Origin of the sequence: Campylobacter concisus (assembly GCF_002165815.1) — a bacterium.
Classification (GTDB): Bacteria; Campylobacterota; Campylobacteria; order Campylobacterales; family Campylobacteraceae; genus Campylobacter_A; species Campylobacter_A concisus_BH.
Genome location: NZ_NDYN01000005.1, coordinates 114,477 through 171,677, shown reverse-complemented (window position 1 = coordinate 171,677; position 57,201 = coordinate 114,477). Strand labels below are relative to the sequence as shown.

Here is a 57,201-nt window from a genome sequence, read left to right as displayed (position 1 = left end):
AAGATAAATATAAAATCAGCCAAATTTATAAACGACCACGCACCGATAGACCCAGCTTGCCAGTGCTACACCTGCAAGCGCTACTCCAGAGGCTATCTAAACCACCTTTTTAAGGCTAGAGAGCTAACGTTTTTTAGACTAGCAAGCCTTCACAACCTGCACTACTATCTAAATTTAATGAAAGAGATGAGAGAGGCGATAGAGGTTGGCGAATTTGCCAAATTTAAGCGAAATTTCTATGCAAAAAGGAGCGCAGATGAGCTATAAAAGCGCACTTTGTGGATATTTTTATGGAGATGCATTTGACTACATCACGCTCATCTCGCCGTCACAAAAGCAAGTTTTTAAATTTTTATTTAAAGATGGCAAAATTTACAAAGAAGATCTTGAGCATGAATGCGATAAAAGCGCGTTTGAAGCAGCTATTAAGGGGATTTGCAACGAATACGCAAATAAAATTTTAGAGCACCAAGACGAGCTAAATGAGTATGAGAAAATTTATGCTAGCCAGAAAAATTTTGACAAATTTATAAAAAGACACCACTTTTTAAAGTATGAGATCAGAAAATTTCAAAATAGCATTTCGCACTTTTACGAAGCTCTTGCGATCTGCCAAAGTGAGCAGCAAGGGCTAAAAAAAGAGCTTAAAAACAGCATCCACGAAGCAAGTGTCTTTAAGACCATAGCTAACGAATATGCCTGCAGGGTCGAAGACATCTATACATTTATACAAAGCGCTAAAAATGACAAGATAAATAAAAATATCTACCTCTTGACGCTCATTTCGGCTCTATTTTTGCCGCTAAATTTCATCACTGGCTTTTTTGGTATGAATACAAATGGCATGTTTTTAAGCTCATTTAAAGATGGCACATTGATAGTTTTTGCCTTTGTAGCGATGCTTTGCGTGCTGTTTTTTATATTTTATTACAGATTAAATAAGGATATTAGTTAAATTTATAGTAGGCTTGGCAAGTTGATCCAACCTGCCAAGCAAATTTGAAGTTATTTTTTCTTAATGATGATCTTCTCGCCGTTGCTATCAATGGTGATCTCATCGCCACTTTCAAGCTCATCTTTTAAGATCATATCAGCGATCTTATCTTCAACTAGCTCATAAAGCGCTCTTCTAAGAGGTCTTGCGCCATAAACTATGTCAAAGCCAGCTTTTGCGATAAATTTCTTAGCCTCTTCACTTAAAACTGCCTTGATACCGCGGTTGTGAAGAGTTTTTTCAAGCTCTTTAAACATGATCTCAACGATAGATATCAAACCTTGCTCGTTTAGAGGATTAAAGATGATAGTATCATCAAGCCTATTTAAAAACTCGGGTTTAAAGTAGTTTTTAAGCTCGTTTTTAACAGCCACGTCACGGTCTTCACCCTTTAGCTCCATTATGAAATTTGAAGCGATGTTTGAAGTTAAAATGATGATCGTGTTTTTAAAATCAACCGTTACGCCTTTGTTATCAGTCGCGCGTCCATCATCTAAAATTCCCAAAAGTATGTTAAATACATCTTTGTGAGCCTTTTCAACCTCGTCAAAAAGTATGACTGAGTAAGGTCTTCTGCGAACCGCCTCTGTTAGCTGACCGCCCTCATCGTAGCCTACATATCCTGGAGGCGCACCAAGAAGCCTGCTCACGCTGTGTTTTTCCATATATTCGCTCATATCAAAGCGGATAAGCGCCTTCTCATCGTCAAACAAGAACTTAGCCAAAGCCTTAGCTGACTGAGTTTTACCAACGCCTGTTGGTCCAAGAAATAAAAATGAACCAATCGGTCTTTGACCCTCATTTAGACCAGCTTTGTTTCTCTTAACAGCACGTGCAAGTGCGTGTAGTGCGTCATCTTGACCGACAACGCTCTCTCTTAGATGCTCTTCGATGCGCAGATATTTCTCTTTTTCGCTTGTTAGCATCTTTTTAACTGAAATTCCAGTCCATTTGCTCAAAATTTCAGCCACAAGCTCTTCATCGACTTGATTTTTAAGAAGCACGCCCTCTTTTTTCATGTGCTCCCATTTTTCTTCAAGCTCGTGTTTGTGCTTTTTAGCGTCAGCTATCTTGCCGTATTCTATCTCGGCAGCTTTTTGAAGATCGCCATTTCTTTTTGCTATCTCGGCTTGTGATTTTAAGCTATCGATCTCTTTTGTTGCTTTTGAAATTCCGCCAAAAACAGCCTTTTCGTTTTCAAATTTAGTATCAAGCGCTAGCTTTTTCTCATTTAGATCAGCTATCTCTTTTTCGATCTCGCCAAGTCTCTCTTTATTTTTATCCGCATCCTCCATCTTTAGTGCTTCTTTTTCTACTTGAAGCGTTACGATCTCACGTTTTATCTTTGAAAGCTCGTATGGCTCGCTCTCTATTTGCATCTTAAGCTCAGCTGCTGCCTCGTCTATAAGGTCTATCGCCTTATCTGGCAAGAAGCGGTTTGCGATGTAGCGGTCGCTTAGCCTTGCTGCGGCAACTAGCGCGCTATCTGTTATCGTGATGCCGTGATGAACTTCAAGGCGCTCTTTTATACCACGTAAAATTTGAAGTGCCTCATTTACACTTGGCTCTTTAACGTCTATAGGCTGAAAACGTCTTTGAAGTGCTGCATCTTTTTCAAAGTATTTTCTATACTCTTTTAATGTTGTCGCACCAACAGCGTGAAGCTCTCCACGTGCAAGAGCTGGTTTTAGGATATTTGCAGCGTCCATTCCGCCCTCGCTCGCACCAGCTCCAACTATGGTGTGAATTTCATCTATAAAAAGTATGATATTGCCAGCTTTTTTAACCTCGTCGATGACAGCTTTTAGCCTATCTTCAAACTCGCCTCTATACTTTGCACCAGCTACAACTGCGCTCATATCAAGCGCGATGACACGCTTGTTTGCAAGGCTTGTTGGCACATCGCGAGCAACTATCTTTTGAGCTAGCCCCTCAACGATAGCAGTTTTACCAACACCTGGCTCGCCAAGCAAGATAGGGTTATTTTTGCTCTTTCTTATTAAAATTTGCATCATCCTAGTGATCTCTTCATCACGGCCGATGACTGGATCAAGCTCTTTATTTAGCGCTTTTTGCGTTAGATCGATACCAAATTTCTCTAAACTATCAAGGGTATCATCGCCAGTTTGGCTATCTATCTTTTTACCACCTCTTATGCTCTCAAGGTTCTTTTTGATCTCTAAAATATCGCAAAATTTGCTTAAAATTTGTTTGATCTCACTAAGCTCAAGAGCCGAGATGATCCATGTATCAACAGCTATGTAGCTATCGCCCATGCTTACCATTAAAGCTTTTGCATTTTCAAGTGAATTTATAAGCTCTCTTGAAACTGAAACGTTATCTTTTGTGACGTTTGAGCTGCTTGGGAGTGACGAGATCTTGCTTTTTATCTCAAGCTCGACTGCGTCTTTGCTTATGTTCATCTTATTAAATACTTGATTTAAAATAGAATTACTATCAGCGAGCAAAGCCCAAAAGACATGAAGCGGCACAACTTGTGGATTTTTAGAAAAGATCGCTAAGCTAACGCCTTTTTCAAGTGTCTCTTGCATCTGCGCTGTTAAATTTTCTGTTATGTCAGCCATTAAAGCTCCTTAAGTTATTTTATAATGGCGGCATTATATAACTTTAGTCTTATATTGTCAAGTATTTTTATAACATTTGTCACTCTTTTTATTTAATTGCTAAAATTTGCTGTTATAAATTTGTGTTAAAAATAGACAAAAGCTAAAAATATAAGGCTAAATTTATGCTTTTTTTAGCCAAATGTTAATAAAATTGAGCCAAAAAATATAGGAGATATTTTGAATAAATTTACTAGATCTTTTGCGCTAAAAATAACAGGCGCCCTACTCATCTCAAGCGTAGCAGTAAATGCACTTTTTGCTAAAACCGAAGATGAGGCGAGTGCGAAACTTGAAGCACTTTCAAAACTTACAAAAACCATCTCAACTGTTGAAAAATACTACGTTGATGACATTAAATTTAAAGAGATAATTGACAAAGCCATCGCTGGTTTGATGCAAAATTTAGACGCTCACTCGAGCTTTTTAAATGAAAAAGCATATAAAGATATGCAGGTGCAAACAAGCGGCGAATTTGGCGGGCTTGGCATAACAGTTGGCATGAAAGATAGCGCACTAACCGTTATTTCGCCTATCGAGGACACTCCAGCTGATAAAGCAGGCATAAAAGCAGGCGATATCATTTTAAGGATCGATGGCAACTCAACTATTGGCACAACGATAGATGAAGCTGTAAATAAGATGCGCGGTAAGCCAAAAACTCCGATAACAATTACGATCTTAAGAAAAGGCGAGCAAAAGCCATTTGACGTAAAAATCATAAGAGATCTTATAAAGGTTGAGTCTGTCTATGCAAAAATGATAGAAAATGAAAACATCCTTTATATACGTGTCACAAATTTTGACAAAAACGTCGTTACAAAGGTAAAAGATGCTATCAAGGAGCATCCAAAAGCAAATGGCATCATACTTGATCTTAGAAACAACCCTGGCGGTCTTTTAAATCAAGCTGTTGATCTAGTGGATCTTTTCGTAGATAACGGTATCATCGTCTCTCAAAAGGGTCGTGATGCATCTGAAAATGTAGAGTATAAAGCAAGCGCTAGCAAAACCTTATCAAAACTCCCACTAGTTGTCCTTGTAAATGGCGGAAGTGCAAGTGCTAGCGAGATCGTAAGCGGCTCACTGCAAGATCACAAGCGTGCGGTGATAATTGGCGAAAACACATTTGGTAAAGGCAGCGTTCAGGTGATCTTACCAATAGACGATACAGAAGCGCTAAGACTAACCATCGCAAGATACTACTTGCCAAGTGGTAGAACTATCCAAGCAGTTGGCGTAACGCCTGATGTAGTCGTGCATCCTGGCAAAGTGCCACAAAGTGATGATAGCGCATTTAGCATCAAAGAGAGCGAACTAAAAGCACACCTAAAGAGCGAACTAAACAAGATAAATCCAACAAGTGAGGGCAATAAAACTGAAGCAAAAGATGATAAAAATATAATCACACAGAAAAAAGTCGATGAAGACATTCAGTTAAAAACAGCGATTGATACGATCAAAATTTTAAAGATAAAACAACAATAATCTAAAGGAGAACAACATGCAAAAAAGAGAGCTTATCTACGAGGGAAAAGGCAAGAAAATGTACGCCACAGACGATCCAAATCTACTTGTGGCTGAATTTAAAGACGATTTAACAGCATTTGACGCTCAAAAAAGAGGCAACGAAGCTGGCAAAGGCGCGCTAAACAACAAAATCTCTACTCAGCTTTTTAAACTACTAGAGAGCAAAGGTATCGTGACTGACCTAGTTGAGACAATAAGCGACACTGAGCAAGTGGTCAAAAAATGCGAGATCATACCTCTTGAAGTTGTTGTGAGAAATATCGCAACTGGCTCACTTAGCAAAAGGCTTGGCATAAAAGAAGGTACAGTTCTACCTTTTACACTTGTTGAGTTCTACTACAAAAATGACGATTTACACGATCCGCTAGTTACTGATGAGCACTGCATCATCATGGGTCTAGTAAAGAGTGAAAAAGATCTTCAAACTCTAAGACACACAGCAAGAGAGATCAACTCTATCTTATTTAAATTCTTTGCAGAGAGAAATTTAAAACTAGTTGATTTCAAAGTCGAATTTGGTATCGACAAAGATGGCAACATCATCTTAGCTGACGAGATAAGCCCTGATAGCTGCAGATTTTGGGATGCGACAACAAACGAAAAACTTGACAAAGATAGATTTAGACAAGACCTTGGTAGCGTAAAAGTAGCTTACGAAGAAGTTTTAAGAAGAATTCTTTCTTAAGGACAAAGATGAAAGCTGTTGTAAATATAGCATTAAGAAGTGGGGTCCTTGACCCTGCTGGTAAGGCGGTGGAGCACGCGCTAAATTCACTTGGATTTAGCGGTGTTTCAAATGTCAGAATAGGCAAACAAATCGTTTTAGATATCGACGAGAGCGATAAAAACAAAGCAAAAGAGCAGCTAAAAGTTATGTGTGAAGAGCTTCTAGCAAACACCGTCATCGAAGACTACGAGATCGTGCTATGAAAGTAGCCATCATACTTTTTCCTGGCACAAACTGCGAAGAAGACACAGCTCACGCTTTTAAACTACTTGGATGCCAAACACAAATCATCTGGCACAAAGAAGATAAGATCGATGCTGATCTAGTCGTTTTACCTGGTGGTTTTAGCTATGGCGACTATCTAAGGACGGCTGCGATAGCTAAATTTAGCCCAGCGATGCAGGCTGTAAAAGAGCATGCGAAAAAAGGCGGCTACATATTGGGAATTTGCAATGGCTTTCAGATGCTTCTTGAGCTTGGACTTTTAAAAGGTGCGATGAGAAGAAATGAAAATTTAAATTTCGTCTCAAAATACCACCACCTAAAAGTGATCTCAAATAACAATAAATTCCTAGCAAATTTAGCCAAAGAAGAAGTGGTAAATATACCTATCGCTCACGGCGAGGGCAACTACTATACTGATGAAGATACGCTAAAAAGCCTATATGATAACGAGCAAGTCCTGCTAAAATACTGCGACAGCCACGGCAATGAGATAAATCCAAATGGCTCAGTTGATAGCATAGCTGGGATTTGCGATGAGAGTAAAAGGATCTTTGGTCTTATGCCTCACCCAGAGCGCGCTTGCGAGAAAATTTTAGGCACAGATGATGGCATGAAGATGTTAAAAGGGCTAGTTTGGTAAAACGAACACTTTTTATCGCCCTACTCGCGCTAAATTTATTTGCCGCAAACACTGATGAAGTCAGCGTTTTTGACATGATGGATGAGGCAAGAGAGGATAAATTTGTAAATAGCCCAAGTTCAAAGCCACAAACAAAGACTCCAAGCGAAGAAGAAATATCAAGAAAGCTCGTCTCTCCACGCTCTATCGCCCCACAGCCAGAGCGTATCACTCCAGAGCAGATGCGAAATATCGTACCGACAAACGAACCAGACATCAGTGTCCCTGATAATCAAGTCTATGACAAGATCAAAATAAAAGACCTCCTTTTAAAAGCTACAAATATCCCTAAAAATGTCGTAGTAGGAGAAATTTTTAGCGTTGAGATCTTAGCTGATACGCAAAGCGACCTTGAGTTTGAGTTTGAGACACAGCTTGATGAGACAAATATCAAATGGCTAAATAAGAAGAATTTTCAATGGGTAAAAGGTGAAGAAAACAAATACATCGGCACTTTCTACCTTGAAGCAACGAGCATTGATGCAAAGACTTTACGAGTTAGCTTGGATCTAAAAAGAAATGGCGAGAACTATCAAAACTCAAACATAAATATTTTTTTACCAAAGCTAAAAGAGCTTAGAAGTGACGAGAACTACAACCACATCGTCGCTGACAACCTTGAGGTAAAGAAATTTAAAACGACTAAATTTGATGATATAAACAACATCATGGTCGTTGAAATTTACGGCAACAATGTCGATCTAAGCGCATTTAATATCGAAAATAAAACGATCCTAAAGCAAGGTGTAGATACGATAAACGGCGACTTTAACTCACAAAGTGCATATTATTTTGCAGTGTTCAAGCCAAACAAAAAGACACTTGACTTTAACTACTACAACCTAAAAAAAGCCAAATTTGAGAGCTTTTCACTGCCTGTGAGCGTCGAAGAGGACGAGGTTAGCACGCAAATCGGTCTAAATCCAAAACAAAGCGAATTTAGCACTTACAAAGATATCACGATCTACTCTTTGGTCGCTATCTTTATCTTGCTAGCGATATGGCGAAGAAAGCTAAGCTACTTCTTTGTGGCAGCTGTTTTTATCGCACTAGGGATTTACACTTACAATCCTTTTGGCAAAGCAGTGCTTAAGCCAGATGTAAGCGTCACTATCTTGCCAACTAAAAATTCAACCGTTTTTTATACATCTCGTAAAAACGAAAATGTTGAAATTTTAGACACAAAAGATGACTACTCAAAAATTTTATTCGCAGACGGCAAAATCGGCTGGGTAAGAAAGGGTGATCTTGTCAAAAATTAGAGCTTTTTTCTTTTCTATTGAATTTGTGATAAGTGTCGTTATTGTCGTATTTTTTATGTGGCTCTTTAACTCTAAAAATAGAGCCATAAGAAAATTTTGGGGCAGATCGCAGAGATTTTTTGGCGGATATAAGCTAGAAGTCATCGGTAAATTTAGCGACGAAGCAAATATCTTGCTGATAAATCACCAAAGCATGCTTGACATCATCGTGCTTGAAGAGATCCATCCTAAAAATATCTGCTGGATCGCAAAGGCGCAGATAGGCAAGATCCCGATCATCGGTAAAATTTTGAGCCTCCCAAAGATGATAGCTGTCGAGCGAGAAAACAAGCACTCGCTAATAAAGCTTTTAAGCGAAGCAAAAGATAGAGTAGAAAATGGCCGTGTTTTAGCGATATTTCCAGAAGGCACAAGGTCTCAAACTAAAGAGCTCTTGCCATTTAAAGGTGGCGCAAAGCTGCTAGTTGAAAAGCTAAATTTAAAGGTTCAGCCTATCGTAATCGTCGGAAGCGATGCGATGAAAGTGAAAGAATTTAGCTTTAAAAAAGCTGACATCAAGCTCTTTTGCCTTGATCTAGTCGATACCTCAAAACAAAACTGGCTAGAGGCGACTAGGGAGAGTATGCAAAAAGTTCTAGACGAAAATAGAAAATAAATTTAACTTTGTAAATTTCTTTTATAAAATTCACATTTTATGTAACCACCATAAAGAGTTAAAATTAATAGGCAATAAAGTAAATGTTGGTGTGATATTACCTTATAAATTTAGGCAAATCATATTAGTAAAAAGAATTTTATCCACCAGCGTTTTGCTAATATCTTTTAGAAGTTTTTATATATCAAAGTACGTATCCAAATTTGCTTTTTACCGCCACGAGCAAACAATCTGTAGTAGATGGACTGCTCTCTACATCATTAAGCACAAAAATGACTACATCTTATAACACTTTGCTCATATTAGTTCAGCCATTTTATTATTAGCGTTAAAATTTATTTAAGCCTAATGCTTAAATTAGATCTCTTGCTGGCTATTTTTATTAGCCATAAACGTGGTTTGTGATTGCAGTAAAATAAAATAATAGAAAAATTTAAATTATATAGATATGACAAATATTTGGCGGAGAGCTCCGCCAAATTTAGTTTTTCTTAAAAAATCTCAATATCTTTGCTTGTAGTTTAAACTGCTCTGAAAGCTCCATTATCGGATAAGCTCCAGCGTATTTTTTGCCGCCAGGTAGGTCTTTGCTAACGCCGCCGCGTGCAGCTATCTGAGCAAAGTCGCCCACTTTTACATGTCCAGCCGAGCCACTTTGTCCGCCCATGACGACGTTTCTGCCTAGCACTGTTGAGCCAGCAAGTCCAGTTTGTGAGACGATGAGGCAGCCATTTCCAAGCTCGCAGTTGTGGCCTATTTGAACGAGATTGTCTATCTTTGTGTAGTTTGCGATCATCGTGCTCTCAAAAACGCCACGATCTATCGTCGTGCAAGCGCCGATCTCGACAAAATCACCCAAAACAACGTTGCCATTGTGATAAATTTTCACATGCTCGCCAGTTTTTGTATGCGCATAGCCAAAGCCGTCGCTGCCTATAACGCAGTTTGCTAGCAGGTGGCACTCATTGCCGATGACGCAGTCATTATAGATGACGACGTTTGGATGGATGATGCAGTTTTTACCGATAGTTACGTTATCGCCCAAAAACGCCCCAGCCATCACTATCGTATTTTCGCCCACGCTCACGTTTGAGCCTATATAGACATTTGGCATTATAGTGGCGCTCTGGGCGATATTTGATGGTTTTGGCTCGCAAAAAAGCGGCTTAGCGTAAATTTTACTAAGGATGGCAAATGCAAGGTGCGGGTTGTCGCACACAAGCGCTACCATGCCAGCTGGTACTAAGTCTAAAAGCGATTTTGTCACCAAGATAGCTCCAGCGTTTGAAGTGCTTATAAATTTAGCATTTTTCTCGCCATCGCAGTATGTTAGCTCAGCTTTATTTGCATTTTTTAAAGAATTTAGAGCAAAAATTTCAAGATCTTCTCCGCTAAAAGTAGCATCTACTTTTAAGGCTATTTCACTTAGTTTCATCATATATCCATTATCACAGATCCGCCGCGCACGACATCAACTGGGTTAAATTTCTTTATCGATTTTAAAAAGCTCTCTACCCTACTCGCATCATCAGCCACCATGACGACGATGTAGTTTTCGTTTGTATTTGTGACGATGCCATTGTATGTCTTTAGTATCGCCTCAAGGCCGGCGAAATTTTCGCCAAGTGGGATTTTCACAAGCGCCATCTCTTTTTCGACAAATTCGCCACTTTCTATGACTTTATATGTCGGGATGAGCTTGTGAAGCTGCTTTACGATCTGCTCTAAAACTCTCTCATCGCCGCTTGTGACGATGCTTAGCCTTGAGAAGTTGCTCTCAGGTATCGGAGCGACTGTTAGCGTGTCGATGTTGTAGCCCCTGCCCGCAAAAAGTCCAGAAATCCTAGCCAAAACGCCATGTTCATTTAAAACTATAACCGAAATCGTTCTTCTGATACTCATTTTTCTTCCTTGCTCTTTAATATCATATTATAAATCGCAGCCCCTGCTGGAACCATAGGAAGCACGTCCTCAAAGCGGTCGATCCTCACGTCAATAAGTGCTGATTTTTTACTCTTGATCGCCTCTTTTAAAGCCTTTTTAAACTCATCTTTGCTCTTGCAAACAAAGCCAACGCCGCCAAATCCCTCAGCGATCTTGACAAAATCAGGCTGCAAGCTAAGATCAGTCGATGAGTAGCGCTTTTCATAGAAAAATGTCTGCCACTGGCGCACCATGCCTAAGAAGTTGTTGTTTAAAATGATGTTTATGACAGGGACATTTGTCTCATAAGCCGTCATTAGCTCTTGGATATTCATAAGTATCGAGCCATCGCCTGTAAAATTTACAACCAAATGTTCAGGCTTAGCGCACTTTGCGCCGATCGCTGCAGGCAGGCCGTATCCCATCGTACCAAGGCCGCCACTTGTGACAAGCTGTCTTGGGCGGTTAAATGGATAAAACTGCGCCACCCACATCTGGTGCTGACCGACGTCAGTTGCGATGATAGCCTCAGGGCCAACTATCTTTGCGGTCTCTTCAACTACCCATTGAGGCTTTAAGACCTTGTCGCTATCTGTATAGCCAAGTGGATTTAGCTTTTGATATCTATCTAAAATTTCTCTCCAAGGCGCATAGTTTTTAGGCTCGCCTTTTACCTCTTCATAAAGCTCGCTTAGCACGTTTGTAAGGTCGCCAACTATCGGATAGTGAGCGTTTATGATCTTTGAGATAGAGCTTGGATCGATGTCGATGTGGATGATCTTAGCGTGTTTGGCAAACTCGTCAGTTTTGCCTGTGACCCTATCGCAAAATCTAGCGCCAAGCGAGATAAGAAGGTCGCACTCGCTAAGAGCCATATTTGAAGCGTAGCTGCCGTGCATGCCTGCCATGCCTAAATTTAGCTTATCTTTTGCATCAAGCACGCCAAGAGCCATAAGCGTCTCGACCGCTGGGATGCCAGTTTTTTTCATAAATTTACGTATGATATCGCTTGCATTTGATGCGACCGCACCACCACCGATGTAAAGAAGCGGTCTTTTTGCTTCATTTATCGCAGCTGCTGCTTTTTTTATCTGCTTAGAGTTGCCTTTGTAGGTCGGCTTGTAGCTTGGGATAGAAATTTCTTTTGGATAGACAAAGTCGCCAAGCCTTGAAGTGACGTTTTTTGGGATATCGATATGAACTGGTCCTGGGCGGCCTGATCTTGCGATGTAAAAGGCCTCTTTTATGATGCGAGGCAGCTCCTCGACGCTATTTACTAAAAAGTTGTGCTTGACACATGGACGTGAAATGCCGACTGCATCGATCTCTTGAAAGGCATCTGTGCCTATCATAAATGTCGGCACCTGACCGCTTATAAGCACAACTGGGATGCTGTCGCTATAAGCTGTGGCAAGACCAGTGACCGCGTTTGTAAAGCCAGGACCGCTTGTCACAAAAGCCACGCCCACTTTGCCGCTAACCCTAGCGTATCCGTCTGCTGCGTGAACGGCAGCTTGCTCGTGGCGAACCAAGACATGCTTAAAATAAGTTTGTTTATATGTCTCGTCGTAGATATTTAAAGCTGCACCGCCAGGATAGCCAAAAACTATCTCAACGCCCTCTTCGTGCAAGGCTTCGCTTATCATCTGTGAACCAGAAATTTGTTTTATCATCACTTTAGCCTTTTGATAAATTTATCGCAAATTATATCCCAAAGCATTTTAAATCCATTTTAACTTTTTAGCGAAATTTGGGCGTTATCTTAAATTTTTTGAAAAAAATTTGAGTTAAAAAAGTGAGAAATACAAAATATTTTACATATATTTATGCATATTATTTTTAGTATTTTTGATAAATTTGGCAAATTTGGAGCAAAATTTAAAAAGCGGAGGGGCGACAGCCAACCAAGCCAACCAAGCCAACCAAGCCAACCAAGCCAACCAAGCCAACCAAGAAAATTTATCTAGAAATTTTCGCAAAATGGTAAGAAATTTTATGTAAAAGTATAAAAACAGCCTTAAAGTAAGTTTTTTTAAGCGCAAAAAAACGATCTATTTTAAATTTAAAAACAAATTTAAATTTTACAGACGAAATTTACCCCAAACAAAGCGCCAAAAGGATTTAAAATTTAGCCTCATCTCTTATCAAATTTAGTTTTTTTACAGCCTCTTCAAAGTCGTCAGAGCTTACAAAAACATCGATATTTTCATTTTTTTTATAGACCTTGTCGTAGTATTTTGTGAGTAAAATTTCAGCCACTTTGGCGATGTCATTTTTGTTAAATTTAGCCACCGCCTCATCTCTAGCCTCTTTGTCGATAAAGGGCGAAATTTTCTTTATGCACTCATCAAAAAAGGCTTTATCCACGCTTTTATAATCGCTTGTGATGCATGAAATTCTATTTTTCAAGCTCGCACTAACCTCAACACAGATGCCACAACGCATCGCCTCATAAAGGCTTTTAGGGAGTGTTAGCGAGCCGATCCTTCTGCTCTCACCCTCGATAAAGCAAATTTGATCTTTTAGCGTGATGAGCTTTTCAAAGAGCGCGTCTTCAAAGCTTTTTTGGCTAGGCTGTGCGCCATTTATCGCGCCAAAGACTGAGCCTAGGTGATTTGCCATCGCTTCAAGGTCGATTGACGGCGAGAGTGCCCTTATCAGCTTACTTTTATAGCAGCCAGTGTTGCCAAAAAGAGTGATAAATTTCGTGCTTAAAGGACGCTCTAAAAACTCCAAAACGTGATTTCTATAAGCCTTGTAGCCGCCATTTAGTCTGTAAATTCTATATCCGATCATGCTTAGCACATAGGCAACCGAGCTTGATCTAAGTCCGCCCTTTGCGCAGTAGATGCCAACCGCTGAGCCAACCTTGGCTCTTTTATAGACCTCATCGATGATGTTTTGTAAATTTTTGCAGATATATTTTGCTCCAAGGCTCTTGGCTAGGGCCCTGTCACTTTTGTAGATCGTGCCTACCTCTTTGTGCTCAGCGTCATCAAGTGCGTATAAATTTAGAGCATCTTTTATGTGCGAGTAGACATACTCATGCGGTGATCTAGCGTCTATCAGGACTTCAAACTCGCCTCTTTTTTCAAGCCACTGCTCGATATCAAGCTCAAATAACGCCACTAAAAGCCTTTTTTAGCTTTTGATAAAGCGGATGAAACGGCGTGCCATTTACCCTCACATCGGCGATCGTTGTGATGAAATTTGTATCCCCGCTCCACCTTGGTACAAGGTGATAATGCACGTGCTCAGCTATGCCAGCGCCTGCTGCCTTGCCTAAATTCATACCGATATTTACGCCTTGCGCGTGAAGCTCGCGCTTTAAAATTTCAACCCCAAGCCTTACAAATTTACTCATCTCAAACCAAGTCTGCTCGTCAAGCTCCTCGATCTTGTCGGTGTGGTGGTTTGGTATGATCATAAAATGACCTGGCGAATATGGGTATAAATTCATGATCCCAAAGCAGTGCTTAGCACGAAAAAGCACGCCATTTTTTTCGTCGTCTTCTTTTGAGTTTATCACCTCGCAAAAGACGCAACTATCTTTTTTTGCGCTGAAATACTCGCTTCTCCAAGGGGCACAAAGGTGCTGCATCACTCGCCCTCCTTTATCTTTTTAACGGCATTTTTTATATCATCTTGCCTCATGAAATGCTCTCCTATCAAGAAAGCATCGACTCCGATCTTGTTTAGCTCACAAAGCTGCTCATGCTCGTAAAGTCCGCTTTCAGCGACTATTATCTTGCCGTTTGGCAAAAGTGGCACGAGCTTCTCGCAAAGGCTCATATCCATAGTAAAATCATCTAAATTTCTATGATTTATCCCTATTATATTTGCTCCTGCAAAGACCGCCTTTTTCACATCGCTCGCGTCATGGGTCTCTACTAAGACCTCAAGCCCCAAGTGGTGCGCGTATTCAAGTAGCTCTTTTAGCTCGCCTTGAGTTAGCGCTTTGGCGATAAGCAGGATAAAGTCCGCCCCATAAACAAGAGCTTCTAAAATTTGATACTTATCAACGATAAAGTCTTTTCTAAGGATAGGCCTTGAGGCGTATCGGCGAACCTGCGTGATGTACTCGATGTCGCCCTTAAACCAGTGAGGCTCGGTTAGGATACTAAAGGCATTTGCGTATTGCTCGTACTCCTGAGCGATCTTGATCGGCTCGAAGTCCTCTCTTATCACGCCCTTGCTTGGGCTTGCTTTTTTTATCTCGGCTATGATCTTTATAGGCTCATCTTTGCTTGATCTAAGTGCTCCCAAAACATCTCTTGGCACGTATGGATTGTATGCGAGCGAGCGACCTAGCCACTCCTGAGGATAGTCAGCCTTGCGCTTTTTTAGATCCTCTTTTGTCTTTTTTATGATCTCATCAAGTATCATTTTTTAAGCCTTTTGTTTAAATTTATTATGCAGCGCTCGATTAGATGCAGGTGCTCTTTTGCCTCTTTTGAAGTCCTAAAATCAACATCTTTCATCGCGTGAATCATTATGCCCTTTGCCTTTTTACACTCGCCAAGCTTGAAGTACCCCCAAGCTAGCGAGTCCTCGTAGTAAGGCGAATCTGGCGAGATCTCAAGTGCTTTTTGCACCATCTCCACGCCCTTTCTAGGGTCTATCTCATGATCAATTAGCAAATAGCCGTAGTAGTTAAAAAACATATCATTATTAAGCTTTGGCACGCTAACTTCAAATTTATCTAAGATATCAGCGATCTTTTTTTCATCCAGACTATCTTTATTCATCTCATACTCGTAGATGGCGGCCTTTGCTAAGAAATTTAGATCCCTGCTATCGTTATAAATTTTAACCGCCAAAACGTATGCATCGCCAAAATTTCCAGTCGCAGCGTAAAGATCCATAAGCGTGGCATCGTTGTAGCCATATTTTTTCAAAATTTCAATAGCCGCTTTGTAATTTTTATCATAGATAAAATACTGCACGATCTTATCAAGATAAGTGGTATCGTGAGTGATGTCGTAGATCTCTTCAAAAAGCTCGATCACCTTTGGGAAATTTCTTTGCTGAGAGTAAATTTCAGCTAAAAGCTCGCATGTTTTTTGAGTGCAGCCCTGCTCCTCGCGGAATTTCTCAAGATATTTTGTCGCATCTTTTACATTATCCATGCGGTTTAAAAGGATATCAACGATGCGGAGTAAATTCTCCTCTTCAGGCTTTAGCAAGTATGCCTCTTCGAAGTATTTTAGTGCCGTTACAGTATCATTTTGCATCATGCAAATTGTGCCAAGCATGAGCAAATTTTGAGCGTTTGGCTCTTTTGTAGCAAGCTCTTGCATCAGCTCTTTTGCCTCGTTTAGCTTAGAGAGATTGACCAAATTTGCCACTTTGATCCTGATAAAGTCGCTATCGTCTTTTAAGCCCTTCTCGCCCTCAGCCATGAGGCTATCTAAATTTTCATTTTTTGTAGCAAAGGCTAGCTTGATCGCCTCTTTTAGATAGGTCTTTTGATTTGTCTCTTTAAAAAGCCCAAGATAGGTCTGGATGCTAGCATTTACATCGCCACTATCTTGCGAGATGAGAGCTTGCATTAGGCGTAAATTTACACTTTTGTTATCATCTGCAAGCAGATGCGTGCTAAAAAATACGCTTATAAAAATTATTAAAATTTTACGCCAATGCATTCTGCTCTTAGCTCCTTTAAATTTTTTTTAAAATAATCCCAAAACGGAAATGTCCTGCACTGTCTAGGTCTTAGCTCATAAACCGAGCAGTTTTTATTTTTCTCATCAAAAAATATGCAAGCAAAACCGTCATCATAAGGCTTTTCTTTTATGCTTCGCCTAAGCCCGACACGTATTAAAAATTTGCTCTCAAACTCATCTTTTGAGATATCAAAAGCGGCACAAAATTTTAAAATTTCACCATCATCTATCCAGATGTAGCCACTCTCGCCAGTGCAGCATTTGCCTCCGCAACTTTCGCAAAAGCTAGGATCAAACTCATAGCTAAAACCATCAGCCCTCACGCTATCTCCTTGTAAGAGACGCTGTTTGTATCAGCTTTTTTAAAGATCTCGCTTGCCTCTTTCGTGTGCGAGCCATCCTCGCTCATTACAAGAGGCGGCAGGACTTTTAGCTTTGAGTTTGAGTTGTTTCGCACTTCAAGCAAAGCCAAATTTGCTGGCTTATCCTTTTTGGTATAGACAAATTTTAAGCTCACCAAATTTAGCTTATACTCTTTTAAACAAGCCACTATCTCGCTAAGATCATCTGGCGCATAGCAAAAAAATGCCCTTTTATGTGGCTTTAAATTTACGCTTATGCCTCTTATAAAATCCTTTAAACTTAGTGAGCTTGCGTATCTGCTAACTTTTATGTGTTCATTTTGGCTTTTTGTAACACCGTCATGATAAAAGGGCGGATTTGAGATGATTAGATCAAATTTCTCACTATCTTTAAAATTTGCAAAATCAACCGTTATGGCTCTAGCCTCTAGGCAGTTGCTCTTTGCGTTAAAGCTAGAAATTTCGCTATTTAGCTCCAAAAGATCAAGCATACTTAGATCTATCTTTTTAAAGTCACGCTTAAGCAAAAGTCCAAGTATCCCGCACCCTGCTCCAACGTCCAAAACCCTACCAGAAATTTCGCCTACGACCGAGCAAATAAAATCATAAAGAACGAGCGTATCGCTGTTGTAGCGATAGCCATTTTCAAGCTGGGCTAAGATCATCTATAAACCTTGATGATAAAGCCGCGCGTCACATCTTTTACGATCACTTCAGAGCTAAAGCTGATCCTTGCAAAGTCGCCAAATTCCTCTTTTATAAGCTCAGCAGCTGCCTTTGCACGCTCTTTGCCAACGCCGTAATTTACGTAGTTATTTAGCTTGCCGAGGTCATCTTTTTTGATATTTTGAGCGACATTTGATGGGATGACAAAATTTTTCTTATCCACGATCGGGATGATCTCATACATGTAGTTTGAGTTAAATCTCTGCAAAAACTCGCTCACTCTGTTTTTGCACATTATGCTGACCTTGTCTTTTGCGTCCATGTCGTCACACTCGATGCTAGAGATGAGGACGAGCTTTGTTGGGGTCTCAGGCTTTGTCGTAGCTTGCAAGATATTTTTTAAATTTACATTTTCGTTTTCAAGCTCGTCTTGCCTGTTTAAATTTTGCTCTATATCTTTTTGAAGCTCGATGATCTGGGCATTTACGGCTCCGCCTTTATGACCGCTCGAGCTTAGCTCGCTTATCTTTGAGTTTAGCCGCTCGATCGTCTTGTTGCTCTCGTTTAGCTTTTGCTTTGCATTTTCTAGTTCATTTTGCAAGCTTAGTAAATTTTTGCCGCCACTTTTGTTGTTGTCGGTTAAAAAGGTTGAGGTATCAACTATCTTTTTTTGTAGCATATTTATCTGCTGGCGCAAAATTTCATAGTTTTGCATATCGATCTTTAGCGTTCTTTTTTGAGTTTCTAACTCGTTTTGCTTGGCGAGGAGCATCTGGCTTGTCTTTGTGACATTTTCTTCAAGCTCTTTTATCTTCGCATCTTTTAGATCAAGCTTTGCGCTTAAATTCTTTAGCTCACCCTCGTTTGAGCCAAGTTTCTGTGACTGCAAAGAGATAGTTTGGTTTTGATCAAATAGCGTTTTTATAAATTTAGTTGTCTTTGTATCAAGTGCTTTTAGCTCTTCTTGGCTCTTTTTAAAGCTCTCTTCGCTTAAACTTAGCTTTTTGCTTAGCTCATTTAGAGTTGAGTTTGCGTCTAAATTTTGCTTTTCAAGCTTTTTATTTAGAGCATTTGCCCTCTCAAGCTCTTTTTTAAGCGAGCTTATATTTTCATTTGCAAGTTTGTTCTCTTGCTCGCTTTTTAAACTCTTTTGCTTTAGATCATCAAAGCTTTTATGAAGTGCCGCAAGCGAGGCATTTAGCTCTAAATTTTTGCCATTATAGCTTTGCGCCATTAGATCCTTTGAGTTTAGGTTTTTCTTGATCTCTTCAAGCTCGTAAATTCTATCTTTTAGTGCAGTCTTGTTTGACTCAAGAGCCTCCTGCAGATCGATTATCTTATTTGCCTTTTTAGAAAGCTCATCCTCCATAACGCTCTTTTGCGTCTCAAAGCCGTCATTTAGCGCATTTATCTCTTTTTCGTAGCTAAATTTTTGAGTATTAGCGTCATTTTTAACTCGCTCGATCTCCTCTTTTAAAAGCAAAATTTCTTTTTTCTCGCCTCTATCTTTTTCACTTTGAGCTTTTTCATACTCTTTTATAAGAGCTTCTTTTTGCGCAAGCGTCGCATTTAGCTCGTTATTTTGCTCTTTTAAAGCGGTGTAGTTTGCCTCAAAACTCTCTTTAAATTTATTAAAGCTGGCCTTGGCATCTTTAAGTTTGCTCTCATCGCCATTTCTAGCGTCATTTATCGCATTTTCAAGGTCGATTATCTTTTTCTCATAAGCCTTTGAGCTCTCTATCATATCAGCTTGCGCTTCATTTAGGCGCTTTGTCAAAGCTTGGATATTTTCAAAGTGTTGCGCCTCAAGCTCGCCAAGAGCCTTTTGATTTTTTTCAACTATCTCGTTTTTTTCATTTTCGACATTTCTTTTCATCTCTGAAATTTTGCTTATGAAGTCTAAATTTTTCTCGCTCATATCGACATTATCAGCGGCCAAAATTTCATTTTTTTTGCTTAACTCGCGCACTTGCTCTTGAAGCTCTTTTACATTGTCTGATAAATTTAGATCCTTATCATCAACAAAATTTTGCATGTAGCTCTTTGGCGTGATGTAGCCGCCGTACTCGTAAAGATCGTCTTTGCTTACATATCTTTGCTTCTCTTCTTCAGGGAGATCATCAAAATTTATAGAGTAAATCGTTTGATTAGTATCTTTTGGCGTCTCGTCCTCTTTTTGAAATTTCAAAAACGAGAGAGAAAAGCCAGCTATCAGACAAACAATAGCTAGTGCGATTTTATTTATCAAGCTTGTGCCTTGCCTTTTAAGATGTCTTTGATGACGCTATGAGCGTGATTTAGTCCGACTACTATCGAGCCGCCATTTTTTAAAACGATGTCGCCTCCCACATATAGTCCTGGCACACTGCTTTGGTAATTGCTATCAACTATCGGAGTGCCTTTCTCATCAGTTTTTATCTGGCATTTTTGTAAAAAATCAACCGGACTTGAGCCACCGATCGCATAAACAACCCTGTCATAGACACGGATCTTGCCATTTTCATAATGCACTCTTACCTTGCCTGATTCATTATCGATCTCGGTTATATCGTGATTTAGTCTTACTTTTATCTTATTGTGCTTCTCAAGCTCCCAAAGAGCGCTTGAATTTGTCTCATTCACACGGCTAAATTTATCTTTTCTGTAAGCGATCGTAGTTTTGTTATACTGACAAAGCTCGATAGCATACTCAACCGCAGAGTTGCCACCGCCCACAACTAGCACTTTTTCGCCGTTTGTGCAGTTATCAAGGTTAAAATTTACAACTGAATTTAGTGATGGCGGGATCTTATAGTCAGGTTTGTTTGGTCGTCCCATTTTGCCGATAGAGACCATCACGTTTTTGGCTTCATAGACAGCTTTTGAGGTAGTTACTTTAAAAATTTCTCCCTCTTTTTTTACGCTTTCGACCTCAGAGTTAAAAAACGCCTCGATATTCTCAGAGTCAAGTAGCTTGTCAAAATAATCAAGTGTGCTCTCTTTTGTGCCATCTTCAAACGAAACCAGCCCATGTATCGTGCTATCTTGACCTTTATACTCCTTATCAACGCGTTTATTGTCTTTATAAAATTTTCTGATCGTTTGGCTGTGGTTGTCGCCTTTTTCAAGGAGCAAAACATTACTTAAGCCATTTCTTTTAGCCTCTACTACGCTAGCTATGCCACAAGGTCCGCCGCCAACTACTATTAGATCATAAATATTTGCCATATTTTTCTCCAAATTTTATAAATTTTAAGCTTTTTTAACTAGATCAGCCATCAAAAATGCAAGCTCTAAAGCCTGATCAGCATTTAGTCTTGGATCGCACTGCGTCTCATATCTCTCTTTTAGCGAGCTTTCGGTGATGTTTAGCGCGCCGCCGGTGCATTCTGTCACATCTTTGCCAGTCATCTCAAGATGCACGCCACCTGCTCTTGTGCCCTCAGCTTTATGAATTTCAAAAAAGCTTCTAACTTCGCTTAGAATTTTACTAAATTCACGAGTTTTGTAGTTATTTGAGGTCTTAACGGTGTTACCATGCATAGGATCGATGCTATAAACGATATTTAGCCCCTCGCGCTTTAGCTCTCTTAAAATTTTTGGTAAATTTTCACCGATCTTATCAGCGCCCATTCTGATTATCACATTTAGCCTGCCAGCTTCATTTTCTGGATTTAGCTTATTTGCAAGTGCGATGACATCTTCTGCCTTTGCACTTGGTCCGATCTTTACGCCGATAGGATTTTTCACGCCACTTAAAAAATGCACGTGAGCATCGTTTATACCGCGCGTTCTCTCGCCTATCCAAAGCATGTGAGCCGAGCAGTCATACCACTCGCCACTAAGACTATCAACCCTAGTTAGCGCCTCTTCATAAGGCAAAAGCAGTGCCTCGTGAGATGTATAGACTGCGGTTTGATTTATTGCTGGAGTATTTGCTGAAGTGATGCCGCAAGCTGCCATAAAAGATAGAGTTTTTGTTAGATCATCAGCTAGTTTTGCGTATTTCTCGCCTATCTCTGGCTTTTTAACAAAGCCTAAATTCCACTTATGCACCTGATGAAGGTCAGCCAAACCTCCTCTTGAAAAGGCTCTTAAGAGGTTCATCGTAGAAGCACTTTGATAGTAAGCCTCGATCATGCGTTTTGGATCAGGAACTCTTGCCTGCTCGTCAAATTCAAAGCCATTTATGATGTCACCTCTATAGCTTGGCAACTTAACGCCATTTACCTCTTCATAATCGCTACTTCTAGGCTTTGCAAACTGCCCTGCTACGCGACCTACTTTGACCACTGGACAGCCACCGCCAAAGGTTAAAACTATCGCCATTTGAAGTAAGACCTTAAACATATCTCTGATGTTGTTTGCGTTAAAATTTGTAAAGCTCTCAGCGCAGTCGCCACCTTGAAGCAAAAAGGCCTCGCCATTGCAAACTTTTGCAAGCTCATTTTTAAGACTTCTAGCCTCGCCAGCAAATACCAAAGGCGGAAGTGCTTTTAGTTTTTCTTCAGCCTCTTTTAGCTCTTTTAAATTTGGATAAGTTGGTTGTTGCAAGATATTAAATTCTCTCCAACTATCTCTGTTCCAAGTCATAAATTTTTCCTATCTTTTGCCTTAATTTAGTGCAGATTATATCACGCAAAACTTAAAAAATAAAAGCCATTAATGGGTTATTAAAGATATTTTACATACAATCGCTACTTTAAATTTACCCAGAAAAAGAGAAGATTTTTTTCATGATAAAAGGCATTTTTTATTCGCTTTTGGCATCAGTTTTATTTAACTGCATCTACTACATGTCAGTGCTCATGAACCCCATCAGCACGCAAGCTCTTATTGGATACCGCATGATCTTTGCCATGCCTTTTGTCATCGCCGCCATTTTTTTGTTAAAACAGCAGCGAAATTTCAAATTTTTACTTCTAAAAATAAAGCTAAAACCTAAAATTTTACTAGTTTTGCTTGTTACCTCGCTCATCGTCTCATTTCAGATGTGGCTCTATCTCTGGGCTCCAAGTAACGGCGCAGCGCTAAAAGTCTCGATAGGCTACCTCATCATGCCAATAGTCATGGTCCTTTTTGGACGGATATTTTTCAAAGAGCACCTCTCAAAAACAAAGTTAGCATCGATATTTTTCGCTGCCATTGGCGTCTTTAGCACAGCAGTCATTAGTGGTGGCATCTCGTGGGAGAGCGCTGTAGTTTTTTGCCTTTATCCAGTCTATTTTACCATTAGAAAGTACTACAACCTTGCAAATTTCTCAAGCTTTGTTATAGAGATAATTTTTATGTTTTTATTCTCATTTTATTTTGCGCTCACAGCCGATATGGACTACGTAATGAGCCAAAATCCAAACATCTACTATCTGCTCATCTTGCTTGGTGCTATCAGCGGCATAGCCCTCATCGCCCAGATCCTCTCAAGCACGCTCGTGCCGATAAATGTACTAGGTTTGCTTACATATTTTGAGCCTATAATGATGCTCTTTGTCTCATTTGCCATCGGCGAGAGACTGGAGAAAAGCTCATACTTTTTGATGATCTGCCTAGCCATCTCTGTCACGCTTTTGATGATAGATAGTATAAATTCTATAAAAGGCGACAAAAATACCAAGACTAAATGAGAGCCAAAAAGGCGTTATTCTCGCGCTTAGCGCCTTTTTTATGTGGGGGTTTTTGGCGGTTTATTTCAACCTATTTAGCAAAGATGTCGATGCTTATGAAATTTTAGCCCACAGGATCATCTGGTCATTTTTCTTGATGGCAGCAGTGCTTTGCATTAATGGCAAAATGGGCGAAATTTTTGCGCTTCTTAAAGATATCCGCTCGCTAAAGGCTCTATTTTTAAGTGGTATTTTTATCACCATAAACTGGGGCGTTTATGTCTATGCGGTGGGTAGTGGCAAAATTTTAGACACAAGTTTGGGCTATTTTATAAATCCCTTGATAAGCATGCTCCTTGGCGTCATCATCTTTAAAGAGCGCCTCAGCAAAGCTGGCGCCATAGCCGTTTGCATCGTCATCGCAGCTGTCTGCGTGCAAATTTATGCCAAAGGCGGTCTGCCACTTGTCTCTATCATCTTGCCACTTTCATTTGGATTTTACGCGATGGTTAGAAAGATGGCGAAGATTAGCGCATTTAATGGGCTTTTTATTGAAACATTTTTTATGTTTCCATTTGCACTTGGCTACGTTTTATGGCTGGTTTTTCACTCGCAAAGCCACTTTGGACTAAATAAAGACTCGCTTTTAATGATCGCTTCAAGCATCGTCACCATCGTGCCGCTTGTCGCTTTTAACGCAGCTACAACAAGGATAAATTTAACGACGATTGGCTACTTGCAATACATCTCGCCAACCATCGCGATCCTTTGTGCGGTCTTTATTTACGGCGAAATTTTAGACGGCTACAAAGTCGTCTCATTTTGCATGATCTGGCTGGCTTTAGCGATAATTAGCGTGGATAAATTTAGAAAAAGGAGTAAAAATGAATAGCGTAACGATTTATTTGCTGCTTGCGTTTTTTGCAGCACTTATTTTATATTTTCAGATACAAAAACTAACCAAAAAGCTTGACGATGAGGGGGCGGTACCTGCCTATCAAAAGGCTGCGCAAGAGGTTTTAGAAAATTTAAGCAACGCAGAGAAATACCCTAAATTTTGCAATGTCATCTTAAAAAAGATAAATGCTATAAGGCAAGACATACTCTTTGAAGATGCGCTAAATGAGGCTAGTGACAAGGACAAAGCGCTTGATCAGCTCGAGCAGACAAGAGATAAGCTAGAGGCACTTTTGAAGCAAGAAAATGCAAACTGGGAGAGCGAACTTGTTGAAATTTTAGACGAGATCGATGGCTTTGTAAAGGCAAATTTCAAAAACGGCGAAGATAGAGCAGAAGAGCTAAGGGACGAACTAAAAAAAGAATTTGATGGGTTGTGAGAGTGGCTTTGGTATTTTTAGCAAATTCTAAAATTTGTGTCCAAACTATTAATTTTTTACTCAAATTTACATTTATTAATTGAGTAAATTTAAACTCATTGGCGTAAATTTAAAGCTTCGCTTTTAGAGCCATTATCCTCTTATATGATGCGTCGATTCGCTCTTTGCTGATCTTTTTCTCATTTACAGCATCGATTATGATCTGAGTGATCAGATCGGCCGTTCTTTGGTTATTTATCTTAAACTCACTAAAGAGCAAGATGTCGCCACCAGCGTTTATAAATTTCACCACTTTTTGCGCTAAAGCTTCGTCGCCAACGCCTTTCATCAGCATATCATCGCTAATGACTACACCATTAAATTTAAGCTCATTTCGCAAGAGATCGGTTATTATTTTTTTAGAAAGTGTGGCTGGATTGTCCTCGTCGATGCCTTTTACAAAAAGGTGCCCGACCATGATGATCTGCGCTCTACCTGTGCTTATCGCGTCTTTGTATGGCAGTAGCGCATCTTTGCTTAGCGTGACCTCACTCTTATTTTTATGTGAGTCCTCTTTTGAGCTGCCATGTCCCGGGAAGTGCTTAAGTGTCGTTAGGATGCCCTGCTCTTTAAATGCATCCATAAAGGCATCAGCGTAGATTACTACCTTGCTTGCATACTCGCTAAACGCCCTTTGCTTTGCAGCGATGATCGGCGAGTTTTCATCGTGCAGATCAACCACTGGGGCGAAATTTAAATTTATGCCGCACTCTTTTAAATTTATAGCCATTTTTGAGTAAAGATCATAAGCGCTTTTGATATCAAGCGTGCTTGCGACCTCGTATGCACTAGGATATGGGCCGTCAAAGCTCTTATCCTTCATACGGCTTACGTTGCCACCCTCTTCGTCGATAGCGATGAAAATTTTAGGACTTTTCTCTTTGATCGCCTTTATGCTAGCTTTTAGCTGGGCTTTGCTAGTGACGTTTCTACCAAGTAGCATCACTCCGCCAAATCTCTCATACCCAGCGTCGCTTAACATCGCGCGAAACGCAGCATCTTTTGTGCTAGCTCCGTTAAAGCCAACCATTATCATCTGCGAGACCTTGACTCTTAGGCTCACCTCAGCGCCATTTAGCCCCAAGGCAAAAATAGCAACAAAAAGTATAAATTTAAAAGCTTTCATCTTCTTCCTAAAAGCGATTTTACGCTCTCAAAAACGTCTTTGCCATTTAGCATATTTTCAACCTCACTAGCAATAGGCACATATATGCCCTTTTCTTTAGCGATCTTGCTAATAGCCCTTGCAGTATCTACGCCCTCTGCCACCTCGCCAAGCTCATTTAAAATTTTCTCTAATCTCTCGTGCCTTGCGATACCTAGACCTACGCGGTAGTTGCGCGAGAGTATCGACGAAGCGGTTAAAAAAAGATCCCCTGCGCCGCTTAGCCCCATAAATGTCTCATCTTTTGCGCCAAAAAATTTGCCAAATCTAGCCATCTCGACAAGCCCCCTCGAAATGAGACTTGCTCTTGCGTTGTTGCCAAGACCAAGACCGTCGCAGATACCACCAGCTATGGCGATCACGTTTTTATAGGCTCCGCACACCTCAGCGCCGATCACATCATCTGAGGTGTAGGCTTTCATATAGCTTGGGAAAAATGAGGCAAATTTCAAAGCTAAATTTTGATTTTTAGAATTTACCACCAAGGCACAAGGCAGCTTTTGCATGATCTCTTTTGCAAAGGTCGGCCCTGAAAGAAAGGCCAAATTTTCTCTATCAACAAAGTCTTCATAAATTTCATTTAGAAATTTGAGATTTGCCGTGTCTATGCCCTTGCTGGCGACTAGGATCTTTTGGTTTTTATTTTTATAGTTTTGCTTTAGCCATAAATTTGTAGCTTGCGTTGGGATCGTACAGACTAGGTATTCGCACTCCAAAGCTTCATCCAAGCTTACAAAATTTGGCATCTCTCTTGGCGTTCTTGAGCTGATGACGCACTCGTTATTTTCACTAAATGCGTGAAATAGCGCACTGCCCCACTTGCCAGCTCCGATGACTGCTATGCTCATTTTAGCCCTTTTTTAGCCTATTTTGGCCTTCAAAAGCTCATTGACCTTGCCTGGGTTAAAGGCACCCTTGCCCTCTTTCATCACCTGACCGACAAAGAAGCCAAACATCTTATCTTTGCCGCTTTTATACTCTTCGACTTTGTCGGCGTTTGCAGCTAAAATTTGATCTATGATCGCGATGATCGCTGAGTCGTCGCTCACTTGTTTTAAGCCAAGTTTTTCGATGACGCTATCAACGTCTGCGTCATGCTCCATTAGATAGTCTAGCACCTCTTTTGCAGCCTTGCCGCTAATCGTGCCATCTTCTATGCGTTTTAGTAAATTTATCATCTTGGCGCTGCTAACTGGGCTTGTCTCGATCGTTACGCCGTTATTTAATCGGCCAAGAAGCTCGACTATAAGCCACGTAGTAGCAAGCTTTGGCTGAATTCCAGCAGCGATTAGCTCTTCAAAATATCTAGCCATCTCAACGCTTTGAGTTAAATTTAGCGCATCACTCTCTTTTACGCCTAGCTCACTAACATATCTTGCGACCTTTTGCTCGGCAAGCTCTGGAATTTTGATCGCTTCGTTATACATCTCTTCTGGCACCTCAACAGGCAGCAAGTCAGGGTCAGGAAAGTACCTATACTCCGCGCTATCCTCTTTGCCACGCATCGATCTTGTCACTAAATTTGTCGTGTCAAACAGTCTTGTCTCTTGATAGACCTCTTCGTCATATTTGCCATCTTCCCAAGCTGCACTTTGGCGCTCTACTTCGTAGTCGATCGCCTTTTGGATAAATTTAAATGAGTTTAGGTTTTTTATCTCAACCCTTGTGTAAAGCTTGGTGTCGCCTTTTGGACGGATAGAGACGTTTGCGTCGCAGCGAAAGCTTCCCTCTTGCATATTTGCGTCGCTGATGTTTAAAAAGCGAAGGATCGAGTGTAGTTTTTTAAGATAAGCTACCGCCTCGTCGCTACTTCTAAGGTCTGGCTCGCTAACTATCTCAAGAAGCGGCGTGCCGGCTCTATTTAGATCGACCAAGCTCTCGTTTTCTTCGTGGATGTTCTTGCCAGCGTCCTCTTCAAGGTGCGCTCTAGTTACGCCGATACGTTTTTTAGTGCCGTTTACGTCGATGATAAGCTCGCCACCTTCTACGATAGGTATCTCAAACTGTGAAATTTGATATGCCTTTGGAAGGTCTGGGTAGAAGTAGTTTTTTCTATTAAAGACTGATTTTTTATTTATCTTAGCGTTTATCGCTGTGCCAAAGCTGATCGCCTTTTTGACAGCCTCTTTGTTTAGCACAGGTAGCGCTCCAGGCAGAGCTAGGCAGGTCGGACAAACGTGGGTGTTTGCCTCGTCGCCAAAGCTAGTCGAGCAAGAGCAGAAAATTTTAGTTTTTGTATTAAGTTGAGTGTGAACTTCTAAACCGATAACGACTTCAAACATATTTTTACCTTTAAATTTATGCAAATTTTTAGTGCGTATTTTAGCGATACTTTCTTTTAAAATATCTAAAGGAGTGCTTTTAAGGAAATTTAAAAACACTAACAATTCGTAACATTAATGATAAAAATTTAAATTACAAATTAAATATTTTTCGTAAGAAAAAAATAATATAGCTATAATAAAAAAAGACAAAATTTTATGAAAGGAGCTTGTATGAGCGACAAAGAGAATGTTGTTTTAGAAGATGGCGAACGTATGCTGTCTCCAGTTCCGATGTCTGAGCGACGCCCGACATTTAACCAGATAATGGTCTGGGTAGGTTTTGGCTACGTCGTTACTGGACTTTTCATAGGTGGCGTTCTAGCCGGTTTTGGCGGAAAGCCTGGCGTCTCACCTCAAACTGCCCTTTGGGCGATCATTTTGGGTATGGGCTCGCTAAGTATCATCACTGCGCTACTTGGCATAATGGCCCAAAAAACTGGTATGAGCCTAGCTCTAGTTTCTAGGTACTCTTACGGCATGAAAGGTGCAAATTTGCCAATGATCATCATGGTGCTACTAACACTTGGCTGGTTTGCCAGCATCACTGGCATGGTCGGTCAAATTTGGGGTTCATTTATAGGCAACCCAAGTGGCGTCATCGTCTTTGATCCGGCAAATTTTGGCTACAAAGATATCGCTCCAATCACGCTTGAGGTCTTCCTTGCTTGCTTTATCTTTGGCATCATCTTCACCATCACAGCATACGTAGGCATCAAAGCTATCGAGGCTATCGCGATCCCTATAAGCCCTGTTATCTTGATCATCGCAGTCTATGTTGGCTACGAGATGTTGGCAGAAGGTGGCGGAGCTGAGGCCTTTTTAGAAAAGACCAAAAACATACAAGGTCTTGGACTTGGAAATGCCATCACTGCTGTCGTTGGTAGCTGGATAGCAGGAGCTGTTATGGGTGTTGATCTATTTAGATTTAACAAATCAGTAAAAGCTGTCATAGCTGGTGTCGTGGCTTGCTTTATACTAACAAACCCTCTTTTAAACATAGTTGGCTACATCGGCGCAGTAAGCGTTGGTCAGTTTAACTACGTAGAGTGGATGCTAACAAAGTCAGCCCTTTTAGCTATCATCGGTGTCATAGCTTGGACAGCATCGCTTTGGACTACAAATAACGCCGAGCTCTACTGCAACTCGCTATATACCGGTCCAGTGCTCTCAAGCATAAATTTAAACATCAATAGAAAAAAACTAGTGCTAATCGCTGGCATAGTAGGCACAGTCCTTGGCTCATTTGCCTTTTATCAAATGTTTTTTGCGTCATTTATCACGATACTTGGCACATTTGCTCCGCCTCTTGCTGGTCCGTTAATAGCTGATTATTACATCATCAAAAAAGAAAAATACGACATCGCTAAATTTAACAGCGAACCAGACTATCACATGGCTGGCGTTATCTCATTTGTCATAGGCGCTTTGCTTGGATTTATCTTCCAGTATTATTTGCCACTTCCATTTGACCTACCATCAGGTCTTGTAGCGTTAGTTATTACGATTATTATCTATCCGATATTTTATAAATTTTTTAACAAGGAGATGAGATGAAAAAGGTAGTTTTGAACGAATTTAGCGCAAGAGAGCTAAAGCAAAAATTTGAGGCACACGAGATAGATAGCGCTATCACGACCTTTGGTAGCTGCGAGAGCCATGGCTGGCACCTGCCACTTGGCCCTGATCTTTTCGTGCCTGAAGAGATCGCAAAAAGAGCAGCTCTAAGACTTGGAAAGACCATCGTTGTTCCAGGCGTGCCTTTTGGTACTTCTATCCACTACAATCAATTTCCTATGTCAGTCACTCTTAGATTTGAAACCACGATAGCGATCGCTGAAGATATTTTTGAAAGCCTTATAAATAACGGCATAAAACATATCATCATCCTAAATGGCCACGACGGCAACATCCCTGCCCTTGAGATCGCTGCTAGAAAGGTAAAAGATAGACACAAAGATGCTGTTTTGGTCTTTATACCTGCTTGGTGGAACATCACAGGAGCTAGGCTAAAAGGTACATTTGACGTCTGGGACGGACTTGGTCACGGCGGAGAGGGCGAGACTTCTATAACAATGGCGGTTAAGCCTGAGCTTGTAAATTTAGAGTACGCAAAGTCACAAGTGCCTCATGACGTTATCGGTTTTGGCGAGTTTAGCACCATCATCTGGGATATCAAAGAGGTAACAGAGACAGGCGCAACAGGAGATAGCACAAAAGCTAGCCTAGAGAAAGGTCAAAAGATGCTTGATTGTGTGACTGACTACGTTGTCGAGATCATTGAAAAGCTTGAGAAAATGGGCTGGAAATACGACCACAGAAAATAAATTTATGTGTGCTAGAGATAGCACACATTTTTACTACTTAATTCTTCACTAAATTTATAAAACAAAATTTGAAATACTGACTGAAAGTTAAATTTGATAGATAAAAGAGAAAAGCCATATAAAAATATGGCTTTAAATTTTAATGCTCGTGCTCGCTAATAGCGACTGCACCAGCTAGATAAACGTAAGTTAGCATCATAAAGATAAATGTTTGCAAAACAGCCATAAGTGTTAGAAGTGCAAAGGCTGGAAGTGGAGCAAACCAAGGCGCAAGTGTAAGCATCGCAAGCAAAAATAAGTCATCGCCCTTGATGTTACCAAAAAGACGGAAAGAGAGCGAAACTACGCGTGAAAGATGTGAGATGACTTCGACTGGAAACATTATCGGAGCTAGAAATTTGTTTGGCCCCATGAAGTGTCCAAAGTATTTGAAAAAGCCATTTTCTCTAATGCCCTCAAAGTTGTAATAAATAAATACAACCAAAGCCAAAACTAGAGTTAAATTTAAGCTTGAGCTTGGTGACTCAAAGCCAGGGATGATGCCGATGACGTTTGAGAAAAATACGATAAAGCCGATAGTTGCGACAAGTGGTAGGTATTTTCTAGCTAGCTTTTCGCTACCTAAAGTATCCTTGCCCATAGAGATAACGCCCTCTAAATAAGCCTCAACTATGTTTTGAAGGCCTCTTGGTACAAGTTGCATTTTACTCCTTGCGATATAAGCAACGATGAGGATGATCAAAGCTACAAGGCAAAAGTGAAACGCATAGACAAAGGCATGTGAATGGTTTAGCAAATTTGAGAATAGAAACAAATCTTTCATTGATTTACCTTAGATTTAGAATTTTGCGTGATTGTAACAAAATTATTGTTAAAACATTTTTAATTTTAAGCCTTGAAGTAGTCAAAAAGTAGTTTGCAAATGGTCGCTGCGACAACTATCAAAAACATCGTTCTAATAAATTTAACCTCTTTTTTGATGACTAAATTTGAGCCAAAATAAGCTCCTAAAATTTGCCCCACAGCCATCAAAAAGCCAACTAGCCAAAGTATCTGCCCGCCTGCTATAAAAACGCCAAGTGCTACGATGTTGCTAGTAAAATTTAAAGCCTTTGTGTGAGCAACTGCCTTTTTTAAATTTAGCCCAATCAAAGCCACCATCGCAAACATCCAAAACGAGCCTGCTCCTGGACCAAAAAAGCCATCATAAAAGCCAAGAATTAGTCCAAAAATGACATAAAATAGCCTCTCATTCATCTTTGCAGCCCTGTCGCTCTCGCCTATCTTTGGCATAAAAAGCGTGTAGATGAAGATGGCGATTAGCAAAAATGGGATGATTATTTTTAAGAAATTTGCATTTAAAAATAAGATGAGCGTTGCGCCGATGAGAGCTCCAATAAATGTAAAAACTATGCCAACAAAGCACTCTTTGTAATCAATCAGCCCTTTTTTGGTGAAATTTAGCGTTGCCGTGAAGCTGCCAAAGACGCCTTGAAGTTTGTTTGTACCAAGGGCTAGATGAGGTGGCACGCCCATTGCCATGATGGCTGGCAAAGTGATCAGTCCGCCGCCTCCTGCGATCGCGTCGATAAAACCACCCAAAAACGCGGCGACAAAAAAGACAGTGTAGCTAAGTAGGTCAAATTCCATTTTTGTTCTTTGTAAATTTAAGTTAAAAAGCGGATTGTAGTTTAAAATTTTGAAATTTCATCTTAGAAATGGAGGTTAAAATTGAGCGTGAAATTTAAAAAAGCCTTTAAACACTTAAATTTAAAGGCTTTTTGTAGGTTACTTAATAACGCCGCAAAGCATTCTAGCGCCGCCACCGCCAAGTGCTTTTGGTTGGTCGCTGTGGTTATCGCCACCGACGTGAACCATTAGCGAGTGACCTTTTAGCTCGTCAAGATTTTTTATCTTTGGAGCTAGCACTGGGTAGTTTGCATTGCCCTCGGCATCTACGTAAAGCGCTGGTAGATCGCCTTTGTGACCCTTATCGTCCCATGCAAATGAGTGCATCTTTGTCTCAGCTGGATCCCAGTGACCACCTGCTTTCATGCCAAGGCCTTTCTCAGTCGCGCCACAATCAGCATTTTGATGAACGTGGAAGCCATGAAGTCCTGCAGGAAGACCTTTTAAATTTGGAAAAAACGCAACGCCGTAGTTTGTCTTAACAGCTACTACTTCGCCAACGCTCTTATCGCCCTTTTCGCTTAGCTCATTAACAGGTATAACTAGATGTTCGCCAGCCTTTGGATCAAAGTGATGACCATCGTGAGCAAAAAGCAAAGTTCCTAAAACAGCACTTAGTAAAACGATTTTTTTCATACAAGCTCCTTATGGATAAAATTGTATGGCAAGTCTATCCTAAATTTAAAAATTTAGCAATAATTTTTATTTTTTGAGATTTTTTACGATAGTTTCTAGCTCTTTGCTCTGCCCTATCCTGTAAAGCGCAAAGTCGTATTTTATCGGATCTAGCTCGTCAAATTCTCTAAGTTTTTTTGTAAGCCCCATCACCGCTTTGAAGTCGTAGCTCTTTCTATTTATAAGCCCTAAATTTAATGAAACCCTATGCGTATGCACGTCAAGTGGCATCAAAAGTCTATCTTTTGGCAGATTTTTAAATAGTCCAAGGTCAATGTCGCTATCTCGCACCATCCAGCGAAGATACATATTGTAGCGTTTATATGGGCTTTGTGGCTCTTTATTAAAGCTCTTGCCAAAGAAAAACTCATATCCATCCGAGCGGTAAGAATTTAGCCCGTAAATAAATTTAATAAGCTCATTTACGCCCTCTATCATCTCGCCGTTTTTTGCAAGACCTTGGCGCAAAATTTGCTCTATGTCAGCCTCTTTTTTCAGGCGTGAAAGTGTGATAAAAATTTCTTTTACGTCATTTTCATTTTGAAAGCGGTATTTAAAATTTGATAAATTTTTCTTGATATTTTGCTCGCTCTCATCAAGCAGGCTAAATTCAAGCGAATTTAGAAATTTCACTATCATTTTTGCGTTGCCGTAAGCAAATAACGCGCAAATGAGTGCTATGTTTGGCTCTTTAAATTTAGTAGCTACTTGAAGAGGATCTGGGGCGTCAAATAGCCCCGAATTTGTATTTTTACTAAGTACGTGCGAGTCTAAAAGGCTCTTTAGTTCGCTCATTGTTTTAGTGAAAGAAGCGTGTCAAGCATCTGATCAACAGTCGTGATGATCTTTGCAGCTGCGCCGTAGCTTGCTTGAAAGCGGATCAAGTTTGTAAGCTCTTCGTTGGTATCTACGCCACTTGTTGATTGAAACTCCTCTTCAGCAGTCCTTTGCAAAGATGTATTTGTATCGTGGATAGTGTTGTTCGCCTCGGTATCGCTCGCCATATCGGTTGTGAAATAGCGATAATATCCCTCAATCGTCTCATCTCTATCAAGCGCAGTGCCACTTGAGTAAAATGTCTGCTTTTGGTACTGAAGCTGAATCATCTTGTTTGCAACTTCGTTATTACCCACGACTGGCTTTGAGTAAGCACGAAGCTTTGTGTGATCTTGGGTGAAATTTTGATTGATGCCTATTGTATTTGAGTTTGTGCCAGAAAAAAATCTGTTGATACCAACAACACCTGGGAAATTTGTGCCGTGATCGACTATTGAGATGCTATAAAGCCCTTGAGCTTGCTTTGGTATGAGCGCAAATGTGCCTTGATGCGTGTTTTTATCATAAAAATACGACGCCTCAAAGAAGTCATCGACGTCATTTAGCATGTTGTTGTCGTTATTATCGTCTGAATTTGAGTTAAAATCCTGCACAACAGAGTTGCCGTATTTTGTATCATTCATCGTCGTTGTGCCGTTTATCTCGATGGTTTTTTTAGCTACAACGTTACCCTTGTTGTCATAGACGATAGCATCAAAACTGCCGTTTCTTATGCTGTTGTCGTGGTTCATCAGCGTCTTGTCGTTTTCTAGGTAGCTGATCGGATCTGAGTTTGAAATTTCAACCGCAGACTCGGCATAGACGTTATTTGTGCTAGTTATTAAAGTTTTTGAAAATGTATTTAGATTGTCGATATATTTTTGGATGATACCATCGCTAAATTTATCATTATCTGGCTCGTAGTTGCGGCCTCTAAGATCAAGTGCGGCACCTATCTTGCCATTTGTGATCTTCTCCTCCATAGGGATGCGTCTGCCATCTTCTCTTTCATAATAAATTTTCGTGTATTGCCCGCTCTCAGTTGAGCTCATAGAAATTTCATGAAAATTTACGCCATCAACGATGCTCACACCGCCGATATTTAGGTTGTAGTATCTTCCTTGATCGCTTATGCCTGTATCTATCCTTGACTCGCTTTTTAGATCGCTTTTATAAACAGCTGTATTTACTAGCTTTGACATAGCAAGCTCTAGCTCATCGCGCTTATCACGAAGGTCGTTTGCATTTATCTTGATGCCAGCGTCTGCGCCAGATTCAACTCTTTGAATTTGTTTATTGATATTTGCTATTTGCTTGCCAAGTGAGTTTATCTCGTTTATATTTATCTTTATAGTCTCATCTATCTGCGTGTGCATATCATAAAGCATCTTTGATGAGCGGTTTAGACTGCCTGTTAAAACGCTAGCTTTGTTTATCAAATTTACCTTTTGAGCGCCCTCGTCTGGGTTCGAAGCAAAGTTGTTCCACGCAGCAAAATACTCCTGGATATCCTTTACCATGCCAGTATCTTTTAGATCTGGGAAGTATTTTGTCGCCTCTTGTAAAATTCTCTGTTTGTAGCCTGTATTTTCTAAATTTGATGATGAATATTTTAGTCTTGAATAGGCAAACTCATCGTGAAGCCTTGTCACGGTATCTACTTGCGTACCTGTGCCAACTCCACCAGGGACTGTGTTCATCGCTGGAGATGCTGACTGGACTACACGCTGCCTTGTGTAGTAGTTACTATCGGCGTTTGTGATGTTGTTTCCGGTTGTGCTTATCTGAATTTGAGCTGCATTTAGCCCTGAAACGCCTGTGCCTAATGACATAAAGATATTAGCCATTTTTAAACCCTTGATTTGTAAAAATTATTATCTGTGCCGCTGCCGTCTTGTCCGTATTCATTAGTCTGAGTACCAAAGACTTTTTTGCTAAGCGAGTCGAAAAACTCCTTAACAACAACGACGTGTCTTGCATATTCTTTATTTACTTTATGCAAAATTTCAAGCTTTGAACGCATAAGCACTAGCTTTGACTTCACTTCATCATCTAAAACATTTGCAAGTGTCGTCGTGCCACTCTCTTTTGAAACCCTTAGCAGCTCTTTATCCAAAGCTCTTTTAGTATCTTCAAAAGCGCGCACAAGAGCATTTTTCTTCTTCACGCTCTCATCAACGCTTGAGTGTTTCGCCTCTTTTATGTTGGCGATATCTTGCATTGTTAAATTTATAAGCTCGTCTAGCTCGCCTATGGCCTCGTCCAAAAGCTTCTTTATCATTTAAATTCCTTTAAATTTAGAGCAACGCATCAGCCACAGCTTTTGCTGTTTTAGAGATATCTACCTGATAGGTGCCATTTGCTATTGCATCAGCTATCTCTTTTACTCTTGCGTTTTCGTTTGTTTTTACTTCTTTGTTTTCATTTTCAACTCTAGCATCGCTATTTTTATTTAGCGTATTTGCCTGGTAGTTTGGTCTTTGGTTCAAAGGAGTTATCATATCCATACCTCTTAAAATAAAATGTTTATATCACTACATCGGCAAAATATAAATTTACTTAAGAGTCTCTCTTCAAAAAATCGTATAAAAGTTCTGAAAAACCTAAATTTCCACTCAAAGCTTTGCTCATAGCGTCGTTATACATAGACCTGTAAATGTCGCTGCCAGCGGCTTTTGGATAGAGTGAGTTCTTATCATCTTCTTTTAAAGCGATATCAAGAACAGCTTTTACCATAAATGCTTCAAAAGCATCAGTTTGCTCTTTTAAAAGTGCATCTTGTTTGGCATTTGCATTTTTTATCTTGTTCGCTGAGATGTCACTATATGAATTTAGTGCTAAGGTGTTGTCTATTTGCATTATATTATCTCCAGATCGACTTGTATCGCGCCAACTCGTTTTAAATTTTCAAGTATCGAGATGATATCGCTTGGTGTTGCGCCAAGCTTGTTTAGCGCTCTTGTCACGTTTGCAACGGTTGTTTTCTCGCCTGAAATTTTAAGTAGATTTTGACTAGGAGCCACCGAGGTGTCGCTACCTATATTTACATCATTTTGCGCCGCCTCTTCGTAGCTGTTTGGCTCTATCTTTATAGTTATGGCGCCGTGAGTTATCACGACTGGACTAACTACCGCGTTTATACCGCTAACTATCGTGCCAGTTCTCTCATCAACTACGATTTTCTCATCTGGCTTATACTCGACATCAAGATCAAGCACAGCGCTTGCAAGCTCGATGATGCTAACATCATCTGGCTTTTTAACAATAACCGTTCTTGGATCGATCGCCTTTGCAGTATCGTCTGAGATATTTGCATTTATGGCGTTTTGGATATCAAGAGCGGTTTTAAAATTTGTATCTTTTAGGCTTAGTTTTATGCTATCTTGGTTGTAGATATCGTAAGTGACCTCGCGCTCCACAAGGGCGCCATTTAAGATAGTGCCAACGGTTGGGTGATTGCCGCCACTTCTTCCTGCGCTCTTGCCACCGATACTTAGAGGTCCTTGAGCCAAAGCGTAGATATCGCCATCAACGCCTTTTAAAGGGGTCATAAGAAGTGTGCCGCCTTGTAAGCTTTTTGCATCGCCGATAGATGAGATCTCGATATCAAGCTTGTCGCCATGCCTTGCAAATGCAGGCAATTTTGCTGTCACCATAACAGCAGCTGCGTTTTTAGACTTGATATCATCTGGATTTATCTTGACATTTACGCCTTGAAGCATGTTTGATAGCGACTGGATCGTAAATTTTGACGTTGAGCCATCCCCTGTGCCGTTTAGTCCGACGACTAAACCATAGCCTATTAGCTGGTTATCCCTTACGCCAACGATATTTGCAAGCTCTTTTATCTGCGTAGCAAAGGCTGAAGTAGCTATCACTGAAGCTGCTACAAAAGATAAAATTTTTTTCATATTTTTTCCTAAAATTTAGCTATTTTAGGTTTTTAAAGCAAAAGATGTTCCAAATTTTACTGAAAATAAGAGAGAGAAGTAGCTCCAAATTTTTTAAATTTAACTAGTTTAAATGCAAAAATTTCATCGCCAAATTTAAAGTCGCTGTTATGCTCAAAAACTATCATATAAATTTTCTCTTTTTTTAGTTGTGAGATCAAATTTACAAGCTTTTCATAGATATCATCAAAGCCAGCCCTTATGTCAAATGGTGGATCAAGATAGAGCAAAACCTTGCCATTTTGCGAATTTACAAGATCAGGCAAAAGCGCAAAGCTGTCGCCATTTATAGCTTTTAAATTTGGACTTTGCAGGCTTGCAAGGTTGCTTTGCGTGATCTTAAAAGCAGCTCTATCTTTTTCGATAGCGATAGCCTCGCGCGCTCCGTTGCTAACAGCCTCGCTTGCCATCACGCCGCTTCCGCCAAAACCCTCTATAAATGTAAGCGAGTAAATTTCATCTCTAATGACGTTAAAAAAGGACTCTTTTACGATGCTTTTTGTGCTTCTAGTCGTGCTTAGACTTGGTAGCTCAAGCCTTTTGCCTTTAAATTTACCACTTGAAATTTTGGTATAAAGTTTCACTGATTTGCCCTTAAAATTTCAAGCAGATCAGCTTTAAATTTATCTATTAAGAGTGATACTTTTTGCTCCAAACTCTTTTCATTTACTATCTGATCTGGCTCTTTTGCCTTTGAAATTTGCGTGGCTGAGTAAAACTCCTCAAGCGTATCAAGAAGAGTGGCTCTCGTAAATGGATGAGAAAGATGAGCGTTCTTACCTATTATAAATAGCGGTTTTTTTGTGACGATCTCACGGTCACTTACTACAAAATCACAATCCTTATGATGAGCGGCTAAATTTCCACAAAAAAGCAGCAAGGTCTTTTGCAGCAAAATGCAGTCGCATTCAAATGAAATTTTCATATCCCGTCCTATAAATTTTGCTCGATTTTAACCTAAATAATCAAAAATTTATATAAATACTAAAGGAATTTAAAATTTTACCGATGTAGGAGCTAGCGTAAGTTTTAAGGAGTAAAACTATGGAAATTTTCAAAGCAGCGGCAAATCAAACACTTGATGCAAGCATGAGCACATCGGCTCAGCGTCAGATAGACAGCAGACCCATCGAGCACTCTGATGTCAAAGTAAATGCCGATAAAAACGGCAAATCAAAGGATGCTAACGAGCTTGACGGACTTAGCAACGAGGATCTTGCTAGAAAGACAAGAGAGGTCACTGATAGGCTAAACTATCAGATGCAACAGCTCGATACTAATGTAAGATTTGCTTACAACGAGAAGTTAAATTTAATGGTAGTGCAAGTAAAAGACGCCAAAACAGGCGAAGAGATAACACAGCTTCCAAGCAAAGAAGCTATAAAAATCAGCGAGTATTTCAAAGAAAGTATCGGAATACTTTTTGACAAGGAGAGTTAAAAATGGCAGTAGGTAACGTAACAAATTTAGGCATCGGTACAAAAAATAGCGGCCTAAACGATGAGCTTATCAAGAAATTAAAAGAGGCTGATGAGGCTGGACAGATCAAACCACTTACAACAAGACTGGAGAAAAATGAGCTTAAGCAAAAGGACCTTGCAGCGCTAAAAACTCTTGTTAGCAACGTAAATGTTAGTGGTAAAACACTTGGCGGCGAGGCACTTTATCTAAAAAGAAATACCAATAACGCTGGAAAAAGCGTCACAGCTTCTGCTGCAAATGGCGTTAGCGTACAAAGCTTTAGTATCGATGTGCAAAAACTTGCTCAAAAAGATACATTTCAAAGCAAAAATTTCAAAAAAGCTTCAGAAATAGTGGGCGCAACAAGCACTGGCTCATTTGACGTTGAGATCGATGGACAAAAATTCTCTATCGGCGTAACAAGATCGACAACATATCAAGATATCGTTGATAAGATAAATGACGTAAGTGGCGGTAAATTGCAAGCTAGAATTTTAAATGTTGGTGGCGATAAACCAAACCAAATAATGCTTCAATCAGGCAGCACTGGCGCTACACAGACTATTAAATTTTCAAACGACACTGCTGGCATTTTAGACAAGCTTGGCTGGGATGATACGCAGTTTCAAGATACAGACGAGCACGGCACAGCGCTAACAAACCCTGATGGCTCGCCAAAGATGACATCAAATTTGGAGAAAAATAGAATTCTAAAAGCGCAAGATGCAGAATTTACATATAACGGCGTAAATATCAAAAGAAGCAAAAATAGTTTTGATGATCTAAGACCGGGTGTAAATATCACGCTAAATGAGACTGGCAAGACAAACGTAAGCATCTCTCAAAACACTGAAGAGGTAGTAAAAGCGGTTGAAGAGTTTATAAAAGACTACAACCTAATGACTATGAACCTTGAGATCGCTACAAAATATGATGAAGAAAAAGGCGCTGGCACTTTTCAAGGTGTGAGTGAAATTTCAAGCCTTAGATCAAACATCGGGCGTCTAGTAAATGGTCAAGATAGCGAAGGCAAAGCGCTAAGTAAATTTGGCATAGTGCCAGATAAAGACGGTCAGCTCCAACTTGATCTAAATAAATTTAACGCAGCTCTTAGCAAAGATCCAGAAGAAATTCAGAAATTTTTTATGGGTTCAAGCAAGACTGAGCCGATAAGCTACATGGGTAACTCAACCGTTAGCGCAGGTGCGTTAAATATCCAAGCTGGCGATCTAACGATAAATGGCAAGTCGGTTATATTTTCAACCGCAGCTGGCGGAACAGCTGAGGACAACGCTCTAAAACTTCAACAAGCTATCAATGACGCTGGTATCGACGGAGTCACAGCTAGCCTTGATCAAAGCGGCAAGAGGATCATCTTAAAAAGAAGTGATGGCGAAAATATCGAGGTAAAAGGCAAAGCTTCTGCACTAGCAACTCTTGGTATGAGTGAAGCCACTGTAAATCCAGTGACTAAAAAAACTGATGGTCTATTTACAAAGCTAGCTAAGATGCTTGATGGGGCTGTTGGCAAAGAAGGTACGATGATCGCTATGCAAAATCAGCTAAAAGATGAGAGTGAGTCTATCACTAAAAATAAAGAGAGCACTCAAAAGCTTTTAGATGAGAAATATACAACGATGCAAGAGCGCTTCATCAAGTATAACGCTATCATCGCAAGTTTAGAAAATCAGTTTGCTACACTAAAATCAATGATAGATGCTGAGCTAAACAATAAGAACTAAGAGAGAAAAATGAATCAAAGTGCATATAGTGCATACGCACAGTCGAGTTTCGGGGGCATCGAGTCCCCGACTAAATTAATAGAAATGCTTTATGATGGAATTTTGAAATTTATATTTCGCACAAAAAAAGCGATCGAAGCTGGAGATATAGAGAAAAAAGTCTATTATATAAACAGAGCAAACGCTATCTTTGTCGAGCTTTTAAACTCGCTTGATTATTCTCAAGGCGACGTGGCTCACTACCTTAGCGGACTTTATACAAGACAGATGCAGCTTCTTGCTATGGCAAATATCCAAAATGATATTAACGCGCTAAATGAAGTAACAAATGTCGTAAAGCAGTTATCAGAAGCATGGAGGGAGGTAACATCAGGTGAATAGCTGGATCAATGAATTTAAGCTAGCGTTAATAAATGAAGATACAAGAAAGCTAGCTGCACTATCACAAAGCTTTAGCGAAGATATGTTTAAAAGCTTAGCTTCGGCTCAAGAAGCACAAGCGCTAATAGGCGGTGCGATAGAGCTTTTTAAAACTAAATCTTCACACATCCAAAGCGAGCTTACAAAACTACAAAAAGCTCAAAAATACGTAAAAAACTAATCTAATACTAAACTTTCAAGGCACGGCATATTTGCCGGTTTTGTCTTGAAAATCTTTTAAATTTACCAACTGCTTGCTACTTGAAATTTACTCTAAATTTAAGGGAGGCACGGCGTTAAGCCGAGTTCTGTCTTGAGCGATCATTTATCTACGCTTGCTTTTACAAACAAGCTCTAGCGAAGGGTTTTAATATAAGACCAAAACCATCCCTTCTTACTGCAAGTTGGGTTTATATGGCCACGCAAGTTACCAAGCGTGCCGGTGGGCTCTTACCCCGCCGTTTCACCTTTACCGCCAAGGCGGAAGTTTGCTTTCTGTTACACTATCCCTTAGGTTTCCCTAGCCATCCGTTAGATGGAACTTTGTCTTATCGCAGCTCGGACTTTCCTCTTTTGCAAGATGCAAAAGCGACCGCTTACCGTGCCAGAGCGTGATTATATTTAAAAATATATAAATTTACCCTGCGACCAAATTTTTCATCAAATTTTGTAAATTTATCTAAGAATTTTTTGATTTTTGAGCCTAAATTTTGTCACAAGTTGGTATGAAATTAATTTTTTTATTTTATCTTTTTAAAATTTCTTTACAAAATCAAGAGTAAAACACTCCAAATTTCACTTTTTTGTTATTTCTCTTTAAACCTTAAACCAATCTAATAAAATAGACGACAAATCAGCAAAATGATACAAATTTAAATTTTAATCCCGTAAAAACAAGAAATTCTTGCTTTTGCCAAACTATAAATTTTGCTTAAAAAGCTAAATTTAAATAGCAATTTTTTATAAATTTTTACTCCAGTTTCATAAAAGTTATAATTATAAATATAAAGCAAACAAAAATTTAAAATTCGTTATTTTTCCCCAAAATTCTATATGTTTTACGAGAAAAAATTTGTATAATAAACCCTTAAAATCTAAACCAAGGAGGATATAGATGAATTTGCGTAGCATCTTAGTCAAGGTCTCAGCGATCATCGCTTTAGTTCTTGCCATTTGTATGGCTTGCTTTGTATTTTTTATATCACATGTCTTAGAGCGTGAGATCAAGGAGGGAGTAGAAACAACTATCCAGCAAAACGTTGCGCTTGCGATGGACACGGTTGAGCTATTTGATGAAGATAACGAAGATAATGCAAAACTATATATGCATGTCTTAAAAGAGGCTTTAGGTAACATAAGAGCCACTAGCCAAACCATAAAAACAGAAAATGACGACGCTTTAGAGCTTATCTCAGACAAAATGGGCGTGTTAAATAACAACCATGAAATTTCTGATAAGATCAAAAAGCTAACAAACGGCGGTATCCCAACCATCTTTGCAAAATCAGGCAATGAATTTGCTGCTGTATCTACTTCACTTTTACTAGATGATGGCAGTAGAGCGCTTGGTATGCTAAATAAAACGATCTATCCAAAGATGATGAACAAAGAGACATATGTGGGTGCTTTAAATATTTTTGGTAGAAACTACATGTGTGTTTATGAGCCAGTCATTCAAAACGGTGAAGTTGTAGCAGTTTTATTTATAGGTTACGACTTTACTGAAGGCTTAGAAGATCTTCAAAAGACAATGGCACAAATGAAGCTAGGCGAGCGTGGCTACTTCTCAATCTTTAATACAAAGACAAATGTCTATGACATCCACCCAAGACTAGCTGGCAAAGCACCAGAAGGTCAGCTAAAAGATATAGTTGATGACATAGTAAAAACTAGAGAAGGTGTCAAACTCATAAATACTGACGGAGTTGAGAGAGTGGTTGCTTTTGAGCCATTTGACAAGCTTAACTGGATAGTGCTTGGCTCAGCTGTTACTGATGACTTTTTAACACCTCAAAAAGTAGTTAGCAAAAATTTCATCATCGCAAGCATTATAGTTACCTTGCTTCTTATCATAGTATCTATCTTCTTGCTTAAAAAGCTAGTTGCAAATCCTATCGATAGACTAGGAGCAAATTTAAATGCTATAACATCTGACTTTACTCTTAAAATCCCAATCTACGGCAAAGATGAGATAGCTAAAATAAGTAATGATATAAATAACTTCATAGAGCGCATAAGAGTGCTTATAAGCGATACAAAAAACCTTTCAAGTGAAAACAGCTCAGTTGCTAACGAGCTAAGCTCTACCTCACTTCAAACAGGCAAACGCGTAGAAGAATCAACCCAGATCGTTGAAGAGACAAATCAAAGATGCAAGTCTATGCAAGAAAGCATGAAAGAGTCACTTTCAATTGCTCAAGCTGGTAAAGATGACCTTCAAAAGGCAAGCACTCATATAAAAACAGCTACTGAGGCTATCAGAGCCCTATCATCTCAGATCATAGACTCTGCTAATGTTGAAAATCAAATGGCTGGCAAGATCGAGCAGCTTAGCCGTGACGCTGAGCAGGTAAAATCAGTCCTTGTTGTTATAAATGACATCGCTGATCAGACAAACCTACTTGCACTTAACGCTGCCATTGAAGCAGCTCGTGCAGGCGAGCATGGACGTGGCTTTGCAGTCGTTGCTGATGAAGTTAGACAGCTAGCTGAGAGAACTCAAAAATCTCTAACAGAGATAAATGCAACTATCAACGTTATCGTTCAAGCGATAAATGATAGCAGCGAGCAAATGGGCATCAACTCTAAACAAATTCAAGAGCTAACCCATGTGGCAAGCGACGTTGAAAAGACGATAAATGATATGAGCGCAACTATGAATAACGCCATAGCGATGTCTGATAAGACTATGCAAGACTACATCGCAACTGGTAAGAATGTAAATGAGATCATGGATGGCATCTCAGAGATCAATCAAATTTCATCTGAAAATGCTAGAAGCGTCGAAGAGATAGCTTCTGCGGCTGAACATCTAAACAAGATGACAGACGCGCTAAATACTAAACTTAGCGTCTTTAGAACTTAAGTTTTTACCTCTTAAATTTAATGTTTTAGGTCTAACTTTGGCTAGACCTTTTTAAATTTAAACTGGCTAAATTTAGCCAGCCACACTTTTAAACCTATCTTTATAAAACTAGTAAAAATTTGGCTTGATAGATTATATCTCTTATCTTCGCTAAATTTTTACGTTGTTTCTACTTGAAGTTGCGATCACAAGAGAAAAAACTCTTAAAAAATATTGCGATACTTTGCCTTAAATTTTTGCATTCAAATTCATAATTAAATTTTTAAATTTTACTTACTCAACCATGTATACTAAAAATACAAACCATATAAATCTCTAAATCCTAAGCTGTAGTGCAAGATATGGGAAGCTTGTGAGCGACATGACGATTGCAAAATGCGGATCTTTTAAGCTTATTTTCGGATATAATTGGCTCTTAAATTTAAATATCTTTTAAAAGGAATAAAGGAATGGCAAATATTTTTCTTTGCTCCTACTTCGCGGAGGTTGCGAGCAAGATCAATGAAGTGGTAGATTTTCAAGGTAAGCATGTTGCTTTTATCGATACGGCAGCAAAATTTGAAGAGGTGAATTTTTACGTAGATGAAGCGGTGAAAATTTTGGAAAAATTTGGTGCGAAGCTGACTCGTATTGATATTTCTTGTGTTAAAAACTTGGTTACGCAGATTTCTGAATGTGATGAGTTTTGTGTTGCAGATGATAAAATTTTAGCTACTATTAATAAGTGCGACATCATTTATGTAAGCGGCGGAAATACATTTTATCTGCTTAATGAGCTGCGAAAATCGTGCGCCGAACAAGCTATAAAAAACGCGGTTAAAGCTGGTAAAATTTACGTCGGTGAGTCAGCAGGGGCGATCGTGGCCGCACCAGACACGAGATATGCTACGCTTATGGATAAAAGTAGTGTAAACATGAGTGATTTTACAGGATTAAATTTGGTTGATTTTTGCGTAGTGCCGCACTTTGGCTGTGAGCCTTTTGTGGAGGCTACTCACGAGATAATGGAGAAATTTGGGGACTTGTACGATTTGCGACCTATAAATAATGCTGAATTTATTGCGCTTTGAGATAAAAATTTATGCGATCTCTGATAAAACATACGCCAAATATTTACTCAGAGCATTTTCCCTATAAAATCACTTTTTGTCTGCAAATCTTCCTTATAAATAAAGAAAATAATTAAAACGCAAAGTTTAATTTTTAAGGCTAGAAAATTAAGCAAAAACCGCTATAATTTCGCTCTGGCACGGTAAGCGGTCGCTTTTGCACTACGCAAAAGAGGAAAGTCCGAAAATTTACCCTACTCAAATATATTTTTATGCAAAATTTCTTCTAACACAACCGTGGCGTATGAGCCCTTTTGAAGTGTGAAATTTAAGCTAAAATGAGCGTTTTCTTCGTTGTATTTGTAGCTTGTATTTTCAAGATACGCCCAGTTAAAGCGCCTTGAGCCAGCGATCTTTGAAGTAAGCAAAACTGCCTCTGCGAAAATTTCATCCTCAAGCTCTTTTGCCACGCCGCTTGCCTCATAGGCCTTTGCACCAACTATAAGTCCAAGGCTTGTGATATCGCGCTTAACAAATCTTTGCTCCTCTTGATCTAAATTTTCACACAAAAAGAGCTTACCAAATGGATAGTGCCCTAAAACCTCTCCTGGCAAAAGCTTAAAAAAGCTCTCCTGCGCCTTCATCGCCTTTAGATTATCCTTGCTAAAGTTTTTATAAATTTCACCTAGCTCACTTAGGCTAAAGTCGCTTACAAACCTTGAAATCTCAACCCTTTTGCTAAGATAGCGGTTAAAAAGATCGCTTTGATAGGCTGAGATCAAAAAGTCATTTAGCTTTACATTTTTGCTCTTTTTACCATTTATCGTGCCGTTTTTAAGTAGCTCAAGGCCAGTTTCAGCATTGTCGCCAAATTTACCAAAGCGCTGGTAGCCAAAGTAGTTTGCATAGCCCATTTTATCGATGCTGACAAAGGCTTGCTCTAGCTTTTTAGCGCTACTTGGCAGCACCTTTTTTAGGCGGATGAAAAAGCTATTGCCCTTTAGATGTCCGATGCGAAGCTTATTTTTATGCACGTTTAAATTTAAAATTTTCATCTTTTCATGGCTAAAGTTTGCAAGCGCGCCCTCAAATTTACGAGGCATCGAGATAAACTGCGTCGTCATGCCCTGCTTGTCTTTTAACCCAGCATAGCCAAAGTCGCGCATCTTAGCCCCTGTAACCTCGCTTAAGGCGTGCAAAGCGTCGCTTGTCGTCATATCTTTTTTAGAAATTTCAACGATCAAGTGCTCGCCGTCGCCACTAAATTCATAAAGCGGTATCTCGCGCACGACAAAATCATCTGAATTTTTAGAAAAATATGCCTCGATGGGCGCATGAGTAAGCGCATAGAGCGGCTTAAAAGTGGTGGCTTCTTGCATTTTGTCTTAACCTTTTGTGTGAAATTTTTGCAAAGATGTTGATCTTTGTCCTTGTTTTTGCGGCGATCCTTTTTATGGCGCTTAAATTTTTAGGGCTAAAGGTAAATAAAACCTCGTACTCCTCGCCGCTACTAAGCTCAAATTTGCTTAGTTTTTTTGTAAATTTAGCGCCTTTTTTACTAGCCTTTAAAAGCTTGCCAAGATCAGTTTTTAGCCCGTCTGAGATATCCATGGCGGAGTTTATAAGGTGAGCTGCTTTGTAAAAAAATTTATCTCTTAAAACAGGCTTTTTAAAGCGTGAGTTTTTAGAAATTTGAGCCAGTCTTAAAAGCGAGTTTAGACCCTTTTGGCTGCATCCAAGCTTACCTGTAAATCCAACTAGATCGCCAAATTTAGCATTTTTTCTAAGCACAGCCCTGCCCTGTAGCTCGCCGATCACGCTGACGCTTATGTTTAAAATGGAGCTACTTATCGTGTCGCCGCCTATTATCTTTACGCCAAACTCCTTGCACGCCCTATTTATGCCGCTACTTAGCTCGCTGATCTGGCGAGGTGTGAAGCTCTTTGGCAGACTAAGCCCAAGAAGGGCAAATTTAGGCTTTGCGTTCATCACGATCGTATCTGAAAAATTTACGATCATCGCCTTGTAGCCGGTCTCTTCAAGGCTTAGCCAGCTAAGCTTAAAGTGCGAATTTTGCGCGAAAATGTCCTTACTAAAGACCATTTTGCCAGCAACGGCCGCATCATCGCCGATATATGCGTTACTAAAGCGTTCAATCGTAAAATTTTCTTTATCCATTGAGCTATTATAATGAAACTCCTTTTAAATTTAGGATAAAATAAGCCCAAAAAAAGGATAGAGATGCAAAGAGTTGAGATTTTTAGATTTGACGCAAAAAGAGATGTTTTGGCATATTTTAAGCCCTATTTTTTAGAGATTTCAGACTTTGCAAACTTAAACGAGCTTTTTGCCCACGTAAAGAGCATAGACCCCTACTTTAGCCCATTTGAAGGCTTTGTCAAGGTAAATGACGTCGTAGTTAGCACCGCCCAGCCACTTGCAAATTTAGCTCAAAAATTTAGAGACGAGCTTTGTATAGCCCCGCTTGATGAAAAAAGAGCGGTTTTAGATCTTGCCATAAATGATGATGACTTTTGGGCGAAATTTGAGCCATTTGCTAGCTTTTGCAAAAGGGCTGATAAAGAGCTTTACGCTAGCTTTAAGCCTTATTTTTACGCTGATTTTGTGAAAGACTACGAGCCAAATTTTATAGGAGCTGCCGCGATAATGCTAGCTCATCATCTTTATAAAAATGAGAAAAACGATGAAATTTTAAAGCTTATTGGCGGCAAAAACGGCGTTTTAATAGCCTGTGAGCTTGATTATTTGCTATTTGAAGGTAGCGAAATTTACAACGAAGCGATTAAATTTTTCAAAGAAATTTTAGGCGTAAAAGCTATGCAAAAACATGAAAATGAGTTTGAAAAGATAGAAAAACTTAGTAAATTTAAAGAATTTAAGATAGCCATAAAAAATAGACTGCCTGCAAATTTAAGCGCATACAAGGCAAATTTTATAGAGTTAAACGCCAAAACGCCTTGTGGATATGATCTTTTAAAGGCTAATGAGGAGCTAGCTTGCAAGCTTGCTAGTAAGATAATTTTTGCTGCATTTGATAGTGGGGCTGACTTTTTGCTAGCTAGCAATGAAGCCGAGTTTCATATCTTTGACGCACTAGCAAAAAAGCTTGAAAAAATTGCTAACAGAAGCTTGCAAGACTTTTATATCCTAAGGGTGAGCGAGCTAATGGCACTTGAAAATGGCGAGATACCTAGCAGCTTAAAAGAGCATGTTTTGAAGGTTGGTTTGGTAAATTTGTGAGCTACTTAAATTTGATCTAAAATGCAAGAGCAAGATTAAAAAACGCTGTGAATGCTAGGCTAGCAACAAAACAGACGACCGCGCGAACCTAACAAACAACTCAAAAGCACATTTAAAAAATTAAATAGCCAAGTTACGACTATTAGATTTTTAAATTTAAGAGTCTTAAAACCAGCTGCAAGGCTATCAAATTTAAATTTTTGCGCGATATTTTTTAAAGCTAGTAAAACTAACAAATTTTGATTTATAGCGAAGCTACAGCTCCAAAAGCAAGATGTCAGTGGTCAAAAAATGAGATTTATTAAATTTGTGGTCAGTTTTGACAATCCACTTCTAAAATTTATGCTTACATTTGCCTTGCAGTACAAAAATCAAAACAACAGATGATCTTTAAAAAATGATTTTGTAAATTTTGACCAAATTTCGGCTACATCTAAATTTATAGCGGCTTATCAACACAAAAACAGCACGAGCCAAAACACCCAAACAGATCGCCGCACAATGGCATTATCTAGCAAATTTATAAGCCAAATTTACTAGCTTTATTTTAAATTTTGTCAAGCTTGCTTTTAAATTTGTTCTCTTGCACCAAATTTGTTTTAAAGCAAAAGACCAGTAGGCAAGGTTTTGTATTTCAACCCAAAGCAAACACACAGTCTGATTTAAAATACAATTTATAATTTGCTAGTTTATTTTAAATTCCACAAGCTTACTGTTTAAAATTGATCCAATACGCTAACTTTAACCACTTAAAAACTAAAAAAATTATTAGCAAAAGTCAGGCAAGTAGGCTTTGTATTTACATGCAAATTTACCCAAAAGCAGACAAAACACAGCTTTATAAAAACACGCCTGTAATCTGCTAACTTTATTAAATTTAAAAGTTTTAACACTTCTGATTTTTAAATTTAAATGTTTTACGACCATCGCAATAGATCAAATTTAAATTTTACTAGCCCACAACTCTAAATTTTACCTTTCATAAGGCAAAATCATATTATTTTACATAATTTTTTACATACTATTTTTAGTATTTTAAGAAATTTGAAGTGCTAAATTTAAAAATCTGTAGAAGCTAGTGTAAATTTTATCGTCGTTTTTCAAGCCAGCCAAATCCCAGAAATCCCAGAAAAACAGATAAATTTAGCTAGAAATTTTCATAAAAATAGCCTTAAACTAAGCTATTTTTAAGCACAAAAACGATCTATTTAAAAATTTAAAGTAAATTTGACCTAGCAAAAGACTGGATAAATTTAAAACAACCTACCCAAATATCTCAAATTTATGAAAAAGCTCTGGCTCATCTTTTACCACGCCGCGTTTCACAAGATCAGCTACCACTTCACGCTCGCAGTCAGTTTGCATAGGCCAGCCACGAGTATAGCCCTCTAGCTCGTCCTTGATCGTCGCATCCACGCAGAAATTTTCACCATCTATATAAATATCACGCAAAGCATCTATGTTATTTGTCACACGCCAAAGCAGCATATATGGGTTTTCTAGGTAGTTTTGCATATCCACTACAACTATAAGCTTGAAAAACTCCCTAAATTCCAAAAGCCTAGAAAAAAGCTCTTTTACAGGGCGATCTTTTTTAAATTTAATCACGCAAATAGGCGTTTTGCTCTCTTTTTTAAACTGCCTAAGCTCTTTAACATTTGACGCAATGCTTTGAAATTTAGCCAAAAGCTCGTCATCACTTAAAACCGCAGGGCTAAATTTACAAAAGTCCTGCGTCGCGTCGATGCCTAGCTTACCACCAAAGCACGAGTTTGGGCTGGCGTGATCGAGCTGGTCGCACACACCTTGGCTTATCAGCACACTCTCACTGCCAAATCTATCAAGCACAAAGTCCGCAAATTTGTCGTATTCTGTTAGCTCTGGTGCATCGTTGCCCACAAAGATCGCGTGCTTTACAAAGCTCATCTGCCCAACTCCCCAAAAAGCGTGCATCGCCTGCTTTGCATGAGCCGGATAAAGGGCGTTGATCTTGGCTAGGATAAGGTTGTGAAAGACGCCATTTTCAGGCATGTTGTAGTCTAGTAGCTCTGGCACTGTCGTTCGCAAAAGCGGCAAGAAAATGCGCTCAGTCGCCCAGCCCATATACTTATCCTCAAGCGGCGGCTTGCCAACCACGGTCGCGTGAAAGACAGGGTCTTTCTTGCTCGTTATCGCCGTGACCTCCATCACTGGAAACGGCTCAACCGGCGTGTAAAAACCAGTGTGATCGCCAAATGGCCCCTCAAGCTCGCTCTTAGCAGTATCCACAAAGCCCTCGATCACGTAGTCGGCGTCGTACGGGACGTAAATTTCATTTGTCAGCGACTTTACAAGCTTGGCTGGCTCTTTGCGGATGAAGCCGTAAAGTAGCAGCTCAAAGACACCCTTTGGCAGCGGCGCCTGACCGCACCAGATATATAGTGGATCGCCGCCAATCGCCACAGAGACTGGCATCTTACGGCCTGCGCGCTTGTACTCATGAAAGAAATTTGCGCCGTCTTTGTGGATCTGCCAGTGCATGCCAAGGCGATTTTTATCATAAATTTGCAGTCTATACATGCCTAAATTTTGCAGCGCGCCATCTAGGCTTTGCGTATAGACCTGCCCCATCGTGATAAAAGCGCCTCCGTCATGCAGCCAAGTCTTTAACGCAGGCAGGCTCAAAAGATCAGCCTGCTCGCCCATAAATTTGACCTGCTGGCACTCGCCCTCACCTTTTAGCCTTTTTGTAAAAATCTTTCTCATGCTAAAAAGATAGGCCAAAAAGTCAAGCTTCTCTTTAAAATTCTCAGGTTTTTTGGGCTTTAAAAGCTTCTCTATCTCAGCTGCGATCTCATCAGGCTGCACGCCAAATATCAGCTCAAGCGCCATTTTCGAGCCGTAGATATTTGTAAGCACTGGGGCAAATTTACGCCCAGTTTTTTTGCAGATAGGATTTGTAAAAAGTAGTGCTTGTGAGCCCGCGCGTTTGACCTCGATATAGCTAGCGTGCGCGATCTCTAGGTCGATATCTACTGGCTCATTGATCACCCTAAGTAGGCCGTTATCTTTTAAAAGCTTGATGTAGTCCATATTTTTCCTTATAAATTTATACTTAGTTATCCAAATTTTAATAAAGTTAAATTTAGCAAATTTGGGCTAAATTTGTCGTTTTATTGCGATTTTTAATAAATTTTATAGAGAGAGATATGCAAAATTTACCAAAAATAGGCGATCACATCTTCGTAGACAGAAGCGTACTTGGCATAAAACTTTACGAACATCACGGCATCTACGTCGGAGATGATATGGTCGTGCACTATAACGGCTTGGCACGCGGGATAGTTTTTGAAAAGAGCTGCTTTGAGGAGATTTTAAGCAACGTCGTACCGCTAGATAAACGCAACGTAGCAAAAGTGGAGATGACTAGCCTCGAGGAGTTTGCAAGCGGCGATACTTGGCAGATCAAAGAGCACACAAATGCGCCATTTAGCGGCCAAGATATAGCCCTTTGCGCCAAGTCGCGTGTAGGCGAGCAAAAATACAACCTACTCATCAACAACTGCGAGCACTTTTGCAACGAATGCGTCTTTGGCGAGCATGTGAGCCAACAAGTGCAAAACGCAAAGCAAAACTCGGCGCTATTTAGCGAGATAGAGCCATTTTTAGGGCAGATCATAAGTGAACTTTTTGGTGCACAGACCAAGGATGAGATCAAAGAAACTCTCGTAAAATCATTTACCGCGCTTGCACAATTTACGAAAGATAGCGCGGAGAAAAAAGCTCGCGAGATGATAAAAGAAAACAGCGACAAGGCAAATTTGCAAATAGAGAAATTTATGGACAAAAATGCCAAAATGAACGCTATGTTTAAAAAGATCGGCGCGGACTTAAAAACAAAGATCGCAAAGGATTTTAATATAAAAATTTAGTCCGACTACGGTTTTGACGCTTGGTCAAATTTAAAAGGCGCTTTTAAATCGCGGCTTTATTTCTCGATATCTTATCCGCGTTTTGGCTTGCAGCATTTAGCACGCTAGGTAGCGTCACGTCTCCTGAAACGGCGGCAAATTTTAGAAAATTTCGTCTTTTTATCTCTGAATTTAAACAAATTATTTTGGTACGCTACACTCTAGCAGCTCGCCAAATATCTCTTTGCAGTATTTCATAAAGCGCTCATTAAGCTTTACACCCTCGGTATCTACGCAAATGAGACTATCTTGCACCTCAAAAATGATGCTCTTATCAGTGATCTTTACTCGTTTGCAAGCGTTGTAGCAAACGTCGCCATTGCACTCGGCGTATAGGCCGTTCATGTCGGCATTTTCGTCGTCATCTTTTTTGAGTTTGATCGGTCTTTGAAAGATTATGTAGTTTTTGTAGTTATATTTGTCGTCTGCAAGACCGATCATATAGTAGTTGTCTTTGATATTTTTGGTAGCACTTAGGGCTTTTGCCTTAAAATTTAGCTCAAACACGCTTACGCCATCTCTTCAGCGCGCTTTAAAAGCTCTCTCGCCCCTTTTTCTATAAATTTATGCGCTAGCTCCTTACCGACACTTTGAAATTTATCCTTGCTAGTCTTTAAACTATCTTTTATATACTCGCTCCCATCAGGCAAGCCAACGATCGCATCGATAGAAATTTCATCGCCTTTTAGCCTTGCGCTTATGCCTATTGGCACTTGGCAGCCACCCTCCAAAACGCTTACAAAGTCACGCTCTATGGTCGTTTCAATGACCGCATTTTCGTCATTTAGAAAAGAGGTCTCATCTAAAATTTGCTTCTCATCTCTAGCTTCTATACCAAGAGCGCCCTGCCCCATCGCAGGTATCATCTCATCAAAGCCAAACGTGTAGATGTGTGCCACTTCAGCCTTGATATTTAGGCGATTTATGCCAGCCATCGCCAAAATGATCGCGTCAAATTCGCCCTCTTTTAGCTTTCTAAGTCTAGTTTGCACATTACCTCGAAGCGAGATGATCTCAAGATCAGGCCTCATGATAAGTAGCTGCATCTTACGGCGTAGGCTCGTTGTGCCAACCTTTGCGCCGTGCGGTAGGTCGCTAAATTTAGCAAATTTCTCACTTATCATCGCATCTCTAGTATCCTCACGTGAGCAAATGGCAGCTAGTTTAAGCCCTTCTGGAAAGACTACTGGCACGTCTTTTAGGCTATGCACTGCGATGTCAGTCTCGCCTTTTAGCATGCTATCTTCAAGCTCTTTTGTAAAAAGCCCTTTGCCGCCGATCTTGGCTAGTGGCGTGTCAAGTATGACGTCGCCCTTTGTCTTCATGCCCTCTAGCACGACTTTCATGTCCTTGTGCTGCGCCTCGATCCTAGCCTTGATATGCTCGCTTTGCCAAAGCGCTAAGATACTCTTTCTAGTTGCTATTTTTATCTCTTTCATCATCACTCCTAATTTACTCTTTTTGGCTCTTCGATAACCTCAACGTCGATGATCTCGCCATCATCTTTTTTACTGCCCTGCTCGCTAAAATTTTGAAATTTAAACTCCTGATAGCTCTCATTTTTTGCTGCATTTTTCTTAAACACTAAAGAAAAAATGACAACGGCGATACCAAAAATATCCGTTAAAATCCCTGGCAAAAAGAGCAGCGCTCCGCCAAAGCTAAGTCCTAACTGACTAAATAAATTTCCACCAAGAAAGCTCTTAAACGCAACTTGAGGCGAATTTAAACTAGAAAATCCAGCATTAAAAAGAAGTGCGATGCCAACAAATCCAGAGACCAGCACCTCAAGAAAGTAGTTTAAAAAGCCAAATTTATCTACAAAAAGATAGATAAACACCGCTTCTATCAAAAAAAACAAAAATGCGAAAAATCTCATAAGCTTTCTTTTATCTTTCTAAAGGCGTCGCTTGCCTCTATCATCTCTTTGCTTAGCCCATCTCTTGTGATAAACTCGACCTTGCCATTTGCAAATTCTTTACCCACAAGCAGCGCGTAAGGAAAGCCGATAAGCTCAAAATCATTCATCTTAACGCCAAATCTCTCGTTTCTATCATCGATAATGACGCTAACGCCAGCTTTTTTAAGGCTCTCATAAAGCTCAAATGCAAATTTCATGCCCGCTTCATCTTTTAAATTTGAGATGATGATCTCCACGTCAAACGGCGCGCACTCTTTTTTCCAGATGCAGCCCTTCTCATCGTGGCTAGCCTCTATCATCACAGCGATAAGCCTGCTTATGCCAATGCCGTAGCAGCCCATCAAAAATGGCTTTGCCTTGCCGTTTTCATCAAGATATGTCGCGTTCATCGCAGCTGAATATTTATCGCCTAGCTGAAAGATATGACCGACTTCTATGCCCTTGCTAAGCTTTAAATTTCCGCCGCAAACTGGGCATTTATCGCCCTCTTTTACCTTTACAAGGTCTTTAAATCTCTCTTCGTTAAATCCGCTAACACTAACGCCAACAAAGTGGTAGTCCTTCTCGTTAGCGCCGCATATCATGTTATTTGCGCCCCTTAGCTCGTTATCTATGAAAAATTTAACATCCTTTAGCCCAACTGGCCCGCAAAATCCAGCCACAAGCCCAGCTTTTATAATCTCTTCTTCGCTAGCATCGACAAGTTCAAGCGCATTGCAAGCGTTTTGCGCCTTTGTCTCTTGAAGCTCGTCATCGCCCCTTACAAAAAAGACCACGACCTCTTCTTTATCCTCATAGATAGCCTTTTTCATAACAGCTTTTATGCAGTAAAACTCGCTAACTTTAAAAAACTCCGCCACATCTTTTATAGTTTTTGCATTTGGCGTTAGAAATTTAGCCGCGTCTGCCTCTGGCGCCTCAGCCTCGCTAACTCTTGGTTTGCGCCTTGCAGCCTCGACGTTTGCAGCGTATCTGCAAGCCTCGCAGCAGAGTATGTCGTCCTCGCCGTTATCTGCAAGCACCATAAATTCTTTACTGCCGCTACCGCCAATGGCTCCGCTATCAGCCTCAACAGCTCTAAAATTTAGCCCCAAACGGGTAAAAATCTTACTATAAGTTGTCTCCATAAGGTCAAACTCACGCTTAAGATCCTCTTTGCTAGAGTGAAAACTATAGCCATCTTTCATCGTAAATTCGCGACCTCTTAGCAAGCCAAAGCGTGGTCTTGCCTCGTCACGAAATTTGGTGTTTATCTGGTATAAATTTAGCGGCAGCTGCTTGTAGCTAGTCACCTTGCCACGCACCAAAGCAACGGCTGCCTCTTCGTTTGTCGGGCTTATGACAAAGTCATTATCCTTTCTATCTTTAAAGCGCAAAAGCTCCTTGCCAAAGACATTGTAGCGACCACTTTGCTTCCATAGCTCGCCTGAAGTGACCACGCTAAAGCTCACCTCCAGCGCGCCAGCCTCGTTCATCTCCTCTTTTACCACGCGTGAAATTTTATCATGCATGATCTTTCCAAGCGGCAGATAGTTATAAAGCCCAGAGCCGATCTGCTCGACAAAGCCGCCCCTTATCAAAAACTGATGACTTGGTAAAGATGCATCTTTTGGCGCTTCTTTGGTAGTTGGGGCGTAAAATTTACTAAATTTCATCTATATCTCCTGCTTGAAAATTTTGTTCATCTTTTATGTCAAATAAAAATTTAACTCCGTTTGAAAGCTCGCTCGCTCTCTCCTCGTCTGCAAGCCCTTTTAGTTTCATCGTTGGCTGGTGCAAAAAGGCTTTAAAGACTTGATGGATGAGCTTTTGCGCCTCATCGTAATCGCTATGCTTTAAATAGCCCTTTTTCATCGCCTTTTCTAGCTCGTTTTTAGCGCAAATTTCAGCCTGTTTGCGGATTGATTTTATAAGAGGCACGCTCATATCTTCTTTTAAAGTCTTTAAAAACTCACTCGTGTCTTGACCGACGATCGAGTAGGCCTTTTGCGCCTGCTCCTCTCTTAGGGCTAAATTTTTACGCACGATCTCCTCTAGACTATCGACCGTATAGACGCTGATAAGCTCTGTGTTTAAAAGATCGATATCTCTTGGCACGGCGATATCAAAAAAGTATCTGTGAAATTCTCTTGGCTCGATGATCTCACCTGTGATGATGGCGTGCGGGGCTGCAGTGCTTGAAAAGATGAGATCATAGTTATTTACATACTCTTTTAATTTCAAAATGCTATCCCAGCTCGCGTTATCTCCTAGGCTATCAACTAGCTGCTCAACGCGCTCAGAGCTTCTGTTTATGATGATCACTTCTGCGCCGCTTGATATGAGGTGCTTTGCTGCTAGCTCGCCCATCTCGCCAGCGCCCACGACGATAGCCGTTTTACCTTCAAGTGTGCCAAAAATTTCTTTTGCCTTTGCCACGGCGACGCTTGAAACTGAGATCGGGTTTTTAGAAATTTGAGTTTCGTTTCTAACCTTAGCAGCGCACTTACATGCGTAGTGTATGATCTTGCTGATATCTTCGCCACATGAGTTGTTGTCATAGGCAAATTTAAAGGCATTTTTTAGTTGGCCAACGATCTGCGTTTCGCCAACGACTAGGCTATCAAGCGAGCTTGCCACGGCAAATAGGTGGTGTGCAGCACCGCTGTTTTCATAGATGTCAGCTCTCTCATAAAGCTCATCTTCAAAAACGCCTGAAAATATCGACATACACCTGATTATGTGAGCGGTAGCGGCCTTTACATCCTCTACGCTAGCTATGATCTCGACGCGGTTGCAGGTGTTTAGCACCATGCTCTCTTTTATGTTTTTGTTTGAGTTTATCAGCTTTAAAATTTGCTCTTTTTTCTCGTCACTATCAAATGCAAGCTTTTCTCTGACCGAAATATCAGTGTTTTTATATGTAAAACTTATGTCTAAATAGTGCATCAAAATTCCCTCTCTATCATGCTTTTTATGATCCCTTCAAGCTCGGCGTTTTTATACTCTTTTATCGCTTCTATTGCTTCAGCTCCAAGCCTTTTGGCTTCATTTATAGCTTTACTAAGCGAGCCAGTTTTATCAAAATTTTCTTTTAGCCATGAAATTTCATCCGAATT

General features: G+C 40.0%; 56 protein-coding genes, 1 other RNA gene and 2 pseudogenes (2 of these 59 running past the window's edge). 22 read left to right on the top strand and 37 right to left on the bottom strand.

The annotated features are described in order from the left end of the window. Both tgt and B9N65_RS05870 read left to right on the top strand, forming a co-directional pair. A protein-coding gene (tgt, locus tag B9N65_RS05875) for a tRNA guanosine(34) transglycosylase Tgt (protein ID WP_087583179.1) crosses the window boundary here: on the top strand, positions 1–267 show its final stretch. 864 nt of this gene lie to the left of the window's left edge; the window shows 267 of its 1,131 coding nt (coding positions 865–1,131); its start codon lies off the left edge, out of view; it ends in the stop codon at positions 265–267. Then, entirely contained in the window at positions 257–955 is a 699-nt protein-coding gene (locus B9N65_RS05870; protein WP_087583178.1) for a CorA family divalent cation transporter, read from the top strand. The genes tgt and B9N65_RS05870 overlap by 11 nt, the downstream gene beginning before the upstream one ends. 50 nt (positions 956–1,005) lie before the next feature. Here B9N65_RS05870 and B9N65_RS05865 read toward each other — a convergent pair whose 3' ends face one another. After that, positions 1,006–3,579, bottom strand: a complete 2,574-nt coding sequence (locus B9N65_RS05865) for an ATP-dependent Clp protease ATP-binding subunit (protein ID WP_087583177.1) — start codon at positions 3,577–3,579, stop codon at positions 1,006–1,008. A 252-nt stretch (positions 3,580–3,831) separates the two neighbouring features. Here B9N65_RS05865 and B9N65_RS05860 point away from each other — a divergent pair, with 252 nt between their 5' ends. Genes B9N65_RS05860 through B9N65_RS05835 form a run of 6 tightly spaced genes read left to right on the top strand, consistent with a single transcriptional unit; the run spans position 3,832 to position 8,696 of the window. Then, on the top strand, positions 3,832–5,106 hold the full coding sequence (locus tag B9N65_RS05860; protein WP_223228762.1) for a S41 family peptidase: 1,275 nt from the start codon (positions 3,832–3,834) through the stop codon (positions 5,104–5,106). Positions 5,107–5,122: 16 nt separating this feature from the next. Next, positions 5,123–5,833, top strand: a complete 711-nt coding sequence (purC, locus tag B9N65_RS05855; protein WP_009293856.1) for a phosphoribosylaminoimidazolesuccinocarboxamide synthase — start codon at positions 5,123–5,125, stop codon at positions 5,831–5,833. An 8-nt stretch (positions 5,834–5,841) separates the two neighbouring features. Continuing rightward, positions 5,842–6,078, top strand: a complete 237-nt coding sequence (gene purS, locus B9N65_RS05850) for a phosphoribosylformylglycinamidine synthase subunit PurS (RefSeq protein WP_009293857.1) — start codon at positions 5,842–5,844, stop codon at positions 6,076–6,078. Then, positions 6,075–6,740, top strand: coding sequence for a phosphoribosylformylglycinamidine synthase I (gene purQ / locus B9N65_RS05845; protein ID WP_087583176.1), 666 nt, complete (start codon positions 6,075–6,077; stop codon positions 6,738–6,740). Before purS ends, purQ begins: the two co-directional genes overlap by 4 nt. Next, positions 6,734–8,041: an SH3 domain-containing protein gene (locus tag B9N65_RS05840; protein WP_087583175.1), complete on the top strand. Its 1,308-nt coding sequence runs from the start codon at positions 6,734–6,736 to the stop codon at positions 8,039–8,041. The genes purQ and B9N65_RS05840 overlap by 7 nt, the downstream gene beginning before the upstream one ends. Further along, complete coding sequence (locus tag B9N65_RS05835; protein WP_009293860.1) at positions 8,028–8,696, top strand: lysophospholipid acyltransferase family protein; 669 nt, start codon at positions 8,028–8,030, stop codon at positions 8,694–8,696. Before B9N65_RS05840 ends, B9N65_RS05835 begins: the two co-directional genes overlap by 14 nt. A gap of 481 nt (positions 8,697–9,177) precedes the next feature. On the opposite strand, the gene lpxD is transcribed toward B9N65_RS05835, so the two are convergent. The 12 genes from lpxD to B9N65_RS05775 form a co-directional block, all read right to left on the bottom strand. After that, entirely contained in the window at positions 9,178–10,131 is a 954-nt protein-coding gene (gene lpxD, locus B9N65_RS05830) for a UDP-3-O-(3-hydroxymyristoyl)glucosamine N-acyltransferase (protein ID WP_087583174.1), read from the bottom strand. After that, positions 10,131–10,592, bottom strand: a complete 462-nt coding sequence (ilvN, locus tag B9N65_RS05825; protein ID WP_223227413.1) for an acetolactate synthase small subunit — start codon at positions 10,590–10,592, stop codon at positions 10,131–10,133. Before ilvN ends, lpxD begins: the two co-directional genes overlap by 1 nt. 2 nt (positions 10,593–10,594) lie before the next feature. Beyond that, entirely contained in the window at positions 10,595–12,289 is a 1,695-nt protein-coding gene (locus tag B9N65_RS05820) for an acetolactate synthase large subunit (RefSeq protein WP_257640035.1), read from the bottom strand. A 451-nt stretch (positions 12,290–12,740) separates the two neighbouring features. Further along, positions 12,741–13,748 carry a tRNA 2-selenouridine(34) synthase MnmH gene (gene mnmH, locus B9N65_RS05815; protein WP_087583172.1) on the bottom strand — a complete coding sequence of 336 codons (1,008 nt, stop codon included), beginning with the start codon at positions 13,746–13,748 and terminating at the stop codon, positions 12,741–12,743. Further along, positions 13,735–14,220: an HIT family protein gene (locus B9N65_RS05810; protein ID WP_002942290.1), complete on the bottom strand. Its 486-nt coding sequence runs from the start codon at positions 14,218–14,220 to the stop codon at positions 13,735–13,737. Before B9N65_RS05810 ends, mnmH begins: the two co-directional genes overlap by 14 nt. Next, the gene (gene trpC / locus B9N65_RS05805) at positions 14,220–15,005 is read right to left on the bottom strand and encodes an indole-3-glycerol phosphate synthase TrpC (protein ID WP_087583171.1); all 786 of its coding nucleotides are present in this window, start codon (positions 15,003–15,005) and stop codon (positions 14,220–14,222) included. Before trpC ends, B9N65_RS05810 begins: the two co-directional genes overlap by 1 nt. Further along, positions 15,002–16,264 (bottom strand): tetratricopeptide repeat protein, encoded by a 1,263-nt coding sequence (locus tag B9N65_RS05800; protein WP_087583170.1) that lies wholly within the window; start codon positions 16,262–16,264, stop codon positions 15,002–15,004. The genes trpC and B9N65_RS05800 overlap by 4 nt, the downstream gene beginning before the upstream one ends. Continuing rightward, positions 16,243–16,608 (bottom strand): YkgJ family cysteine cluster protein, encoded by a 366-nt coding sequence (locus B9N65_RS05795; RefSeq protein WP_087583169.1) that lies wholly within the window; start codon positions 16,606–16,608, stop codon positions 16,243–16,245. Before B9N65_RS05795 ends, B9N65_RS05800 begins: the two co-directional genes overlap by 22 nt. Beyond that, a complete protein-coding gene (locus tag B9N65_RS05790; protein ID WP_087583168.1) occupies positions 16,605–17,312 on the bottom strand; it encodes a tRNA1(Val) (adenine(37)-N6)-methyltransferase in 708 nt (235 codons plus the stop codon). The genes B9N65_RS05795 and B9N65_RS05790 overlap by 4 nt, the downstream gene beginning before the upstream one ends. Beyond that, the gene (locus B9N65_RS05785) at positions 17,309–19,561 is read right to left on the bottom strand and encodes a vesicular transport factor Uso1p (RefSeq protein WP_087583167.1); all 2,253 of its coding nucleotides are present in this window, start codon (positions 19,559–19,561) and stop codon (positions 17,309–17,311) included. The genes B9N65_RS05790 and B9N65_RS05785 overlap by 4 nt, the downstream gene beginning before the upstream one ends. Further along, a complete protein-coding gene (locus B9N65_RS05780) occupies positions 19,558–20,520 on the bottom strand; it encodes an NAD(P)/FAD-dependent oxidoreductase (RefSeq protein ID WP_087583166.1) in 963 nt (320 codons plus the stop codon). Before B9N65_RS05780 ends, B9N65_RS05785 begins: the two co-directional genes overlap by 4 nt. A gap of 24 nt (positions 20,521–20,544) precedes the next feature. Beyond that, positions 20,545–21,885 (bottom strand): class II 3-deoxy-7-phosphoheptulonate synthase, encoded by a 1,341-nt coding sequence (locus tag B9N65_RS05775; protein ID WP_002942313.1) that lies wholly within the window; start codon positions 21,883–21,885, stop codon positions 20,545–20,547. A 143-nt stretch (positions 21,886–22,028) separates the two neighbouring features. On the opposite strand from B9N65_RS05775, the gene rarD (B9N65_RS05770) reads away from it, so the two are divergent. The 3 genes from rarD (B9N65_RS05770) to B9N65_RS05760 are packed head-to-tail and all read left to right on the top strand — an operon-like array spanning position 22,029 to position 24,232. Continuing rightward, positions 22,029–22,916 carry an EamA family transporter RarD gene (rarD, locus tag B9N65_RS05770; protein ID WP_087583165.1) on the top strand — a complete coding sequence of 296 codons (888 nt, stop codon included), beginning with the start codon at positions 22,029–22,031 and terminating at the stop codon, positions 22,914–22,916. Next, positions 22,900–23,787, top strand: a complete 888-nt coding sequence (gene rarD, locus B9N65_RS05765) for an EamA family transporter RarD (RefSeq protein WP_087583164.1) — start codon at positions 22,900–22,902, stop codon at positions 23,785–23,787. Before rarD (B9N65_RS05770) ends, rarD (B9N65_RS05765) begins: the two co-directional genes overlap by 17 nt. Beyond that, positions 23,780–24,232 (top strand): aryl-sulfate sulfotransferase, encoded by a 453-nt coding sequence (locus tag B9N65_RS05760; protein ID WP_087583163.1) that lies wholly within the window; start codon positions 23,780–23,782, stop codon positions 24,230–24,232. The genes rarD (B9N65_RS05765) and B9N65_RS05760 overlap by 8 nt, the downstream gene beginning before the upstream one ends. Before the next feature lie 109 nt (positions 24,233–24,341). On the opposite strand, the gene B9N65_RS05755 is transcribed toward B9N65_RS05760, so the two are convergent. Genes B9N65_RS05755 through gatB form a run of 3 tightly spaced genes read right to left on the bottom strand, consistent with a single transcriptional unit; the run spans position 24,342 to position 27,718 of the window. Then, positions 24,342–25,397, bottom strand: a complete 1,056-nt coding sequence (locus tag B9N65_RS05755; protein ID WP_087583162.1) for a glycoside hydrolase family 3 N-terminal domain-containing protein — start codon at positions 25,395–25,397, stop codon at positions 24,342–24,344. After that, on the bottom strand, positions 25,394–26,284 hold the full coding sequence (locus tag B9N65_RS05750; RefSeq protein WP_087583161.1) for an NAD(P)H-dependent glycerol-3-phosphate dehydrogenase: 891 nt from the start codon (positions 26,282–26,284) through the stop codon (positions 25,394–25,396). Before B9N65_RS05750 ends, B9N65_RS05755 begins: the two co-directional genes overlap by 4 nt. Before the next feature lie 12 nt (positions 26,285–26,296). Next, entirely contained in the window at positions 26,297–27,718 is a 1,422-nt protein-coding gene (gene gatB, locus B9N65_RS05745) for an Asp-tRNA(Asn)/Glu-tRNA(Gln) amidotransferase subunit GatB (protein ID WP_087583160.1), read from the bottom strand. A gap of 213 nt (positions 27,719–27,931) precedes the next feature. On the opposite strand from gatB, the gene B9N65_RS05740 reads away from it, so the two are divergent. Further along, on the top strand, positions 27,932–29,314 hold the full coding sequence (locus tag B9N65_RS05740; protein WP_087583159.1) for a purine-cytosine permease family protein: 1,383 nt from the start codon (positions 27,932–27,934) through the stop codon (positions 29,312–29,314). Then, complete coding sequence (locus B9N65_RS05735; protein ID WP_087583158.1) at positions 29,311–30,084, top strand: creatininase family protein; 774 nt, start codon at positions 29,311–29,313, stop codon at positions 30,082–30,084. The genes B9N65_RS05740 and B9N65_RS05735 overlap by 4 nt, the downstream gene beginning before the upstream one ends. A gap of 139 nt (positions 30,085–30,223) precedes the next feature. Here the strand turns inward: B9N65_RS05735 and B9N65_RS05730 are convergent, their stop codons facing one another. From B9N65_RS05730 to B9N65_RS05680, 11 genes are all read right to left on the bottom strand, one after another. Next, on the bottom strand, positions 30,224–30,907 hold the full coding sequence (locus B9N65_RS05730) for a F0F1 ATP synthase subunit A (protein WP_002942300.1): 684 nt from the start codon (positions 30,905–30,907) through the stop codon (positions 30,224–30,226). 65 nt (positions 30,908–30,972) lie between these two features. Then, positions 30,973–31,734, bottom strand: coding sequence for a TSUP family transporter (locus tag B9N65_RS05725; RefSeq protein WP_087583157.1), 762 nt, complete (start codon positions 31,732–31,734; stop codon positions 30,973–30,975). 138 nt (positions 31,735–31,872) lie between these two features. Continuing rightward, positions 31,873–32,409, bottom strand: a complete 537-nt coding sequence (locus tag B9N65_RS05720; protein WP_087583156.1) for a superoxide dismutase family protein — start codon at positions 32,407–32,409, stop codon at positions 31,873–31,875. Between the two features lie 66 nt (positions 32,410–32,475). Beyond that, positions 32,476–33,243, bottom strand: a complete 768-nt coding sequence (locus B9N65_RS05715) for a TIGR02757 family protein (protein WP_087583155.1) — start codon at positions 33,241–33,243, stop codon at positions 32,476–32,478. Continuing rightward, entirely contained in the window at positions 33,240–35,111 is a 1,872-nt protein-coding gene (gene flgK / locus B9N65_RS05710; protein WP_087583154.1) for a flagellar hook-associated protein FlgK, read from the bottom strand. The genes B9N65_RS05715 and flgK overlap by 4 nt, the downstream gene beginning before the upstream one ends. Before the next feature lie 2 nt (positions 35,112–35,113). Further along, positions 35,114–35,545, bottom strand: a complete 432-nt coding sequence (locus B9N65_RS05705) for a flagellar export chaperone FlgN (protein ID WP_012001657.1) — start codon at positions 35,543–35,545, stop codon at positions 35,114–35,116. Positions 35,546–35,561: 16 nt separating this feature from the next. Beyond that, positions 35,562–35,765, bottom strand: a complete 204-nt coding sequence (locus tag B9N65_RS05700) for a flagellar biosynthesis anti-sigma factor FlgM (RefSeq protein ID WP_035142326.1) — start codon at positions 35,763–35,765, stop codon at positions 35,562–35,564. A 58-nt stretch (positions 35,766–35,823) separates the two neighbouring features. Next, a complete protein-coding gene (locus B9N65_RS05695) occupies positions 35,824–36,123 on the bottom strand; it encodes a rod-binding protein (protein ID WP_012001656.1) in 300 nt (99 codons plus the stop codon). Further along, positions 36,123–37,175, bottom strand: coding sequence for a flagellar basal body P-ring protein FlgI (locus tag B9N65_RS05690; RefSeq protein ID WP_009293749.1), 1,053 nt, complete (start codon positions 37,173–37,175; stop codon positions 36,123–36,125). The genes B9N65_RS05695 and B9N65_RS05690 overlap by 1 nt, the downstream gene beginning before the upstream one ends. 56 nt (positions 37,176–37,231) lie before the next feature. Continuing rightward, positions 37,232–37,798, bottom strand: coding sequence for a 16S rRNA (guanine(966)-N(2))-methyltransferase RsmD (gene rsmD, locus B9N65_RS05685; RefSeq protein WP_087583153.1), 567 nt, complete (start codon positions 37,796–37,798; stop codon positions 37,232–37,234). Continuing rightward, positions 37,795–38,139 carry a hypothetical protein gene (locus B9N65_RS05680; RefSeq protein WP_012001654.1) on the bottom strand — a complete coding sequence of 115 codons (345 nt, stop codon included), beginning with the start codon at positions 38,137–38,139 and terminating at the stop codon, positions 37,795–37,797. The genes rsmD and B9N65_RS05680 overlap by 4 nt, the downstream gene beginning before the upstream one ends. 119 nt (positions 38,140–38,258) lie before the next feature. Between B9N65_RS05680 and B9N65_RS05675 the strand changes: the two genes are divergently transcribed. Genes B9N65_RS05675 through B9N65_RS05660 form a run of 4 tightly spaced genes read left to right on the top strand, consistent with a single transcriptional unit; the run spans position 38,259 to position 41,018 of the window. Continuing rightward, positions 38,259–38,654 carry a FlaG family protein gene (locus tag B9N65_RS05675; protein WP_002942325.1) on the top strand — a complete coding sequence of 132 codons (396 nt, stop codon included), beginning with the start codon at positions 38,259–38,261 and terminating at the stop codon, positions 38,652–38,654. Between the two features lie 2 nt (positions 38,655–38,656). Further along, positions 38,657–40,417 carry a flagellar filament capping protein FliD gene (fliD, locus tag B9N65_RS05670; protein ID WP_087583152.1) on the top strand — a complete coding sequence of 587 codons (1,761 nt, stop codon included), beginning with the start codon at positions 38,657–38,659 and terminating at the stop codon, positions 40,415–40,417. A gap of 9 nt (positions 40,418–40,426) precedes the next feature. Beyond that, positions 40,427–40,798 carry a flagellar export chaperone FliS gene (gene fliS, locus B9N65_RS05665; RefSeq protein ID WP_009293744.1) on the top strand — a complete coding sequence of 124 codons (372 nt, stop codon included), beginning with the start codon at positions 40,427–40,429 and terminating at the stop codon, positions 40,796–40,798. Beyond that, entirely contained in the window at positions 40,791–41,018 is a 228-nt protein-coding gene (locus B9N65_RS05660; protein WP_087583151.1) for a hypothetical protein, read from the top strand. The genes fliS and B9N65_RS05660 overlap by 8 nt, the downstream gene beginning before the upstream one ends. A gap of 100 nt (positions 41,019–41,118) precedes the next feature. Here the strand turns inward: B9N65_RS05660 and rnpB are convergent. Next, positions 41,119–41,445: RNase P RNA component class A (gene rnpB, locus B9N65_RS05655), an RNA gene on the bottom strand. 506 nt (positions 41,446–41,951) lie between these two features. Between rnpB and B9N65_RS11425 the strand changes: the two are divergent. From B9N65_RS11425 to B9N65_RS05645, 3 genes and pseudogenes are all read left to right on the top strand, one after another. Beyond that, positions 41,952–42,845: pseudogene (locus B9N65_RS11425) on the top strand (Cache 3/Cache 2 fusion domain-containing protein); the annotation flags it as partial. 24 nt (positions 42,846–42,869) lie between these two features. Continuing rightward, positions 42,870–43,922 (top strand): annotated as a pseudogene (locus tag B9N65_RS11420) (methyl-accepting chemotaxis protein); the annotation flags it as partial. A 449-nt stretch (positions 43,923–44,371) separates the two neighbouring features. Continuing rightward, complete coding sequence (locus B9N65_RS05645; RefSeq protein WP_012001649.1) at positions 44,372–44,992, top strand: Type 1 glutamine amidotransferase-like domain-containing protein; 621 nt, start codon at positions 44,372–44,374, stop codon at positions 44,990–44,992. 233 nt (positions 44,993–45,225) lie between these two features. Here B9N65_RS05645 and truD read toward each other — a convergent pair whose 3' ends face one another. Further along, on the bottom strand, positions 45,226–46,350 hold the full coding sequence (gene truD, locus B9N65_RS05640; RefSeq protein WP_087583149.1) for a tRNA pseudouridine(13) synthase TruD: 1,125 nt from the start codon (positions 46,348–46,350) through the stop codon (positions 45,226–45,228). Then, complete coding sequence (locus B9N65_RS05635) at positions 46,328–47,149, bottom strand: thiamine-phosphate kinase (RefSeq protein WP_087583148.1); 822 nt, start codon at positions 47,147–47,149, stop codon at positions 46,328–46,330. Before B9N65_RS05635 ends, truD begins: the two co-directional genes overlap by 23 nt. Positions 47,150–47,212: 63 nt before the next feature. On the opposite strand from B9N65_RS05635, the gene B9N65_RS05630 reads away from it, so the two are divergent. Further along, complete coding sequence (locus B9N65_RS05630) at positions 47,213–48,232, top strand: HdrB C-terminal domain-containing protein (protein WP_087583147.1); 1,020 nt, start codon at positions 47,213–47,215, stop codon at positions 48,230–48,232. A gap of 1,263 nt (positions 48,233–49,495) precedes the next feature. On the opposite strand, the gene B9N65_RS05625 is transcribed toward B9N65_RS05630, so the two are convergent. Beyond that, positions 49,496–51,304, bottom strand: coding sequence for a menaquinone biosynthesis decarboxylase (locus B9N65_RS05625; RefSeq protein WP_087583146.1), 1,809 nt, complete (start codon positions 51,302–51,304; stop codon positions 49,496–49,498). A gap of 116 nt (positions 51,305–51,420) precedes the next feature. Here B9N65_RS05625 and B9N65_RS05620 point away from each other — a divergent pair, with 116 nt between their 5' ends. Further along, positions 51,421–52,143: a lecithin retinol acyltransferase family protein gene (locus B9N65_RS05620; protein WP_087583145.1), complete on the top strand. Its 723-nt coding sequence runs from the start codon at positions 51,421–51,423 to the stop codon at positions 52,141–52,143. Positions 52,144–52,323: 180 nt separating this feature from the next. Here B9N65_RS05620 and B9N65_RS05615 read toward each other — a convergent pair whose 3' ends face one another. The 6 genes in view from B9N65_RS05615 to B9N65_RS05590 are tightly spaced (at most 8 nt apart) and all read right to left on the bottom strand, a layout consistent with a single transcriptional unit that may run on beyond the window. After that, on the bottom strand, positions 52,324–52,689 hold the full coding sequence (locus B9N65_RS05615; protein ID WP_087583144.1) for an Imm10 family immunity protein: 366 nt from the start codon (positions 52,687–52,689) through the stop codon (positions 52,324–52,326). Positions 52,690–52,691: 2 nt separating this feature from the next. Then, entirely contained in the window at positions 52,692–53,621 is a 930-nt protein-coding gene (gene hemC, locus B9N65_RS05610) for a hydroxymethylbilane synthase (protein WP_087583143.1), read from the bottom strand. Between the two features lie 8 nt (positions 53,622–53,629). Then, entirely contained in the window at positions 53,630–54,061 is a 432-nt protein-coding gene (locus tag B9N65_RS05605) for an FxsA family protein (protein ID WP_087583142.1), read from the bottom strand. Beyond that, positions 54,058–55,758, bottom strand: a complete 1,701-nt coding sequence (locus tag B9N65_RS05600) for a proline--tRNA ligase (protein WP_087583141.1) — start codon at positions 55,756–55,758, stop codon at positions 54,058–54,060. Before B9N65_RS05600 ends, B9N65_RS05605 begins: the two co-directional genes overlap by 4 nt. Further along, entirely contained in the window at positions 55,748–57,031 is a 1,284-nt protein-coding gene (gene hemA, locus B9N65_RS05595; protein WP_021085432.1) for a glutamyl-tRNA reductase, read from the bottom strand. Before hemA ends, B9N65_RS05600 begins: the two co-directional genes overlap by 11 nt. Then, on the bottom strand, positions 57,031–57,201 hold the 3' portion of the coding sequence (locus B9N65_RS05590; protein WP_087583140.1) for a polyprenyl synthetase family protein. It continues 723 nt past the right edge of the window; 171 of the gene's 894 nt are visible here — the last part of the coding sequence; its start codon lies off the right edge, out of view; it ends in the stop codon at positions 57,031–57,033. Before B9N65_RS05590 ends, hemA begins: the two co-directional genes overlap by 1 nt.

Coding starts and splice junctions, on each gene's coding strand:
- B9N65_RS05870 (WP_087583178.1), top strand. CDS start 257: ATGAGCTATAAAAGCGCACTTTGTGGATATTTTTATGGAGATGCATTT.
- B9N65_RS05865 (WP_087583177.1), bottom strand. CDS start 3,579: ATGGCTGACATAACAGAAAATTTAACAGCGCAGATGCAAGAGACACTT.
- purC (WP_009293856.1), top strand. CDS start 5,123: ATGCAAAAAAGAGAGCTTATCTACGAGGGAAAAGGCAAGAAAATGTAC.
- purS (WP_009293857.1), top strand. CDS start 5,842: ATGAAAGCTGTTGTAAATATAGCATTAAGAAGTGGGGTCCTTGACCCT.
- purQ (WP_087583176.1), top strand. CDS start 6,075: ATGAAAGTAGCCATCATACTTTTTCCTGGCACAAACTGCGAAGAAGAC.
- lpxD (WP_087583174.1), bottom strand. CDS start 10,131: ATGAAACTAAGTGAAATAGCCTTAAAAGTAGATGCTACTTTTAGCGGA.
- B9N65_RS05810 (WP_002942290.1), bottom strand. CDS start 14,220: ATGCAGCACCTTTGTGCCCCTTGGAGAAGCGAGTATTTCAGCGCAAAA.
- trpC (WP_087583171.1), bottom strand. CDS start 15,005: ATGATACTTGATGAGATCATAAAAAAGACAAAAGAGGATCTAAAAAAG.
- B9N65_RS05800 (WP_087583170.1), bottom strand. CDS start 16,264: ATGCATTGGCGTAAAATTTTAATAATTTTTATAAGCGTATTTTTTAGC.
- B9N65_RS05790 (WP_087583168.1), bottom strand. CDS start 17,312: ATGATCTTAGCCCAGCTTGAAAATGGCTATCGCTACAACAGCGATACG.
- B9N65_RS05780 (WP_087583166.1), bottom strand. CDS start 20,520: ATGGCAAATATTTATGATCTAATAGTAGTTGGCGGCGGACCTTGTGGC.
- B9N65_RS05775 (WP_002942313.1), bottom strand. CDS start 21,885: ATGACTTGGAACAGAGATAGTTGGAGAGAATTTAATATCTTGCAACAA.
- rarD (WP_087583165.1), top strand. CDS start 22,029: ATGATAAAAGGCATTTTTTATTCGCTTTTGGCATCAGTTTTATTTAAC.
- B9N65_RS05760 (WP_087583163.1), top strand. CDS start 23,780: ATGAATAGCGTAACGATTTATTTGCTGCTTGCGTTTTTTGCAGCACTT.
- B9N65_RS05755 (WP_087583162.1), bottom strand. CDS start 25,397: ATGAAAGCTTTTAAATTTATACTTTTTGTTGCTATTTTTGCCTTGGGG.
- B9N65_RS05750 (WP_087583161.1), bottom strand. CDS start 26,284: ATGAGCATAGCAGTCATCGGAGCTGGCAAGTGGGGCAGTGCGCTATTT.
- gatB (WP_087583160.1), bottom strand. CDS start 27,718: ATGTTTGAAGTCGTTATCGGTTTAGAAGTTCACACTCAACTTAATACA.
- B9N65_RS05740 (WP_087583159.1), top strand. CDS start 27,932: ATGAGCGACAAAGAGAATGTTGTTTTAGAAGATGGCGAACGTATGCTG.
- B9N65_RS05735 (WP_087583158.1), top strand. CDS start 29,311: ATGAAAAAGGTAGTTTTGAACGAATTTAGCGCAAGAGAGCTAAAGCAA.
- B9N65_RS05730 (WP_002942300.1), bottom strand. CDS start 30,907: ATGAAAGATTTGTTTCTATTCTCAAATTTGCTAAACCATTCACATGCC.
- B9N65_RS05725 (WP_087583157.1), bottom strand. CDS start 31,734: ATGGAATTTGACCTACTTAGCTACACTGTCTTTTTTGTCGCCGCGTTT.
- B9N65_RS05720 (WP_087583156.1), bottom strand. CDS start 32,409: ATGAAAAAAATCGTTTTACTAAGTGCTGTTTTAGGAACTTTGCTTTTT.
- B9N65_RS05715 (WP_087583155.1), bottom strand. CDS start 33,243: ATGAGCGAACTAAAGAGCCTTTTAGACTCGCACGTACTTAGTAAAAAT.
- flgK (WP_087583154.1), bottom strand. CDS start 35,111: ATGGCTAATATCTTTATGTCATTAGGCACAGGCGTTTCAGGGCTAAAT.
- B9N65_RS05705 (WP_012001657.1), bottom strand. CDS start 35,545: ATGATAAAGAAGCTTTTGGACGAGGCCATAGGCGAGCTAGACGAGCTT.
- B9N65_RS05700 (WP_035142326.1), bottom strand. CDS start 35,765: ATGATAACTCCTTTGAACCAAAGACCAAACTACCAGGCAAATACGCTA.
- B9N65_RS05695 (WP_012001656.1), bottom strand. CDS start 36,123: ATGCAAATAGACAACACCTTAGCACTAAATTCATATAGTGACATCTCA.
- B9N65_RS05690 (WP_009293749.1), bottom strand. CDS start 37,175: ATGAAAAAAATTTTATCTTTTGTAGCAGCTTCAGTGATAGCTACTTCA.
- B9N65_RS05680 (WP_012001654.1), bottom strand. CDS start 38,139: ATGAAAATTTCATTTGAATGCGACTGCATTTTGCTGCAAAAGACCTTG.
- B9N65_RS05675 (WP_002942325.1), top strand. CDS start 38,259: ATGGAAATTTTCAAAGCAGCGGCAAATCAAACACTTGATGCAAGCATG.
- fliD (WP_087583152.1), top strand. CDS start 38,657: ATGGCAGTAGGTAACGTAACAAATTTAGGCATCGGTACAAAAAATAGC.
- fliS (WP_009293744.1), top strand. CDS start 40,427: ATGAATCAAAGTGCATATAGTGCATACGCACAGTCGAGTTTCGGGGGC.
- B9N65_RS05645 (WP_012001649.1), top strand. CDS start 44,372: ATGGCAAATATTTTTCTTTGCTCCTACTTCGCGGAGGTTGCGAGCAAG.
- truD (WP_087583149.1), bottom strand. CDS start 46,350: ATGCAAGAAGCCACCACTTTTAAGCCGCTCTATGCGCTTACTCATGCG.
- B9N65_RS05635 (WP_087583148.1), bottom strand. CDS start 47,149: ATGGATAAAGAAAATTTTACGATTGAACGCTTTAGTAACGCATATATC.
- B9N65_RS05630 (WP_087583147.1), top strand. CDS start 47,213: ATGCAAAGAGTTGAGATTTTTAGATTTGACGCAAAAAGAGATGTTTTG.
- B9N65_RS05625 (WP_087583146.1), bottom strand. CDS start 51,304: ATGGACTACATCAAGCTTTTAAAAGATAACGGCCTACTTAGGGTGATC.
- B9N65_RS05620 (WP_087583145.1), top strand. CDS start 51,421: ATGCAAAATTTACCAAAAATAGGCGATCACATCTTCGTAGACAGAAGC.
- hemC (WP_087583143.1), bottom strand. CDS start 53,621: ATGAAAGAGATAAAAATAGCAACTAGAAAGAGTATCTTAGCGCTTTGG.
- B9N65_RS05605 (WP_087583142.1), bottom strand. CDS start 54,061: ATGAGATTTTTCGCATTTTTGTTTTTTTTGATAGAAGCGGTGTTTATC.
- B9N65_RS05600 (WP_087583141.1), bottom strand. CDS start 55,758: ATGAAATTTAGTAAATTTTACGCCCCAACTACCAAAGAAGCGCCAAAA.
- hemA (WP_021085432.1), bottom strand. CDS start 57,031: ATGCACTATTTAGACATAAGTTTTACATATAAAAACACTGATATTTCG.